This is a genomic window from Amycolatopsis sp. NPDC051371 (assembly GCF_040682155.1).
In the GTDB taxonomy this organism is placed as follows: Bacteria; Actinomycetota; Actinomycetes; order Mycobacteriales; family Pseudonocardiaceae; genus Amycolatopsis.
The window spans coordinates 1-53,849 of sequence record NZ_JBFBAG010000029.1; the positions used below are offsets into that span (position 1 = coordinate 1).

Annotated in this window: 66 protein-coding genes, 2 tRNA genes and 2 pseudogenes (1 of these 70 running past the window's edge); 41 read left to right on the plus strand and 29 right to left on the minus strand. The window is 69.2% G+C overall.

The features are described from left to right. Positions 1-669 precede the first annotated feature (669 nt). Complete coding sequence (locus AB0M59_RS30980) at positions 670-903, plus strand: hypothetical protein (RefSeq protein WP_364622109.1); 234 nt, start codon at positions 670-672, stop codon at positions 901-903. A 508-nt stretch (positions 904-1,411) separates the two neighbouring features. Then, on the plus strand, positions 1,412-1,774 hold the full coding sequence (locus tag AB0M59_RS30985) for a hypothetical protein (RefSeq protein ID WP_364622111.1): 363 nt from the start codon (positions 1,412-1,414) through the stop codon (positions 1,772-1,774). A 60-nt stretch (positions 1,775-1,834) separates the two neighbouring features. On the opposite strand, the gene AB0M59_RS30990 is transcribed toward AB0M59_RS30985, so the two are convergent. Both AB0M59_RS30990 and AB0M59_RS30995 read right to left on the minus strand, forming a co-directional pair. Continuing rightward, on the minus strand, positions 1,835-2,332 hold the full coding sequence (locus AB0M59_RS30990; protein ID WP_364622114.1) for a HEPN domain-containing protein: 498 nt from the start codon (positions 2,330-2,332) through the stop codon (positions 1,835-1,837). Beyond that, positions 2,333-3,436, minus strand: a complete 1,104-nt coding sequence (locus AB0M59_RS30995; protein WP_364622117.1) for a DUF262 domain-containing protein — start codon at positions 3,434-3,436, stop codon at positions 2,333-2,335. Between the two features lie 257 nt (positions 3,437-3,693). Between AB0M59_RS30995 and AB0M59_RS31000 the strand changes: the two genes are divergently transcribed. Then, positions 3,694-4,248, plus strand: coding sequence for an HDIG domain-containing metalloprotein (locus AB0M59_RS31000; RefSeq protein ID WP_364622120.1), 555 nt, complete (start codon positions 3,694-3,696; stop codon positions 4,246-4,248). On the opposite strand, the gene AB0M59_RS31005 is transcribed toward AB0M59_RS31000, so the two are convergent. The 3 genes from AB0M59_RS31005 to AB0M59_RS31015 all read right to left on the minus strand — a co-directional run bounded on the left by AB0M59_RS31005 (position 4,236) and on the right by AB0M59_RS31015 (position 5,934). Then, positions 4,236-4,712: an NUDIX domain-containing protein gene (locus AB0M59_RS31005; RefSeq protein ID WP_364622123.1), complete on the minus strand. Its 477-nt coding sequence runs from the start codon at positions 4,710-4,712 to the stop codon at positions 4,236-4,238. The genes AB0M59_RS31000 and AB0M59_RS31005 overlap by 13 nt on opposite strands. Continuing rightward, entirely contained in the window at positions 4,709-5,458 is a 750-nt protein-coding gene (locus tag AB0M59_RS31010; protein WP_364622126.1) for an XRE family transcriptional regulator, read from the minus strand. The genes AB0M59_RS31005 and AB0M59_RS31010 overlap by 4 nt, the downstream gene beginning before the upstream one ends. 149 nt (positions 5,459-5,607) lie before the next feature. Next, positions 5,608-5,934: a winged helix-turn-helix domain-containing protein gene (locus tag AB0M59_RS31015; RefSeq protein WP_364622129.1), complete on the minus strand. Its 327-nt coding sequence runs from the start codon at positions 5,932-5,934 to the stop codon at positions 5,608-5,610. A 125-nt stretch (positions 5,935-6,059) separates the two neighbouring features. On the opposite strand from AB0M59_RS31015, the gene AB0M59_RS31020 reads away from it, so the two are divergent. From AB0M59_RS31020 to AB0M59_RS31110, 19 genes are all read left to right on the plus strand, one after another. Further along, the gene (locus tag AB0M59_RS31020; RefSeq protein ID WP_364622132.1) at positions 6,060-6,371 is read left to right on the plus strand and encodes a hypothetical protein; all 312 of its coding nucleotides are present in this window, start codon (positions 6,060-6,062) and stop codon (positions 6,369-6,371) included. Then, the gene (locus AB0M59_RS31025) at positions 6,371-6,592 is read left to right on the plus strand and encodes a hypothetical protein (RefSeq protein WP_364622134.1); all 222 of its coding nucleotides are present in this window, start codon (positions 6,371-6,373) and stop codon (positions 6,590-6,592) included. Before AB0M59_RS31020 ends, AB0M59_RS31025 begins: the two co-directional genes overlap by 1 nt. 122 nt (positions 6,593-6,714) lie before the next feature. After that, the gene (locus tag AB0M59_RS31030; RefSeq protein ID WP_364622137.1) at positions 6,715-7,413 is read left to right on the plus strand and encodes a hypothetical protein; all 699 of its coding nucleotides are present in this window, start codon (positions 6,715-6,717) and stop codon (positions 7,411-7,413) included. A gap of 42 nt (positions 7,414-7,455) precedes the next feature. Further along, positions 7,456-7,953: a Pycsar system effector family protein gene (locus tag AB0M59_RS31035; RefSeq protein WP_364622140.1), complete on the plus strand. Its 498-nt coding sequence runs from the start codon at positions 7,456-7,458 to the stop codon at positions 7,951-7,953. A 33-nt stretch (positions 7,954-7,986) separates the two neighbouring features. Next, the gene (locus AB0M59_RS31040; RefSeq protein WP_364622143.1) at positions 7,987-8,397 is read left to right on the plus strand and encodes a hypothetical protein; all 411 of its coding nucleotides are present in this window, start codon (positions 7,987-7,989) and stop codon (positions 8,395-8,397) included. Positions 8,398-8,400: 3 nt separating this feature from the next. Further along, entirely contained in the window at positions 8,401-8,919 is a 519-nt protein-coding gene (locus AB0M59_RS31045) for an NUDIX domain-containing protein (RefSeq protein WP_364622145.1), read from the plus strand. Then, entirely contained in the window at positions 8,916-9,302 is a 387-nt protein-coding gene (locus AB0M59_RS31050; protein ID WP_364622148.1) for an SsgA family sporulation/cell division regulator, read from the plus strand. The genes AB0M59_RS31045 and AB0M59_RS31050 overlap by 4 nt, the downstream gene beginning before the upstream one ends. A gap of 46 nt (positions 9,303-9,348) precedes the next feature. Then, on the plus strand, positions 9,349-9,744 hold the full coding sequence (locus AB0M59_RS31055) for a hypothetical protein (RefSeq protein ID WP_364622151.1): 396 nt from the start codon (positions 9,349-9,351) through the stop codon (positions 9,742-9,744). A 14-nt stretch (positions 9,745-9,758) separates the two neighbouring features. Next, on the plus strand, positions 9,759-9,965 hold the full coding sequence (locus AB0M59_RS31060) for a hypothetical protein (protein WP_364622154.1): 207 nt from the start codon (positions 9,759-9,761) through the stop codon (positions 9,963-9,965). 13 nt (positions 9,966-9,978) lie between these two features. Further along, a complete protein-coding gene (locus AB0M59_RS31065; protein WP_364622156.1) occupies positions 9,979-10,338 on the plus strand; it encodes a hypothetical protein in 360 nt (119 codons plus the stop codon). Between the two features lie 55 nt (positions 10,339-10,393). Further along, positions 10,394-10,918 (plus strand): transglycosylase SLT domain-containing protein, encoded by a 525-nt coding sequence (locus tag AB0M59_RS31070; RefSeq protein WP_364622159.1) that lies wholly within the window; start codon positions 10,394-10,396, stop codon positions 10,916-10,918. A 155-nt stretch (positions 10,919-11,073) separates the two neighbouring features. Further along, positions 11,074-11,259, plus strand: coding sequence for a hypothetical protein (locus AB0M59_RS31075; protein ID WP_364622161.1), 186 nt, complete (start codon positions 11,074-11,076; stop codon positions 11,257-11,259). Positions 11,260-11,304: 45 nt separating this feature from the next. Then, positions 11,305-11,490: a hypothetical protein gene (locus AB0M59_RS31080; RefSeq protein WP_364622164.1), complete on the plus strand. Its 186-nt coding sequence runs from the start codon at positions 11,305-11,307 to the stop codon at positions 11,488-11,490. 103 nt (positions 11,491-11,593) lie between these two features. Continuing rightward, a complete protein-coding gene (locus AB0M59_RS31085; RefSeq protein WP_364622167.1) occupies positions 11,594-11,782 on the plus strand; it encodes a hypothetical protein in 189 nt (62 codons plus the stop codon). Positions 11,783-11,806: 24 nt separating this feature from the next. Continuing rightward, positions 11,807-12,070 carry a hypothetical protein gene (locus AB0M59_RS31090; protein WP_364622169.1) on the plus strand — a complete coding sequence of 88 codons (264 nt, stop codon included), beginning with the start codon at positions 11,807-11,809 and terminating at the stop codon, positions 12,068-12,070. Positions 12,071-12,220: 150 nt separating this feature from the next. After that, a complete protein-coding gene (locus AB0M59_RS31095; protein WP_364622172.1) occupies positions 12,221-13,441 on the plus strand; it encodes a hypothetical protein in 1,221 nt (406 codons plus the stop codon). 138 nt (positions 13,442-13,579) lie between these two features. Further along, positions 13,580-15,970 (plus strand): FtsK/SpoIIIE domain-containing protein, encoded by a 2,391-nt coding sequence (locus AB0M59_RS31100; RefSeq protein WP_364622175.1) that lies wholly within the window; start codon positions 13,580-13,582, stop codon positions 15,968-15,970. A gap of 501 nt (positions 15,971-16,471) precedes the next feature. Next, positions 16,472-16,774, plus strand: a complete 303-nt coding sequence (locus tag AB0M59_RS31105) for a hypothetical protein (protein WP_364622178.1) — start codon at positions 16,472-16,474, stop codon at positions 16,772-16,774. Beyond that, the gene (locus AB0M59_RS31110; RefSeq protein ID WP_364622181.1) at positions 16,768-17,715 is read left to right on the plus strand and encodes a bifunctional DNA primase/polymerase; all 948 of its coding nucleotides are present in this window, start codon (positions 16,768-16,770) and stop codon (positions 17,713-17,715) included. The genes AB0M59_RS31105 and AB0M59_RS31110 overlap by 7 nt, the downstream gene beginning before the upstream one ends. A gap of 772 nt (positions 17,716-18,487) precedes the next feature. Here AB0M59_RS31110 and AB0M59_RS31115 read toward each other — a convergent pair. After that, positions 18,488-18,724 (minus strand): annotated as a pseudogene (locus AB0M59_RS31115) (TetR family transcriptional regulator); the annotation flags it as partial. Positions 18,725-18,997: 273 nt separating this feature from the next. After that, positions 18,998-19,222: pseudogene (locus AB0M59_RS31120) on the minus strand (TetR family transcriptional regulator); the annotation flags it as partial. Between the two features lie 210 nt (positions 19,223-19,432). On the opposite strand from AB0M59_RS31120, the gene AB0M59_RS31125 reads away from it, so the two are divergent. The 8 genes from AB0M59_RS31125 (at position 19,433) to AB0M59_RS31160 (ending at position 25,991) form a co-directional block, all read left to right on the plus strand. Continuing rightward, positions 19,433-20,140, plus strand: a complete 708-nt coding sequence (locus tag AB0M59_RS31125; protein ID WP_364622184.1) for a DUF4417 domain-containing protein — start codon at positions 19,433-19,435, stop codon at positions 20,138-20,140. Then, on the plus strand, positions 20,140-20,922 hold the full coding sequence (locus AB0M59_RS31130; RefSeq protein ID WP_364622187.1) for a hypothetical protein: 783 nt from the start codon (positions 20,140-20,142) through the stop codon (positions 20,920-20,922). The genes AB0M59_RS31125 and AB0M59_RS31130 overlap by 1 nt, the downstream gene beginning before the upstream one ends. 71 nt (positions 20,923-20,993) lie before the next feature. Continuing rightward, positions 20,994-21,167 carry a hypothetical protein gene (locus tag AB0M59_RS31135; protein WP_364622190.1) on the plus strand — a complete coding sequence of 58 codons (174 nt, stop codon included), beginning with the start codon at positions 20,994-20,996 and terminating at the stop codon, positions 21,165-21,167. Between the two features lie 95 nt (positions 21,168-21,262). Then, on the plus strand, positions 21,263-21,634 hold the full coding sequence (locus tag AB0M59_RS31140; RefSeq protein ID WP_364622196.1) for a hypothetical protein: 372 nt from the start codon (positions 21,263-21,265) through the stop codon (positions 21,632-21,634). Between the two features lie 4 nt (positions 21,635-21,638). After that, positions 21,639-22,529 (plus strand): hypothetical protein, encoded by an 891-nt coding sequence (locus AB0M59_RS31145; RefSeq protein ID WP_364622199.1) that lies wholly within the window; start codon positions 21,639-21,641, stop codon positions 22,527-22,529. 37 nt (positions 22,530-22,566) lie between these two features. Continuing rightward, the gene (locus AB0M59_RS31150; protein WP_364622201.1) at positions 22,567-24,156 is read left to right on the plus strand and encodes a hypothetical protein; all 1,590 of its coding nucleotides are present in this window, start codon (positions 22,567-22,569) and stop codon (positions 24,154-24,156) included. Between the two features lie 448 nt (positions 24,157-24,604). Then, entirely contained in the window at positions 24,605-24,763 is a 159-nt protein-coding gene (locus AB0M59_RS31155) for an excisionase family DNA-binding protein (protein WP_364622204.1), read from the plus strand. A 1-nt stretch (position 24,764) separates the two neighbouring features. After that, on the plus strand, positions 24,765-25,991 hold the full coding sequence (locus AB0M59_RS31160) for a site-specific integrase (protein WP_364622207.1): 1,227 nt from the start codon (positions 24,765-24,767) through the stop codon (positions 25,989-25,991). Positions 25,992-26,069: 78 nt separating this feature from the next. Here the strand turns inward: AB0M59_RS31160 and AB0M59_RS31165 are convergent. From AB0M59_RS31165 to AB0M59_RS31185, 5 genes are all read right to left on the minus strand, one after another. Continuing rightward, a tRNA-Ala gene (locus AB0M59_RS31165) sits at positions 26,070-26,142 on the minus strand. A 54-nt stretch (positions 26,143-26,196) separates the two neighbouring features. Then, the gene (glpR, locus tag AB0M59_RS31170) at positions 26,197-27,030 is read right to left on the minus strand and encodes a gephyrin-like molybdotransferase receptor GlpR (RefSeq protein ID WP_364622209.1); all 834 of its coding nucleotides are present in this window, start codon (positions 27,028-27,030) and stop codon (positions 26,197-26,199) included. A 162-nt stretch (positions 27,031-27,192) separates the two neighbouring features. Next, positions 27,193-27,861, minus strand: coding sequence for a GNAT family protein (locus tag AB0M59_RS31175; RefSeq protein ID WP_364622212.1), 669 nt, complete (start codon positions 27,859-27,861; stop codon positions 27,193-27,195). Next, on the minus strand, positions 27,861-29,138 hold the full coding sequence (glp, locus tag AB0M59_RS31180; RefSeq protein ID WP_364622214.1) for a gephyrin-like molybdotransferase Glp: 1,278 nt from the start codon (positions 29,136-29,138) through the stop codon (positions 27,861-27,863). The genes AB0M59_RS31175 and glp overlap by 1 nt, the downstream gene beginning before the upstream one ends. Then, positions 29,135-30,040: a UTP--glucose-1-phosphate uridylyltransferase gene (locus AB0M59_RS31185; RefSeq protein ID WP_364622217.1), complete on the minus strand. Its 906-nt coding sequence runs from the start codon at positions 30,038-30,040 to the stop codon at positions 29,135-29,137. Before AB0M59_RS31185 ends, glp begins: the two co-directional genes overlap by 4 nt. 24 nt (positions 30,041-30,064) lie before the next feature. On the opposite strand from AB0M59_RS31185, the gene AB0M59_RS31190 reads away from it, so the two are divergent. The 4 genes from AB0M59_RS31190 (at position 30,065) to mscL (ending at position 32,257) form a co-directional block, all read left to right on the plus strand. Beyond that, positions 30,065-30,655 (plus strand): 5-formyltetrahydrofolate cyclo-ligase, encoded by a 591-nt coding sequence (locus AB0M59_RS31190; protein ID WP_364622220.1) that lies wholly within the window; start codon positions 30,065-30,067, stop codon positions 30,653-30,655. A gap of 86 nt (positions 30,656-30,741) precedes the next feature. Beyond that, complete coding sequence (locus tag AB0M59_RS31195) at positions 30,742-31,047, plus strand: FmdB family zinc ribbon protein (RefSeq protein WP_364622223.1); 306 nt, start codon at positions 30,742-30,744, stop codon at positions 31,045-31,047. A 131-nt stretch (positions 31,048-31,178) separates the two neighbouring features. Beyond that, positions 31,179-31,808: an SAF domain-containing protein gene (locus AB0M59_RS31200; RefSeq protein ID WP_364622226.1), complete on the plus strand. Its 630-nt coding sequence runs from the start codon at positions 31,179-31,181 to the stop codon at positions 31,806-31,808. 35 nt (positions 31,809-31,843) lie between these two features. Next, a complete protein-coding gene (gene mscL / locus AB0M59_RS31205; protein ID WP_364622228.1) occupies positions 31,844-32,257 on the plus strand; it encodes a large-conductance mechanosensitive channel protein MscL in 414 nt (137 codons plus the stop codon). A gap of 5 nt (positions 32,258-32,262) precedes the next feature. Here mscL and AB0M59_RS31210 read toward each other — a convergent pair whose 3' ends face one another. The 3 genes from AB0M59_RS31210 to AB0M59_RS31220 form a co-directional block, all read right to left on the minus strand. Beyond that, complete coding sequence (locus AB0M59_RS31210; RefSeq protein ID WP_364622231.1) at positions 32,263-32,436, minus strand: hypothetical protein; 174 nt, start codon at positions 32,434-32,436, stop codon at positions 32,263-32,265. Between the two features lie 83 nt (positions 32,437-32,519). Further along, positions 32,520-32,777 (minus strand): aldo/keto reductase, encoded by a 258-nt coding sequence (locus AB0M59_RS31215; RefSeq protein ID WP_364622234.1) that lies wholly within the window; start codon positions 32,775-32,777, stop codon positions 32,520-32,522. Positions 32,778-32,822: 45 nt separating this feature from the next. After that, a complete protein-coding gene (locus AB0M59_RS31220) occupies positions 32,823-33,323 on the minus strand; it encodes a molybdenum cofactor biosynthesis protein B (RefSeq protein ID WP_013230045.1) in 501 nt (166 codons plus the stop codon). A 123-nt stretch (positions 33,324-33,446) separates the two neighbouring features. Here AB0M59_RS31220 and AB0M59_RS31225 point away from each other — a divergent pair, with 123 nt between their 5' ends. Further along, positions 33,447-34,502: an NAD-dependent epimerase/dehydratase family protein gene (locus tag AB0M59_RS31225; RefSeq protein WP_364622237.1), complete on the plus strand. Its 1,056-nt coding sequence runs from the start codon at positions 33,447-33,449 to the stop codon at positions 34,500-34,502. Between the two features lie 237 nt (positions 34,503-34,739). On the opposite strand, the gene AB0M59_RS31230 is transcribed toward AB0M59_RS31225, so the two are convergent. The 3 genes from AB0M59_RS31230 to AB0M59_RS31240 are packed head-to-tail and all read right to left on the minus strand — an operon-like array spanning position 34,740 to position 37,910. After that, positions 34,740-35,789 (minus strand): HAMP domain-containing sensor histidine kinase, encoded by a 1,050-nt coding sequence (locus AB0M59_RS31230; RefSeq protein WP_364622240.1) that lies wholly within the window; start codon positions 35,787-35,789, stop codon positions 34,740-34,742. Further along, a complete protein-coding gene (locus tag AB0M59_RS31235) occupies positions 35,786-36,487 on the minus strand; it encodes a response regulator transcription factor (RefSeq protein WP_364622243.1) in 702 nt (233 codons plus the stop codon). Before AB0M59_RS31235 ends, AB0M59_RS31230 begins: the two co-directional genes overlap by 4 nt. Before the next feature lie 10 nt (positions 36,488-36,497). Continuing rightward, the gene (locus AB0M59_RS31240) at positions 36,498-37,910 is read right to left on the minus strand and encodes a hypothetical protein (RefSeq protein ID WP_364622246.1); all 1,413 of its coding nucleotides are present in this window, start codon (positions 37,908-37,910) and stop codon (positions 36,498-36,500) included. A gap of 160 nt (positions 37,911-38,070) precedes the next feature. Between AB0M59_RS31240 and AB0M59_RS31245 the strand changes: the two genes are divergently transcribed. Genes AB0M59_RS31245 through AB0M59_RS31265 form a run of 5 tightly spaced genes read left to right on the plus strand, consistent with a single transcriptional unit; the run spans position 38,071 to position 41,699 of the window. Further along, positions 38,071-38,715: a glycosyltransferase family 2 protein gene (locus AB0M59_RS31245; protein WP_364622535.1), complete on the plus strand. Its 645-nt coding sequence runs from the start codon at positions 38,071-38,073 to the stop codon at positions 38,713-38,715. Continuing rightward, the gene (locus AB0M59_RS31250; protein WP_364622248.1) at positions 38,712-39,395 is read left to right on the plus strand and encodes a DUF2064 domain-containing protein; all 684 of its coding nucleotides are present in this window, start codon (positions 38,712-38,714) and stop codon (positions 39,393-39,395) included. The genes AB0M59_RS31245 and AB0M59_RS31250 overlap by 4 nt, the downstream gene beginning before the upstream one ends. Then, positions 39,392-40,021 (plus strand): class I SAM-dependent methyltransferase, encoded by a 630-nt coding sequence (locus AB0M59_RS31255; RefSeq protein WP_364622251.1) that lies wholly within the window; start codon positions 39,392-39,394, stop codon positions 40,019-40,021. Before AB0M59_RS31250 ends, AB0M59_RS31255 begins: the two co-directional genes overlap by 4 nt. Continuing rightward, on the plus strand, positions 40,018-41,136 hold the full coding sequence (locus tag AB0M59_RS31260; RefSeq protein WP_364622254.1) for a molybdopterin-dependent oxidoreductase: 1,119 nt from the start codon (positions 40,018-40,020) through the stop codon (positions 41,134-41,136). Before AB0M59_RS31255 ends, AB0M59_RS31260 begins: the two co-directional genes overlap by 4 nt. Next, positions 41,133-41,699 (plus strand): hypothetical protein, encoded by a 567-nt coding sequence (locus AB0M59_RS31265; protein WP_364622257.1) that lies wholly within the window; start codon positions 41,133-41,135, stop codon positions 41,697-41,699. Before AB0M59_RS31260 ends, AB0M59_RS31265 begins: the two co-directional genes overlap by 4 nt. Before the next feature lie 139 nt (positions 41,700-41,838). On the opposite strand, the gene AB0M59_RS31270 is transcribed toward AB0M59_RS31265, so the two are convergent. The 8 genes from AB0M59_RS31270 to AB0M59_RS31305 all read right to left on the minus strand — a co-directional run bounded on the left by AB0M59_RS31270 (position 41,839) and on the right by AB0M59_RS31305 (position 51,151). Next, entirely contained in the window at positions 41,839-43,272 is a 1,434-nt protein-coding gene (locus AB0M59_RS31270; protein WP_364622259.1) for a trypsin-like peptidase domain-containing protein, read from the minus strand. 72 nt (positions 43,273-43,344) lie between these two features. Further along, positions 43,345-44,427, minus strand: a complete 1,083-nt coding sequence (gene galT / locus AB0M59_RS31275; RefSeq protein ID WP_364622261.1) for a galactose-1-phosphate uridylyltransferase — start codon at positions 44,425-44,427, stop codon at positions 43,345-43,347. Next, on the minus strand, positions 44,424-45,224 hold the full coding sequence (locus AB0M59_RS31280; protein WP_364622263.1) for a DeoR/GlpR family DNA-binding transcription regulator: 801 nt from the start codon (positions 45,222-45,224) through the stop codon (positions 44,424-44,426). The genes galT and AB0M59_RS31280 overlap by 4 nt, the downstream gene beginning before the upstream one ends. A 246-nt stretch (positions 45,225-45,470) precedes the next feature. Further along, positions 45,471-46,880 carry a HAMP domain-containing sensor histidine kinase gene (locus tag AB0M59_RS31285; RefSeq protein ID WP_364622266.1) on the minus strand — a complete coding sequence of 470 codons (1,410 nt, stop codon included), beginning with the start codon at positions 46,878-46,880 and terminating at the stop codon, positions 45,471-45,473. Continuing rightward, complete coding sequence (locus AB0M59_RS31290) at positions 46,877-47,569, minus strand: response regulator transcription factor (RefSeq protein ID WP_364622269.1); 693 nt, start codon at positions 47,567-47,569, stop codon at positions 46,877-46,879. The genes AB0M59_RS31285 and AB0M59_RS31290 overlap by 4 nt, the downstream gene beginning before the upstream one ends. Positions 47,570-47,636: 67 nt before the next feature. Continuing rightward, complete coding sequence (locus tag AB0M59_RS31295; protein WP_364622272.1) at positions 47,637-48,245, minus strand: TRIC cation channel family protein; 609 nt, start codon at positions 48,243-48,245, stop codon at positions 47,637-47,639. A 9-nt stretch (positions 48,246-48,254) separates the two neighbouring features. Beyond that, positions 48,255-48,908: a response regulator transcription factor gene (locus AB0M59_RS31300; RefSeq protein WP_013230063.1), complete on the minus strand. Its 654-nt coding sequence runs from the start codon at positions 48,906-48,908 to the stop codon at positions 48,255-48,257. A gap of 224 nt (positions 48,909-49,132) precedes the next feature. Then, positions 49,133-51,151, minus strand: coding sequence for a hypothetical protein (locus AB0M59_RS31305; protein ID WP_364622275.1), 2,019 nt, complete (start codon positions 51,149-51,151; stop codon positions 49,133-49,135). 123 nt (positions 51,152-51,274) lie between these two features. Here AB0M59_RS31305 and AB0M59_RS31310 point away from each other — a divergent pair. Next, positions 51,275-51,347 (plus strand) — tRNA-Arg (locus AB0M59_RS31310). A 441-nt stretch (positions 51,348-51,788) separates the two neighbouring features. Here the strand turns inward: AB0M59_RS31310 and AB0M59_RS31315 are convergent. The 3 genes from AB0M59_RS31315 to dpdA all read right to left on the minus strand — a co-directional run. Continuing rightward, entirely contained in the window at positions 51,789-52,199 is a 411-nt protein-coding gene (locus AB0M59_RS31315; protein ID WP_364622278.1) for a DEAD/DEAH box helicase, read from the minus strand. 288 nt (positions 52,200-52,487) lie between these two features. Beyond that, a complete protein-coding gene (gene dbpB, locus AB0M59_RS31320) occupies positions 52,488-53,600 on the minus strand; it encodes a DGQHR domain-containing protein DpdB (RefSeq protein ID WP_364622281.1) in 1,113 nt (370 codons plus the stop codon). After that, a protein-coding gene (gene dpdA / locus AB0M59_RS31325; RefSeq protein ID WP_364622284.1) for a tRNA-guanine transglycosylase DpdA crosses the window boundary here: on the minus strand, positions 53,593-53,849 show its final stretch. 1,018 nt of this gene lie beyond the right edge of the window; only the last 257 of its 1,275 coding nucleotides appear in the window; the start codon falls outside the window, past its right edge; the stop codon is at positions 53,593-53,595. Before dpdA ends, dbpB begins: the two co-directional genes overlap by 8 nt.

The following is a 53,849-nucleotide window of genomic DNA, read 5'->3' on the forward strand; positions in this document are numbered from 1 at the left end:
GCCATGACTCACCTCCACCGGCCAGCCTCGCGATCACCGGCCCGAATGTCCACGCGACACGGTTACCACGTCAACGTTCCTTGACGAGGCACTAGATCGCCCAGACATCGGCAGCACTATGCGGAGCTGAAAATGGGCGGATCTTGAACGGATCTTGAACCCGTGCCCTTTGACTTGTGTAACGGGCCCGCTTGCCCAGTTTTTTTGGGGGCGTATTGGGGACAACTAGGCTCGCGTCCACGGCGCAGGGGGCGCCGTTCTCGGCGAACGGCCGACCTCCAACGGCGAACGACCCGCATTGGACGCACTGGCCGCGTTTCGCATCGAGCTTTAGGCGTGGGCGAAACTGGGTTTCGGCTAGCTCGATCACCCATCCCGAAGAGAGTGTCATTGTTTGATTAGATGATCGCCCTACCGTTAGGGTCCCGTCGAGGCTCCAGAATCCGGACCTTTTTCCTCTTGTGCCCGACCCGGACCTCTATTCGACCCCAGCTATCGCCGAGAGCTACCAGTTCACTCATAATCAGCGAACCATTGGCAATAAGTGTTCCATGAGAGTAACCTTCGAGACGTAGAGGAAAACTTACGCTATCCTGAAATTCTAGCTCGTGATGCATTATTGTCGGCGAACTTTCTTTGTAGAAACCCGCCACTGCCACCCTGCCTATCGTGATGGACGTATCACCCTTTCGGCGATTGGCTAACTCGATTGCCAAGATCCAGCTGTCACCGGATTTGCGCATGTACGCCTTTATTGATACCCCCGGCCCTGTTGCACGCAAGGCAACCATTGAAACAACCAGAGCACATAACGATACGACAGGGCTGGCGTACGGCAATACGGATGATGCGAACCCGGAGGCGAGGTTCATAGTGACCGCCGATCATGAAGGTGTGAGCTGATAATTTCGCCCGTGTCAACACAGTCGCTTCTAGGTGCTACTGCGCTACGACTTGTCACCCCCATTCTTCACCGCACGTCGCCACGAGGCAGTACGCAGCCCTCTGACCAGTAACAATGCCGATGACTAGCCATGTTCGGCCAGCAGGGAAGTAGATGACAAGAGCCGACTCCTGCCTCCGGAGGGTTAAGAGCGCTCCATAGCGTGGATGTGCCCTGACCTGCGCAAACACATGGCTTGCGTCGCGCTGATCCCGGCCTTTGGGCACGCATCGGGCGAAGCGTGCACACAGTGACCCTCTAAGTCGCCCTCGGTCGCTGGCGTTCCGCGGGCGAACAACCCTCGATCCGGCTCCTCGTCTTCCCATGTGGGGACAGGTCTGGCGGCAGCGACCAGCGGCGGCCGTGATGCGCGCCAACTTGCGACAGTCGAACATGTGTTCTAGGTTCGACTGAGCGTTGGGCAGGCAGGGGAAGTGCCTGCCCAACGCCCTGTACAAGGAGCACGCCATGGTCACGAAGTACGAGCGCCAGTTGGAACGCGCTGAAGAAGCCAAACGGATGAGGAAGCACGCCGACGAGGTCCATGCCGTCGGCTCCAGGGTGCCGTTCTGGCGCCTCGACGACACCGGCGACGAGATCATGATCCGCGACCTCGACGGCTCTCTGCTGGTCACCTTCCACGGAATGTACGCGCCGGGGATGGCCCGCTGGTTCGAGCTGATCGGCCACCGCATGGCCGGTATGGCGCTCGCCGAACTCATCCGTGCCTCCACCGGCAGCGCCGAGCACGTCCCCTGCCGCGATGCGGCGCGAAAGCTCCTGCAGGAGATGAAGCTCGAGCCCAAGTCGGCCCGCTACCGTCGCCGCTAAGGACCGCATGGACGCCCCGGCCCTCGCAAACTTGCCATCGAGCCGTAGGCAGATGAAGGGCTACCGGGGATCGAACCGTGTCACGAACCACTGGGCCACTTCGACGGCGACCTTCGTCAGCGTTAGTGCCTTGGTGGCCGTTACACCTTCCCCTGCTCCATGGGCGATTCGATTCCGTTTATCAACCATTGAGGATAATTCACGCTTTCGGTAATCATCGTCTTCTGCGAGGAAGCCGGAGAGTTCGCTAGCCCAGTCCTGATCAAATCGTTGAACTAGTTCGATTAATGCACTCGGCCAAGGGTTTCGACCTTTGCCTAGCCAGCTGCGTGCATACAGTGCCACTTTTGGCGAGGACTTGCTTTCCGTATAGGCGCCACAGCACTCCTCGGTTACAGCTTCGAGGTATCCGCAAGCGCGGACGACCAAGAATCGAGACAGGGCGTTGCCTACTTCATCGGCCTGGTCCGACGCAGGCTTCTGAACGAGAACCTCGACAGCGCTTAGAGTCTTACGATGGTTGACGATCACTAGGCTGGGCCATGCCGTGCTCCACATTCAATCCACCCGGAATAGGGAAGCGGCGATGGCCAGGCGACTCCTTACGCTTTCCTCGCTCGCTGTTGATGTACTTGTTGCGCTGACCATTTGCCTGGATTTGTTGACCTTTTGCATTGCTTCTGTGACTTCTTCGGAGGTCAAAGAAAAGCCATGCCTCAGTCGTTTGATCATCGCAACGAGTACGGCCTCGGTCAACGCCGCGTTGATCTGGCTACTCCGGGGGCGAACGGCATTGCGTCCCGGTCCCTCATTTAACAAGTTGCACGCTTCCTCGAAGTGATCCTTGAATCGTGCATATTCGGACGAACTCTTGTGCCTGTTGGCAGCGGTGAACGCGTTAAGAAACGACTTTAGTGGGCGGTAGTATTGGTTGCCATCGTAGTACATTGCCATGATTCGAAGGATTAGTTCTTGGTCGCGAATCCTGGGGGATGGGCGACCATACAGGGCTCGCCAGCCGGGCAGGCCATTAAGTTCCTCTAGGAAGTCAACAAACGGACCAGCGTAGAGGGCTACTCGGATCTCGTGAGGTGTGAGCTTGGTGCCACCTGAATTGAGGCGTTCAAAGATCTGGTAGACCGAGTCGAGCGACTGATAAGAGTTGTCGATCGTAACGATTGTGGCCTGAATGAACGCATTGTCCAAGGTTCGACGTTGCTCACCATGTAGTGCACGGTATGTCAAGCCTCGAAATCGATCTCCCACATTGTTTAATGCAAACTCGCGCCCGTCGTAAACGCCTTCGTAAAAATATGCAAGAGTTCGGAGGCGTTGCTGACCGTCGAGAACTAAGTAGCGCTTATCGGGTTGCCGAACGAGGAAGATGCCAGGGATTGGATAGCCTAGCAATAGTGACTCGATAAAACGGTCCATTTGAGGGCGAGTCCATACGAAGGCGCGCTGGAAGCCTGCCACTGCAATTCGTTCATCATGATGACCAAATGTGGGAACGAGCATGTCTTCGTTATTGATTCGTCGAACGAGCCCGACTATGTCAAAATCCTGTCCAGAATAGACGACTGGCGGTGGGTCATCTTCCGCAAGGAGAAGATCCTCCTCTTCGTCGTCGGTCAACCACACTGGCTCTTGCTCGTCGGTCATGCCGAAATCCTACTTCGCCAGTCGTCGGCCAGCGATCGTAGATCGCTGGCCTCGCTCTCGACCGCAGCGTTGCCCCCTGAACCTGTCTGACCAGCGGGAACATGACAGGGCTCATGCCGATCCACGGATGAGCTATGGGACCGGTACGGACTCTGGCGACTGGAGGCACGTCCGGCTACCCGTGGGGCCCCGCTCATGGGGTGCCGACCATGTGACGCGAGCGCCGTGCCGCACGATGGAGGATAGAGTCGACAACCATGGCCGCACTCATTGAGGACGCCGCACGCCTAGCGGAGCAGTTCGTTAGCCCGCTCGGGCGTCGCTGGTTGCATGTGCAAGCCGTGGCAGCACGTGCGGAGGAACTGGCTGGCGCTGTGCGTCCGGCTCAAGTGGAGCACCTGATAGCGGCGGCATGGCTCCATGACATCGGCTACGCCGCCGAGATCGGCCTGACAAAGTTCCATCCCCTCGACGGCGCGCGGCACCTCCGGGATCTCGGCTGGCCGGCGGACGTTGTCAACCTTGTTGCTCACCACTCCGGCGCCCGCTTCGAGGCGGCAGAGCGTGGCATGAGCGAACAGCTAGACGAATTTCCCTTCGCCGACAATCCAGTCCTGGACGCTTTGGTTACGGCAGACCTTACAACGGGACCTGGCGGGGAGCGCTTCACCTACGACGAGCGAATTGCTGAAATCTTGAAGCGGTATCCAGTCGCCGATCCCGTTCATCGCACATGGGTCAAGGCTGCTCCTGTCCTCAAAGAGGCAGTGCGTCGAACAATGGAGCGACTGGCTGAGAGTCAGCCGAGGTAAGGTGAGGTTCGCGACGGGTCCAGTGCGTGATCAATACGCAACTTCATTGACGGGTGAATGTTGAGTGCTTCCAGTTCGTCTGCGGCGACCCATCGCACAGCCTTTGTTTCCGTGCCATCCTCCTGAGGATTACCGTCAATCCAGCGCCCCTCAAAGCACAAAGAGAACTGTTGTCGTACTTCGCCATCGTCGTACGCTATGACGTGGTTCGGGTCGGTGTAGGTGCCGATCAGGCGCACCACCTCGATGTCCAGGCCGGTCTCCTCCCGGACCTCTCGGACGGCGGTGTCCGTAATCCGCTCTCCAGCGTCGTGACCACCGCCTGGCAACGCCCACAGATCGTTATCGATCTTGTGAATGAGGAGAAGCCGTCCCGCGTCGTCTCGGATCGCCACGGTCACCGACGGAACCACGCTGTTCGCAGCTGGCGCGTTCGGGTCGTTGAGGTAGTCAACTCGACTCACGGCCACTCCAGCGGCTTCTCGGGGACTCCGGCGGACCACGTCCGCTCGAACGAACGCATGTAGTGCTGCCACATCTGGCCGTTGGGCTGGCGACGCAGGTGCATCACCGGGCTCTGACCAGCGAGGGCGCCAAGCACATGCCCATTGACCAGCAGGTCATCGTCGAAACGATAAAGCGAGTTGTACAAAATCTCGCCGTGCGTCCGGACTTCGACGCCGGCGAGGTCGGCCACGTCCGCGAGGTAACGCCGCATGAGCTGAATGCGCCCTTCCAGGCCACCAGGTGTGCCCTCCTCGATCGCACGCTGTTTGACGGCCTCCGACTCCTCATCGCCGACGAGAAGCCTGAACTGGACGCCCTCCGCAGCCTTCTCGCGGATCAGCGGCACCAAGTCGTACTGCTCGACCAGGAACGCGCCGGAAAAGACCAGCACGTCCATACGCTCCTGCACTCCGGCCAGCAACGCTTCCCAGCCGCGGCCCGTGATCGCCGACCTGGACGGGTACAGATGCACCAGCTCTGACTCGGTCGGCGTGGGCCGGGCGACAGTGGCGAGCGAGGGCCAAAGGTCCTGCTCACGCCCGCCAAGCACGCCTACGATCTTGTGCCGAGTCTTACGGTGTGGCACGACCTCGTTCCTGATCCAGCGATCCACCGTCTTGGGGTCCGCGTCGACCCGCGCGGCGAGATCATCAACCGTCAGATTGGCAGCCAAGATCGCGGTGCGCAGGCGGTCGTTAGCCACTCAGCTCGCCTCCTGCCGGGACGTTTTCGGACGTTTCACAGGACGTTTCGCGACGTCGGGACGTCCCCAAAGATCTTCGGAAACGCGGTGCAGCCGTCCTCTGACCTGCGGTTTTCTTATGGCATGACAACGCATCGGAACCCCGGACCTCAACGCTCCCCCATCAACTTCTCCAAGGCGTCGACCCGCTTGCGTAGCTCCGCCAGCTCGCCGGCCATCGCACTCAAGGGATCGACTACCTTCCCCGGGATCTCGTTGACGAAGACACCAACGGACGGCGTCGCCGTAAGCCACTTCTCGTCCTGTAGCAGCCGTAGCGCTTTCTGTGCCGTGCCCAGCGCAACGTCGTACTTGTCTGCCAGGACCCGGTTGCCGGGAAGCTTCTCTCCTGGCTTGAGGGCACCCCGCCGGATGTCCGCCCGAATCTGTTCGGCCACTCGCTCGTAGGTAGCCATTGCTGCCGCGCTGCCGTCCATAGGGCAAGTCTAGCCAGACCGACTCAATCTGACCTACATCACCCGAAAGACGTAGTGCCAACTGACGCATACCGATCTAGATTGATATATGTCAGAAGGGCAATCGCAAGGAAGGGTCCAACCTGATGAGGTATGCACAGCCCAGCCGCCGCCAGGTGGAGATGTCCGCCGAAGAACTGGACTTCGACGTGTTCGCCGACACCGGCAGCCTGGCTGCTGACGTCTCCCACTTCGTCTCGGTGGATGAACTGGCCGACTGCCGCGATCTGCTGGCGCGGTTCGACGCTGAGCTGAACGCGCAGCCGGGCACCGCCTGGACCGCGGACGGCGAGCTGGTGCCGCTGCGGTTCGTGTCGGTGGACCTGCTCGCCGGCGCTGACCGCCGGAGCCGGGCGGAGCAGGCTCGAGCCGCTGCGTGGCTGGATGAGGTGGCCTGATGGTTGACCGTCTGTTCGTTCCGGCCGTGTTCGCGGGTGTGCTGGCCACGATGCCGCCGGTGACGGCCATGCCGGAAGACCGGGCGCACTGGCTGGACACCGCCTACCGCACGATGCGCGCGGAGTTCTCCGGCCCTCATGGCCTGGAAGCGATGCGCCTGGCCCGGGTGTTCCGGGCCGCCCTCGCTGACGTCACCGCCGAACTCAACCCGGCCGCCTGACCACCGCCGTTCCTCTTTCTTCGCAGTTTCCGCGCCTGATCCACAAATCTTCGGCATTCGTCCCGGGGCAGAGCTATGCCCGCTCCCGGTCGCGGATCGCCTGGTCGAAAGGGATTCCGCTCATGTCTTGCACACTGACTCAGGTGATCGCGGCCCGGCTGTCGGGCCTGGCCGACACGCTGACCCGCAACGCCGCGGTGCTGACCGGGGCGGGGCTGCCGGAGGTCGTGACGGGTGTGCGGGCCACGGTGTACGGCGACGTGGCTGCTCAGTTGCGGCTGTGGATCGAGTCGGACCAGCAGACGGCGGGAAACCCGCTGGTCGTGGCGCCGACGGCCGACGAGGCGGCCGGGGTGGCGGCGGGTGTGGCGCGGGAGTTCGAGGCGCTGGCCGGGCTGCTGGTGGCCAACGCCCGGCTGCTGGTCCGCCGCACTCGTGACCTGGTGATGCACCGCCGCGCCGGGGTCTACCGCGACGTGGCCGCCCAGCTGCAGCTCTTGGCCGCCGATGAGCGCCAGGCCGCGGTGGCGATCGCGCCGCGGACCAGCCGGCCGCCGCTGTCGAACACCGCGCCGCTGAGCCCCGTGGTAGTGAAGGCCGCCACCCGGACCCCGCGTGTGCGGCCGGAATTCCTGGACGCCGTGGTGGCCGCGATCGCTGCTCGCCGCCGTGCGGGCTGGTCGGTGGCAAGGCTGACGCGGTGGCTGCGCAACAGCCTGCGGGACCCGCAGACCGACCTGGTGCACCCGTGCGCCCAGCGCTCGTTCGTCTCCTACGTCACCAGCCTGCTGACCGGCCCCGGCGCCCTGCGCGCCGCCTGATCCCGCCTGCTCGGCTCATCCACTGTGGAACTGGAGACCAGCATGTCCACCAACGACCACCTTGCTTCGACGTCGCCTGCCACCGGCACGATTCCGCAGCACCTCAAGGACGCTCACGAGCAGGCCCGTGACGAGATCCGCCGGGCCGACACCAAAGCCCAGATCCTGCTCTCGCTGGTCGGTGCCGCCCTGGCCGGGGTGATCGCGCTGAGCCCCCGCGCGGCGTCGGCACCCGCGGCGGTGGCGCTGTGGCTGGCGGCTGCACCGATCTTCGCGGCAGTGCTGGTGCTGCTGTCGGCCCTGCGGGCCCGGGTGAACAACGTCCCGGTCCCGGGAACCTGGCTCGACGCCGCCCGCAACGGCCCCGCCGCGCTGCTGCACGCCGACGTCACCGCGTCGGTCGGCCGGGTCGCCGACGACGTCGCGGTGCTGGGCCGGATCGCGGTGGGCAAGTACGACCGGACCAACACCGCGATCCGGTTGCTGACCACCGGCCTGTGCCTGGCCCCGGTCGCGCTGCTGCTCGCCGCGACCACCTGACCTGGACCCCTTGCCTGTAAAGGAATTGTGCTCATGAGCGCTGCACTCGACACGCTGACCGGGCTGGACAAGCTCGCCGACGTCGCCCGCCAGGTCGTCCGCGACACCCCCGCGCCCGAACCGAGCGTCATCACGATCTACCCCAGTCGGAACGAGGTGAACATCCAGCCGCCGCACACCAGCGACCCGGTTGCGGCGCTGGGGATGTTGCTGGTGTGGACCCACCGGCTGACCGGCATCACCGGCACCTGGACCCACACCGACGACAAGCACTTGCACGTCAGCTTCTCCGGCCGCGGGCCGGCCGGCGTCGGCATCCGGGTCTACGGCTCGATCCCGTTCGACTTCGCCCGCGGCTACATGACCCTCCCGGCCGGTGAGCGGGAGTCGGTCACCCCGGACGAGCTGTACCGGCTCGCCCTCGCCATCCGGAAAGGACAGTGACCCGTGAGCCTGCTCGGTTCGTTCGCGGCCAAGATCGCCGCGAAGCTGGATGACCGTCACCCGGTGTTCTACGCCGCCGACGTCGTGCTGTTCGCTCCGGCCGACGGGGTGTGGCACGTGCTGCTTATTGAACGCGGCTGGCCCCCGCACCGCGGCCGGCTCGCCTTCCCCGGCGGCCACGTCGACCCGCACGAGACATCGGCGGAGGCAGCGCGGCGGGAAGCGGCGGAGGAAACCGGCCTGGACCTGACCGACGTCGCGCTGGACCGCATCGGCATCTACGACGCCCCGGGCCGCGACGCCCGCGGCCGGTACGTGTCGGTCGCCTACGGCGCCGTACTCGAGAACATGCCCACGGTGGTCGCGGGGGACGACGCGCGACTGGCGGCCTGGCTGCCGCTGCGGGTGGCGGCCCGGATCGCCGCCGGGGCCGGGTTCGCCTTCGACCACGCGGTGATGTTGCACGACGCGGCGGCCCGCTTCGGCCTGAACCCGGGGCCCGGCGTGGGCGGTGGGCGATGACCACGGCGACCCACCCGGCCACCGGCGTACTGCTGGGACCGAACGCGAAACTCGCGCTGGAGCTGGTCTACGACACCACCGACCCGTGGGCCGTGACGCTCACGGCCGCCGGCCGGGAATGGCTGTTCGCTCGGGACCTGCTCGCTTCCGGCTGCAACGAGCCGACCGGGGACGGCGACGTCCAGGTCCGCCCGGACACCGGCGGTGACCTCAGCCGCGTGGTGATCGCGTTGTCCTCGCCGACCGGGGAGGCGGAGGTGGCGGTGCCCCGCGGTGACGTCGAAAGCTTCCTGGACACCGCCGAAGCGCTGGTGCCCGCCGGTCGCGAGTACATCGACTGGGCGATCGAGTGGGCCCGCCTCGCCGGGCCCACCGCCGCCTGACCCCTTTTCCTCACTGCTTCATCCACTGTCCGGAAAGGACTTTGTCGTGTCGTACATCAAGCTGGAAGCCCACTACACCATCCACATCAGCGGGGGCGTGCACATCGGCGCGGTGAACCTGACCACCGTGCTGGCGGGCGACCTGACCGTGGACATGCCGATCCCGTTCCTGGCGCTGACCGACACCCTGGCGGTGTTCCCGTCCATCGAAGCCGACGGGGACACCGCGATGCGGATCGACTTCACCCACTGGTCCCCGTTGCGCTACGGCGCCGCCGGGGCTGCTCGGTTCCCGTTCGCGCTGACCTCGCAGGAACTGGCGGTGCGGGTGGCCCGCGCATTCGACGCTGACCCGGCTGTCGACTGGAGCGACACGCGGGAGCGGATCGAGGCGTGGCTGAACGCGTGGCTGGCGGCCAACACCGCCCGCGTGAGCAGCTGAGCGGGGGCGAGGTCGTGAGCGTGTTCGAGATCGCGAGGGAGCACGGATCGTGGCGACTGGCCGGGTTCGCGCTGGCGGTGCTGCTGTTCCTCGCCGTCGGGCTGCTGCGCTGGCCGCTGCTGCTGGCCGCGCGGGTGTTGCTGGTCGTGCAGTCCGGGTTGGACGCCCGGATCACCGCAAGTTTCGCCGGAGCGGTCCCGGCGCCACCGGAGACCGGGTGAAGGGAGAAACACGATGGCAGGCAAGACGTTGCGTCGCCGCGACCGCGGCGAGGTGACCGAGACCGGCGGCGGGCCGATCGTCGACCGGGCGATCGCCCGGGTCGGGTGGTGGCTGCCGGAAACGGTGGTCGCCGCTGCCCTGGCCGGGCTGGTCCTGTGGGCCGGGATCGGCTGGCTGGTCTGGCCGATCGCGGCCGGACTGCTCGTACGGATCGGGTGGGAGTGGCCGGCCACCCGCCGCTCGGCTCGGGTGATCGCCGCCCTGGCCGCGGGAATCACCCGCTGGTGGCGCCGCCGCCAGCACCGCCGCGAGGACAAGGGTTCCGCCGACGTGGTGCGGGCCGGGCGAGAGCGGGACGAGGTCGCCTCGTGACCACCCGCACCGGCACCCAGGTTCACCGGAGACACAGGGGAGGAGGTGAATACCCATGACGCTGTTGGGCAAGGTCGGCGGCGCGGCTGCTCTGTTCGTGCTCGCCGCGGTCGCCGTCGGCTACACCCACGACGGCGGCCTGGACTTCGGAGACGGGGTCGGCCTGGCCGCCGACGCCGGGCCCGGCGTGGCCGACATCCCCGGGGCCTACCTGAGCCAGTACCGCGCGGCGGCCGGCACCTGCCCGGCCCTGGACTGGCCGTTGCTGGCCGGGATCGGGAAGGTCGAAACCGACCACGGCCGCCTCAAGTCACCCGGAGTCCGCTCCGGGGCGAACTTCGCCGGGGCGGCGGGGCCGATGCAGTTCCTGCCCGCCACCTTCGCGGGCGTCCGCAAACGCCACCCGGGGATCGGGTCGGACATCTACGACCCGGCCGACGCGATCCCCGCGGCGGCGCACTACCTGTGCGACTCCGGCCTGTCGGCGGGGGACACCCGGCGGGCGATCTTCGCCTACAACCACGCCGGCTGGTACGTCGACAAGGTCCAGGCCCAGGCCGCCGCCTACCGCCGCGCCTGACCCGCACCACCCTCGCGGCCGGGCTCTCCGGCCGCACCCTCCGCACCACCGCTTCACCCGCACCACCCGGGTGTGGGTCGCCTCGTGCTGCCCACATCCCGGGGTTCCACCGGCTCCGCCTTCCTGTTGTGCACCAACCACCCTTGGAGAAAACCATGAAGACCATCGCGTTCATCGTCGCCTGCATCTCCGCGTGGCTCACCTTCGGCGCGGTCAGCCTGCACCAGAAGGACCCCGTCCACCACAACCTCACCCTCGCCCTCGTGCTGGGGGCGGTCACGGTGCTCTCGCTGCTGTTCGTCTTCAGCGGCAGCAAGGCCAAGGCCAAGTCCAGCCGCTGACCGCACCGCCTCGCCGCGCTCGACAACCCCTGAGGAGAAGTGACCATGCGGATCACCGCGTTCACCGTGTTCGCCGTCTCGGCTTGGCTGACCTACGGCGCCAACAGCCTGCACTACAAGGACCCGGCCCACTACGGCATGGGCCTGGTGTGGGTCCTGTTAACCATCGCCGCCGTGTCCGGCGTCTTCGCCGTGCTCGCCACCGGCAAGGACAAGGCCACCACCCGCTGACCCGGCACCACCGCACCCAAGCCCCGGGTTCCGGGCGGCGCACCCGATGCCCGCCCGGAACCCGGCACCACCCATCCACTCACGACAACTTGGAGGGCTGCCCGTGGACCGCCCGCCCCGCACCTACCCGCTCCCGCAACTGGACGACGACTCGCGGTTCACGTTCGGCCTGGTGCTCGACGTCGCTGACGTCCTGGCCGCGCACGGCTACCCGCCACTGTCCGGCGGCGGAGACGACCACGTCCAGCTGCAACAGGCCCGGTTCCGGTTCCTCTACGCCCCATCCACCTGACTCTCCTGAATGGACTGATGCCGCTTGCGGATCATCATCGGCCTGATCGTGTTCATCGCCTTATGGGTGCTGTTCGCGATGGGCGGCTACCGCGACATCCCATCGTTGGACCACCCCGCCCCCGCCACGAGCACGTGCCCGCCACCGCCGGACACCCCCGGCACGGCCACCACCGCCGCCCCGGCGCCGGCCGGTGGCGGCGCCGGGCTGGTGGGCCGCCCGGGGCGTGGCTGGCCGTGCCCGGCGGTGATCTCGACGATGACGATCACCGCGGTCCCCCCGGACTGACTCCCGGCCCCAACCTGCTCGGTTGGTGGCAGCCCGATCGAACGCCGCGGCCCCTTATCGCGGCACCCCCGTTGTGACTGACCACTGTGGACACCCCCGTGCTCGTGCCAGTGCCCGGGGGTGTCTCTTTCCGACCGGAAGAGGTTGACGATGAGCTGGCAGGACGAACGCCGCGCGAACCTCGCGGCCAAGGCAGAACAGGCACGGCTGGAGCGGCAAGCCCAGACCGGCAACGACATTGCGCTGATGAAGGCGGCGGGCGACGAAGCCCGCGCCGACCGTGAGCAGGCCGCCGAACTCGCGCGGACGACCAAGGAAGCTGCTGCCGCCAAGCGCGAGCGGCGCCGCGCCGACCGCAAGCAGCGCTGGGACAAGGTGACCGGGTTCGCCCGGGGCCACGTCGTGGACGGGCTGATCTACAGCATCGCGGTGGTGTCGTTCGTGATGGCCGCCTCCGCGATGGCCGGCTACGGCGCGGACGTCTACGCCTCCGGCGTGGGCCGGCTGCTGCCGCTGATCACCGAGCTGGGCATGTGGGCCTTCGCCGTCGCGGTCCAGATCGTCCGCAAGAAGGACCGGACGCGGTCGGTGTGGGGCCTCAAGGTCGGGGTGTGGGTGTTCGGGACGCTCGCGTTCGTCACCAACGCCGTGCACGGCCTGGCCCGCGGCTGGGACGCGATGCTGATCATGGGTGTGGTGTCGGTGGCCGGCGTCATCGCGCACCAGCTGGCGATCGCGGACCCGCCGCGCTCCCGTGCGCAGCGGGCGGCGGACAAGCTCGCCGCCGCCCAGGCCGCCAAGACGAACGCGGCGGCGCGGGCGGCGCTGAAGATGGCCACTGCGCAGATCGACGCGGACGGCAACGCCCGCCTCACCTTCGCCCCCGGCACCTACCAGGTGAGCAGGGGGCGGCTCACGCCGGTGACGCCGGACCCGGACGTTCCCGGGCTCCCGGACGCCCTGGACGCGGAGATCGCCGCCCTACTCGACCCGAACGGCCCGGCGACCCGCCCGGACCGTCACAGCGACGCTCAGACCGATTCCGGAACCTGCTCGGGTGGTGGGGTCGCCACCGCGGACAAGCCCGCCGGCGACGGCGAGGACACCACCGCGGCCGGGCCGGCGAGCGCGGACCGGACCGCGCGCCTCGGTAACCGGGGCGAGAAGTCCCGCCCGGCCGGTCGTCCGGCGGGACGGGCGACCGGCGACGCGCACCTGGCGGTCCTGCGGACCCGGCTGGCCGAAGCGGTCGCCGCGGGCGACCTGGACCCGGCGACCGCCTCGATCTACGCGATCGCGAAGACGCTGCGCTGCGGCAAGCCCGCCGCCAAGCGGCTGCGGGCCGAACTCGACAACCCCACCCAGGACTGACCGCCGACCCCGGCACAACCCGGTCTGGTCCGGCCCGGCCCGCACGCCTCATTCCGGGGTGGTCGGGCCGGGTCCGGTCCGCGCCGGAACCCGCCCCGCGGGCACGGAACGGAACCCGGAGAAAGGACCACGACAACCATGACGCAGGACAACACCACACCCCCCGGGACCGGGGACAACACCACCAACGGTCCGGACCACACCGGCCCGGACCACGCCACCAGCACCGGCCCGGAGACCGGGTTCGGCGGCGGTCCCGACGGGTCCGGACCGGAGGGTGGGACGGTGGTCCCGTTCCGCCGTCCCGACCCCGGAACCGACCGGCAGACGATCGAGGGAGAGGTGATCGAACCCGGCACGGACGTGACCGTCGGGGCGGTCCGCCAGACCTGGGGGACCCGGGTCGTGCGCGGCACCGGCCGGGTGCTGGCCGGGCCGTCGGACGCGACCCGCGCCCGGCTGGCGGAGGCCACCGTGGAGTTCTCCCACACCGCCGGGCACCGGATCGGGACCGGGACGCGGACCGGCGCCCGGCTGGCCGGGCGCGGGTGGCGGTTCACCCGCCGCCACGCCTCGATCATCGGCAAGGGCATGGAGGCCGCCCGGCAGCGCAAGCGCGCGGACCGGGAGTACACCGACCTCAAGGCCGCCCGCGCGGAGGCCCGCGCGAGCGGTGACCACTCCGCGGTGGAAGCCCTGACGCGCCAGTACAACGAGGGCCGGCACGTCACCGTCGACACGATGCGCAAGTGGGCCGAACTGGTCTGGGGCGTCGCCTGGCGCACCGGCGCCGCACTCGGGGTGCTGTTCGTCGTCTCGGTGGTGGTCGGCCTGGTCAACGGGCTGGGCCGCTGGCTGGGCGAGTTCAACGCCACCGACGTGCTCGCCGTCTGGCGCGGCGGACTGGCGTTCGTGTGGGCCGCCGGCGTGTTCGTGGTGACCTGGTGGTGGAGCATCCCCACCGCCGCGGCGCTGGTCAAGCTGTCGCGCTGGTGGCGCGACGGCAACCGGCTCGGCGAGCAGGTTTTGCCCGTCCACCTGCGGAAAGAGGCCACCCGCAACCTGCGAGTGGAGCTCTCGGAGTCCGCGGTGGTCGCTGCGCTGGCCAACATCAACAACGGCAAGCTGAATGCGTCCATTAAGGACGGATGGCCCAACCGCGACACCGACAACGCGTGGGTGCAGCCGCCGATGATCGACGGAAAGGGCTGGTCAACGAAGATCCGGCTGCCCCAGGGCGCGCCGGTGAAGGCGATCGACAAGGCCAAGGAAATGCTGTCCCACAACCTCGGGTGCCGGCCGATGGAGCTGTTCATCCGCGCCGACGAAGACGACCCGACGGTCCTGGACCTGTTCCGGCTCAACCCTGGCGCGCTCCGCGACCCGGTCGACCCGTATCCGCTGCTCAGCGAGGGTGCCACCGACTACTGGAGCGGGTTCCCGGTCGGGGTGAACCTGCGCGGCGAACCCATCGTCGCGGACATGCCCGAACGCAACTTCGTCATGGCCGGGGCGCCCGGCTCGGGTAAGTCCACCCTGATGATCACCCTCGCGACCGGGGCGATCCTGGATCCGCTGGTGGACGTGGACGTGTTCGTCTTCGCCGAGAACAACGACTACGAAGCCCTCAGGCCCTGCTTGAAGACCTACTCCCCGGGCGCGGGGGAGGACAACGTCAACGCCGCCCTGGACCACCTGCAAGCCCTCTACGACGACCTCACCGAACGGGGCCGGCTGCTGCAGAAACACAACGTCAGCAGCGTGCTGGAGGCCGGGCGGGAGATCGTCGCGAAGGAGCCGGGGTTGCGGCCGCGGATCGTGGTGCTGGAGGAGTGCCAGCGGCTGTTCCGCCAGGACAAGGCGGAAGAGCGCAAGCGGATCGTGAACCTGGTGATCAACCTGTTCATGGCCAGCCGCAAATACGCCGTCCACCTGGCGTTTCTCACCCCCAGCCCGTCGGACCAGAGCCTGCCGCGGGACCTGGTGGCGATGTCGACCAACCGCGCCTGCGGGGCGGTCAACGGCAACAAGGCCCGCAACAACGCCGTGCTGGGCGAGAAGGCCCACGAGGAAGGGATTTCCGCGCTGGACCTGCGACCCAAGACGAAATCCGCACTGAACGACTGCGGGACGCTGGTCACCGTCGGGTTCATGGACGAACCCGGCGCACTGCGCAGCTACTTCCTGTCCGAGCCCCAGAAGGCCGCCATCGTCGCTCGGGCGCTGGAGGCCCGCGGCGGTGCCGCCGGCACGGCGGAGATCGTGGTGGCCCGCGACCCGCTGGCCGACATCCTGGCCGTGCTCACCGAGATGACCCCGCGCGAGGGCGACGCCCACCCGCGCGCGACGGCGGTCGCCGCCGCCCTGGGAGCTCGGTGGAATCACTACAGTAAGTGGTCAAGCAAGCAGGTGACCGACCTGCTCGCGGAGCACGGCTACAAGGTACCGACTACCGATCGTAAGTTCCCGGTCGACCCGGCCCGCGTGGCCGACGTCCTCTCGGCCCGGGACTCCGTCGGGATCGAATGATGCCCACCGGTCCCGCCCGCACACCCCGAAACCGGGGGTCCGGGCAGGGCCCGGCGAGGCCCCTTCATCCCCTTCATTCCGCTCATTCGAGTTCATTTCCGCTGATCAAGTCGCTGACCAGTCGCTTCATTCGCCAAATGAAGATCTTCATTCGCTTCTGCAAAACTCATTCGCGGGTTCATTCCCCGACTCATTCGTCACCCGGGTCCTGACGCTCGGCCCGACTCACCTCATTGCCACTGAGAGTAGTTGCGGTGCCGGGTCAGCCGCACTTGCGGCCCGATGTCTCGCCCGGGCTCCTGTCAGTCACTCACCGTGAAAAGGATGGTCCCGATCATGACGACTTTGCACGCTCTGCGCCTGCCGGCGCCCGGCCACCACGCGCCGCTGTCGCCGCGGACACGGTGGGGCTGTCGCTCCTGCGGGGCCCGCAACCGGCTGCGCCAGCGCGTCTGCCACCGCTGCTGCCAGACCAGGCCGCGCCACTGACCCGCCGCCGCGATGGGCAAGAGCGAGACCCGCTACAAGCCCGGCGAGATCACCGCCTGGCTGACCGACACCGCCGGGTTCGACCCCGACCCCGCGCGCCAGGCCGGGCGGGTGATCGCCGCTGCCTGGAACGACTGGGAGTTCTACGCATCGGCCACCTGCCCCGCGCTGATCACGTGCCTGCGCGCCTGCGGGCGGCCGGTGACCGAGGTCGACCGGCTCGCCGACGGACTGGCGCGGGCGTTCGGGGTGCACCTGCACGACGTCGCGGCCTGGGACCCCCGGCCCGACTGGCGAAAGGAATCTGCATGGTGAGCACCGATTCGGCCGCGCTGGCCGGTCTCCGCGCGGCGGCGCTGGACATCGCTGGCAGGGGGTGGAAGGTCTTCCCCTGCCGCCCGGGCACCAAGGCCGCGTATTGGCACAGCCTGCCCGATTGCGCGGGCGCCGGAGTCTGCACGGGCGGGCACGTCACCCCGGAGCAGCTGGCCACCGCCGACCCGGGCCGGGTTGCGGCCAAGTGGTCGGAAGGTCCGTTGTGGAACATCGCGGTGTTCCCCGGCCCGTCGGGGCTGTTCCTGCTCGACTGCGACCAGCCCAAGCCCGGCCACAAGGGCGAGCACGACCCCGACGGCTGGACCCAACTGCGGGCGCTGGCCGCGGAGCGGGGTGGGCCGCTGCCGGACACGTGGACGGTGGAGACCCCGACCGGTGGCCGGCACCTGCTCTACACCGCCCCGCCCGGGTGCCGGTTGCGCTCCACGGTGAAGCACATCGGCTCGAACATCGACACCCGCGGCTGGGGTGGCTACGCCCTCGCCCCGGGCAGCCTGCTCCCGGAAGGCGGTTACGGGCTGTTGGACGATTCCGACCCTGCTGTGTTGCCGGGGTGGTTGGTCCAGGTCGCTGTCGAACGCGCCCCCACGGCCGTTTCCGGGCGAAACGAGAAGCCCGTGGCGGCCCCGGACGCCTACACCGCCGCCGCGGTGCGGGGCGAGATCGACCGCGTGTGTGCGGCGCAACCAGGCACCCGCAACAAGGTCCTGTCCACCGCGGCCTACGCACTCGGTCAGTTGGTCGGCGCGCGGCTGCTGGAGGAGGCCTACGCGCGGGCCGAACTGCGGGGGGCGGTCGCCGCGTGGAACACTCCCGACTCCGCCGCGAAGGACGACGGCGTCATCGACACCGCGCTGCGGGCCGGGGCCGCCAACCCCCGCCGAGTCACCCCGCGATCCAGCCCTTCCCGCGCAGCCTGAAAATTGAAACCCGTCGTGGCCACCGTCGTTCGCCGCTGCGGCATTCACCGACTTAGATCACTTTTCGTGTACACGATCAAGAACGACGCCCGGCTGTTCCCTGCATCCCCGCCTTGACCTGCGGCGAGACTTGCTCAGAGTCGCTGCGTGATGAGTACGACCCGCTACTGATTGTTAGACACACCCGGCAAGATCACCGAAAGTGAGCAGGATGTAGTGTGTCTGCGACGCAGAAACAGGGAAGTCCTGAACCTCGAACAAGGTCCAGGACTCCCCTGGGTTGCGGAGTTAGCGGCTCAGGTACCAGGTCAGGACCAGCAAAGCCAGAACCAGGACCAGAGCCAGGGCGGGCCCAGTAACCCTGATGGTTACTGGGCCACTCAACCTCACAATGAACATGAAGCGTGAGTGTTCCCGCGGTTCCTCCGAGCGTTGTAGCTCGTCATCCACAGCCGTCACCCTCTCCTTCCCCACCGGCGACCTTGCTCGGCGGTGGCGGTAACGCACGAAACCGTACCCCTTAAGACGACTACTCTATTTGGGTGACCCCAGTTAATCGTTTCCGCTGGCAACAAGCGTTCGGCGTTGAAAATTTCATCGAACCTTTATTCGATTCGAGTGTCGGTGCGGCCGAATTAAACACGCTGTGTCAGGAAGAGGATGCGCTCGGGTACAGCCGGGGAAGTCGCAATTCCGGCTAATTGTGCCTTTGCCGCGACAATGATCTCTGCTGCCGTGGCTAGTGAGGCCTGCCCATACTCGGCGGGCGCGGGGCCAGGTCGTTCGCGATGGTCAGGGCCGCATCGACCGTGATCTTCGCTTCCAGTGTCGGCAGCTCCTTCCTCACCGCCGACAGCAGCCTCACTCACTGGGCCACATAGTCTCGCTGAATCCGCAGCAGGTCCGCTTTGACGCGGTCGGGCATCGTGGCGCGGTCCGCGGAGAACGACACCAGCAGTTCCGGTGTGTGCAGAATCGTGTGCACTTACGACGCCGCCAAGCGGCGGAGGGGACGGCCGCGGCTGCTGCTCGTGTCGGCGGAGCCGCGGGGGAACGTGACAGGCGCGCCGGACGCCGAAAACGCGTAGATCCCGTGTACCAGGCCGCCGAGCGGGCGTAGATCTTCCCCGCCACGGCGCATAGGGCTGCTCGGTGCGGCCCGTCGTCGAGCAGATGGGGCGAGCTGGAGCAGAACTCCCCCGCCAAATGTGGTCGAATTCGTGCATCAGGGCCGCGGCTAGCGGTAAGGCCGGGGTGGGGGCCGCCGGAGCCGGGGATGCAGCGACGACGAGCAGCGCCGCGGGGCGGAACGCTGGTCGGACGTCTGCAACGCCCTCTCGGCCGCTAGTGCAAGCCTGTCCGCCACTCGGTGGCCGATCGCCACCATCAGGGCCACTCTGCTCGGAAAGTGGCGGTAGATGCTCGGGCCCGCTATGCCGGCCGCCGCCGCGCCGATGTCCTCCATGCTCACGTCGTGGAACCCGCGCTGGGCGAACAGGCCCGTCGCGGGCGATGGCCGCCCGTCGTCCCTGCCGCGAGTGCGGTGAAACCCGGGTGGGCGGAACTGCCCAAGACACACCACACCTGCGACGGCTGCCTCCTACCGCGCTGACCTCTTCCCGGACTCCTACCTGCACGACTACCTGATCGGTGAATCCGCCCTCGACGCAGCCGACCACGCCGCGCTGCCCACGCCCTGAACTCACGGAGGTAACCGATGTCCCTGACCACCACCGACACGCCCGCCAGACCCGCGCCGGAACTGGGGCTGGGCGGGACCCGCAGCAGTCACCGTTGGGCGAGCGTGCCCGGCAACTTCGACAAGCTCAACTGCCGGGCTCTGTGGCCCGCCGACAACGAGTGGGGCATACCGCTGCTGCCGCGGGCCGTGTTCGAGCCTGCTCGGTTGGTGGCCTACACCGACCGGCACGCCACGGCCACCGCCGGGCCCGGCACCGCGGTGCACTTCTTCCTCGACGACTACCGGTTCGAGGTCGTGTGGTCCAAACCGGAGCGTGGCCTGTCCCGCTGCCAGTCGGTCGGCGCGGCGCTGACGCCGGATTTCAGCCTGTACCGGGACATGCCGTTGGTGATGCAGCTGTGGCAGGTCTACCGCTCCCGCTGGTGCGGCGCGTGGCTGGGCCACCACGGCGTCACCGTCGTGCCCACGATCAGCTGGTCCACGCGCGACTCCTACCCCTTCGCCTTCGCCGGGGTCCCGGGCGGGTCGGTGGTGGCGGTGTCCACGGTCGGGGTGTGGCGCGACCCGGTCGCTCGCGCGCTGTTCGCCGATGGCTACGCCGAAATGCTCCGCCGGCTCGACCCCGCGCTGGTGCTGGTGCACGGCAAGCCACCAACCGAGCAGGTTCGGGCCGGGACGCCGGTGCGGTGCTTCCCGTCGCGCTGGGACGGCGGTGAGCTGTAATGGGCGGACGTGGTTCCTCGCTGGGTAAGGGCGGCGGCAAGGGCGGCGCGAGCAGTCCCGCGGCGGGCGGCGCAGGCGGCCCGGCACAGGTGGAGCCGGCTGTACCCGAAACCGAGCAGGTTCGACCCGAGCCGGAGACGCCCGACGTCCCGGAGAAGCCGGCCCCGCCCGGGCCGGTGTCCGGGGAGATGTCGGAGGCGCCGCTGCTGCCCAACGGGTGGGGCGACCCGACGAAGACCGACGTCAACTTCCACGACGACGGCCAGATCGGGTCGGCGATCAAGGCCATGAGTGCCGACGCCCGGATGGACGTCGACGGCGAACCGGTCGCCAACGTCCTCGGGCGCGTGGCCACCGACGTCGTGACCGGGCGCCGCACCGCCGCGGAGGGCGTGGAGGCGTACAAGGAGATCCGCGACCGACTACCCGAGGGCAGTGAGGCGCGCCAGACCCTCGATTTCGCGATCTCGCGCATCGACGCCCCGGCCAGCCCACCGCCGGATGTCCCGGCCGGCGCCCCGGAGCCGCTTAAGGCGCTGATGAACGAATTGCACTCGATCCCGTTGCTGCGACGCGACCCTCAGGAAACCGCGAAACTGCAAGAGATCTTGCGCGAGAACTTCGATGACGACGTCGACGACGGGCCGATCCACATCCGCAGCTTCGCCAGGGAGTTGCGGGAGCTCAACGAGCTACGACACGAAAGCGACGGCGACGCGGGCAAGTTCGACGTCAACCGCGCCATCGAACGGGCCATCAACGCACTCACCGACCGCGAGTGACGGCCGTACCCAGACCTGCTCGGTTCGCGTCCCATCTCGCTCGACCCCTCGAACGACTGGAGGCAATCCCCGTGAAGATCCGCATCATGGGCACCCGCTCCGAAACCGACGACGCCGTCAAGGTCCTGCGACTGGCCTTTGACGTGCTGGAGGTGTCGGACTTCCGGCCCAACCGCGGTGACTCGCGGCTGGGCAGGGTGTACGTCGAAGCCAACCCGCCGGCCGACCCGCTGCCCGGCAGCTGAGCCCAACCGCACCGACCACACCGGACACCGACAGGGCCGGGCACCGCGCGTGCCCGGCCCTTCTCGCGCCCACCACCCGCAAAGGAGCTATCCCAATGACCACCAGCCACCCCGCCGCCACCTACCAGACCGTGCCGGTGCTGGCCGAAGTGCTCGCCGAACGCGCCCGCCACGACTCCCGCTTCGGCCGCCAGGACCACCCCGACGGCACCGGGCCCGAGCGCGACAACCCCGTCCGGCTCGCCTACACCATCGGCGAGGCCACCGACGTCGCCCGCCAGGTCACCGACCGCGCACTCTCGCGCGGCACGGTGACCTTCGCCCAGATCCTGACCGAAGAGGCCTTCGAAGCCCTCGCCGAAACCGACCCTGCTCGGTTGCGGGCGGAGCTGGTTCAAGTGGCCGCCTCGGCGGTGTGCTGGATCGAAGCCATCGACCGTCGCACCACGTCGGCGGCGCGGGGGTAGGGCGGTGGAGGGCCAGTCTGGCGAAGAGTTCGGCGGGCTGGACTTCCTCACCGGCACGCACGAACCGATCCACCTGGAACAGGCCGGGGTCCCGCTGTTCGTCTCCGACACTCGGCTACGGCACCGCAAGACGCTGCCGCGGGCGATCGCCCCAGTTGCCTACGACTCCGGCGGGTTCTCCCAACTGCAGAAGCACGGCAGCTGGGACAACGTCCCGCCGCGCGAGTACGTCGCACGCGTGCGCCGCTACCGCGACGAGATCGGGCACATGCTGTGGGTGTCCCCGCAGGACTGGATGTGCGAGCAGGCGATCATCCAAGGCGGCTGGTGGGGCGGCAAGTGGTTCCACGGCACCAAGCTGTCCGTGCCGCGTCACCAGTACCTGACCGTCATCAACGCGATCGAGCTACGCAGCCTCGCACCGGAGCTGCCGTGGCGGTACGTGCTGCAAGGCCAGACACCCGACGACTACTGCCGCCACGCCGACCTCTACGGCCGCTTCGGCATCGACGTCACCGCCGAACAGGTGGTGTGCGTCGGCAGCGTCTGCCGACTGCAAAGCACCGAGCTGGCCGGGCAGATTCTGCGGGCCGTCCGCCGCTACGGCGTGCCCCGCATCCACGGGTTCGGGTTCAAAACCCTCGGGTTGATCAAGCATCGCGCCTACATCGACTCCGCGGACTCCCTCGCCTGGTCTGACGACGCGCGCCGGCTGAAGCGTCCGACTCGCGACTGTCCCCGCCCGCACGTCAAGAACTGCGCCAACCACCTGCACTACCTGCTCTCCTGGCGCGCCGCGCTGGCGGAGAAGCTACGCCACCGCGCACCCGAGCAAGGCGCGCTGTGGGACGAAGACGGCGCCCCCACCACTGCCCGACCGACTGCCGCCGCGTGACGCGGCGGTGCACCACCTGCACGAGGAGGACACGCCCATGGCCACGACTCCGGAAAGCACACCGAACCGAGCACGTCCCCTGTGGCCCATCGGCGACGGCGGCCGCCCGCTGCTGCGCATCGGCGAGGACCCCGAAGCGATCCGGATCCTGACCGCCGCGCTCAACGACCGCATCGTGCCCGACACCTACGTCAGCGACGGCGCCCCCGTCGTGGTGGAGGAGATCTCCGGCGCGGCCGGCCCGGCCACCGGCGACGACGACGTGGCACTGCCGATCACCGCGTCGGTGCTCAAACCACCGCTGCTGGCCGGGCTGCTGGCCGAACACACCCAGATCATCCAGTCCAAGAACAAGGGAGGCGACGAAGAGGTGACACCCGGACGAGACGTGCTCGGTGCGGTGCTGGCCCGACAGCACTGGCCCGGGCTGCCGGTGTTGCGGCGGATCATCTCGACCCCGGTGATCCGCCCGGACGGCACCCTGTTGCAGACCCCGGGCTACGACCCGGCGACCGGGTTCTACTTGGCTCGCAACGACGACTTGGCGCCGATCCCGGACCACCCCAGCCCGGAGGAAGTCACCGCGGCGCGAGAGTTTGTGCTGGACCGGTTCCTGCGGGACTTCCCGTGGCGTAGCGACGCTGACCGGGCGAACTACCTGGCCCTGTTGGTGACGCCGCTGATCCGCCCCTACACCCGCGCGTTGTCGCCGTTCGGGATGATCGAAGCGTCCATGCCCGGCTCCGGCAAGACGATCCTGACCGGGTGCGTGGGGTTGCTGGTCGGGCAGAAAGTGCTGACCTGGAACGACTCGGAAGACGAGTTGCGCAAGCTGATCACCACCGTGCTCGCCGAAGCCGCCGGGGTGGTGGTGTTCGACAACCTGACCGAGGGATCGGTGGTCAAGTCGGCAACGCTGGCGCGGCTGATGACCGAGCGGACGTGGTCGGATCGCCGGCTAGGCACCAACGCCGCGGCCAGCTTCCCGAACGACCGGCTGTGGCTGGCTACCGGCAACAACCTGCACACTGGCGCGGACATGGCCTCGCGCACGGTGTGGGTGCGGCTGGACCCGAACTGCCCCCGCCCGGAAGCCCGGACCGGGTTCACGATCCCGAACCTGGACTCCTGGATCCTCGACCCGGTCAACCGGGCGACGGTGTTGCGGCACGTGCTGATCCTGATTCTCGACTGGACCACGCACGGGGCACCGACGGCCACCGCGGTCCCGCAGATGCGGCAGTTCACCGCGTGGGCTCGCCAGCTGGGTGGGTTCCTCGAGCACCACGGCATCGGCGGGTTCCTTGCCAACGCCGCCGCCAGCCGGGCCCTGGACGACGACAACGCCGAATGGCGCTCGTTCCTGCTCACCTGGTGCGACATCTACGGCGACCGGACGCTGACGGCCAAGGAGCTGACCGTCAGCGGGCAGGACAGCATGGTCGGCACCGACGTCTGGGACGGGACGTTCCCGACCAACGGGGCCGGCCGTCCGCTCACCACCAAGTCGCTCGGGCGATTGCTGGCAGGGCATGTGGACCGCTGGCACGGCGACGTCGTGTTACGCAGCGTGCTCGAAAGCCACAAGAACGTCCTGACCTACTGGGTCGAGAAGGAAAGTTCCTAGTCACAGCAGGCGAGAAGAAACCCGCAAACCCGCAAACCCGCAAAAGATCTTGTTGTAGCTCTCTGACCAGGAAAAACAAGGTCATGATCGTTTGCGGGTTTGTCGCGGGCGCCGGACCCGCAAACCCGCAAACCCGCCGATCTCCGGGTTCAAACCCGCAAACCCGCACACAAACCCGCCAGCAGAACCGCAGGTCGGAGGCCACTTTGCGGGTTTGCGGGTTTGCGGGTTTCTCTCCGCCCCGCCGCACAGCACGGACACACCCACGGCCAACCCTGCCAGCAATCACGGCAACCACCTACACGCCGTCACCAGACCGGGCCCACGCAACCACGTCGCGGGCCCGGTCTCTTGTGCCCGCTCGCCCGGGCGTTCGGAGGCAAGTCATGACACAACAGCGCACCGGAGGTGCCATTTGAGTCAGTCGATTCAGCCCAAGTGGCACACAGTGTCCGAAGTAGCCCAGATGCTCGGCTACGGACTGTCGAAGACCAAGCAGCTCGTTGCCACCGGTCAGATCAGGTCCATTAAGGACGGCGGAAACCGTCGGGTATTGCCCGCCTGGGTTGACGACTACATCGCTCGGCTCGTGGAAGAGGCGGCCTGACATGGCAAGCAAGGGACGCGCCAACGGCGAGGGATCGATTTACCCGTTCCGCAACGGATTCGCCGCGTACGTGTGGGTCACCACTCCGACCGGCGACAAGAAGCGCAAGTACGTTTACGGGCCGACGCGCGAAGTGGTCCACGGAAAGTGGCTCAAGCTTCACCAGGCGGCCAAGAACGGCCCGGTGGCGACGTCGGTGCCGCGCTTGCGCGAGTACCTGAGCTACTGGCTGACGGAGGTGATCAAGCCAAACCGCGCGCCCTTGACGTACGTCAACTACGAGCTGTTCACCCGGCTCTACGTCAACCCGACGTTGGGCGGCCAACGGCTGGACAAGCTCGGGGTGCGTGATGTTCAGAAGTGGATCAACGCCATTCCGGGGATTTGTCAGTGCTGCACTCAGGGGAAGGACGCCCGCCGGGACGAGAAGCGCCGTCGGTGCTGCGCGCTGACTACTCGCCAGTGCTGCAAGGACGCGCCATCCGCTCGGACCGTCTCCGACATCCGCGCGTGCCTGCGTGCGGCGCTGAACCACGCGATTCGGGAGGAGTTGATTGGGCGGAACGTCGCGGAGCTAGTGGCGCTCCCAACGGTTCGCAAGCGCAAGCGAACCGCCTGGACGAGCGAGGAGGCCCGAAGGTTCCTGGAGTCGGCCCGGGACGCCCGGGACGCGATGTACGCGGGGTACGTACTCGCCGTCGTCCTGGGCCTGCGCAAGGGCGAGATCCTGGGGCTCACGTGGGACGCGCTCGACTTCGCCAACGGCGAGCTGGCGGTCAACCACCAGCTCCAGCGGGCCGGTGGCGAGCTGCTGCACCGCGAGACGAAGACGGCCGCGTCGGACGACACCATGCCGCTGCCGTCGATCGTCGTCACAGCCCTGGAGAAGCGCCGGCGGGACCAGCTCGCCGACCGGAAGGAGGCTGACCTCGCCTGGCACCCGACCGACCTGGTGTTCACCACGAAGTACGGGCTCCCGATCGACCCCCGGAACTTCAACCGGTCCTGGGACAACCGCATTGCGCGCTCCGGCGTCCGGAAGATCACCGTGCACGACGGGCGCCGGTCCTGCGGGACGCTGCTGGTCGACCTGGACGTGCACCCCCGGGTGATCATGCGGATCCTGAGGCACGCGCAGTTCTCGATGACGATGGAGATCTACTCGCAGGCGTCCTCCAAGAAGACGCGGGACGCGCTCAAGCGCCTTGGCGAGAGCCTGGACGAGTAGCGCCACTGCTGTACTTTGCTGCTATCAGGGCAACGAAAAGGGCCGTCCACTCTACTGTGGACGGCCCTTGACCTGCGGTGGAGCTGAGGGGAATCGAACCCCTGACCTTCTCGATGCGAACGAGACGCGCTACCAACTGCGCTACAGCCCCTTGGTTGTGCTCGTAGAGCTTAGCAGTGCCCTACGAGCACTTCGGCGGAGGGGGTCACTCCCCGACCGCCCGCCGATAAGGCCCGGTCCCCGGCTCGTCGAGCTCCTCGAACGCCGGGTCCTCGTCGTCCAGATCGACGACCACGGCGCTGCGACGGACCCGCGAAGTCGGCGACGGACGGCGCTCGACCACCTCGCGGCGGACCGGCTCGACGACGTCCACGTCCTCGGCGTCTTCGATCGGCTCCTCGTCCTCCACGGCGTCCGAAACCGCCGGACGCGGCGCCGAGCGGCGAGGCGCACGGGTGCTGTTGAAGCGGGCGAGCCGGCGCTGCCGGATCTCCTCCTCGATCCGCACCTGGCGGCGCAGGTACACGAGGTAGCCGACGAGCGCGACGTCGATCGCCGCGTGGCCCCACCAGACCAGCGGCATGACGAAGCCGGCGACGGCGGCCGTGATCACCGCGATCGCGAGCAGGATGACGACGATGCGCTGCCGAAAGCTGTACTTCGCGCGTGCGGCGATCTCCGCCGCTTCGGGGTCGAAGCCGCCGCGACCAGGGCGGTAACCGGCGCGCTCGGCCCGTTCCACCCGCTCGGCGCGGGACGGCTGCGGGAGCGGCTCGGGCTCCGGCTCCTCGTAGTCGTCTTCGAGCTCGAGGTCGGCCTCCAGCTCCGCGAGGTCGTCCTCGACCGATGGCCGGGACTTCACGGTCTCCTCGGACATGGCGAATTCCTCCCGGTCTTCGTTGCGTCCACTGCGTACGACCCTGGCCGCCAGCGCGGAGTCGGCCGTATGGGCCACCTGCTGCCGCCGACGCGCGACCATGGGCACGAGAACGACGAGCCATGCCGCGGCGAGCGCGACGATGATCACGGAGCTGGGCATCTCCCGTCACCTCCCCCGATCCTTCACCTGAAATCACGCTAGTCACAGGAGTAACAGATCGGACGGAGGCTCGCCGGGTTGGATCACGGAAATGCCTCACCGGATTAGGTGAATCTCACAGCATGTGGTAACGCGCTCACTGACCCGGGTGGGTAATGACCGTCAGGCGTAACCGGCGCGGCCCGACGCGACCAGCCGCGACACGAGCCCGGCCCCGGTCTCCTCGCGCGTGACGGCGAAGCAGTAGTGGTCCCGCCAGCCGCCCGCGACGTCGAGGTAGCGCTCGAACAGCCCCTCTTGCCGGTAGCCAGCCTTGGCGAGAACCCGCAGGCTGGCGCTGTTTTCCGGGCGCACGGTGGCCTCCAGCCGGTGCAGCCCGGCCGGGCCGAAGGCGTGGTCGGTGACCAGGGCGACGGCGGCCGTCGCGACCCCGCCGCGGACCACGTCGGACGACACCCAGTAGCCGATCCAGGCGGACCGCAGCGACGCCCGGATGACGTTACCCACAGTGATCTGCCCCGCCAGCCGACCGTCCAGGGTGATGGTGAACGGCAGGCACTGACCACGCCGTGCGAGCGAACGCAATGCCGCCCATTGGGAGGGCCATGACCAGAAGGCGTTGCGTTCGGGCCAGGGGCCGACGCCGGTCGGCTCCCACATCTCGAGGTGCGCCCGGTCCCGGAGCCGGATCCGGCTCCACTCGCCGGCGTCGCGCAGCCGCACCGGCCGGATCGCGACCTCCCCGGCGGGCACCCGCAGCGGGCCGAGCCGGGCCGGCCAGCCCGGGTGCCGGCTTTCGACCGGGTAGGACACGCCCGACACGGCGTTCATCAGGCCCGTTGCGCCAGGAAGGTGACCTGGACCTGCTCGCCCGCCGGGACGTCGGTCAGCTCCTCCGGCACGTTGATCAGGCAGTTCGCCTCGGCCAGCGACGCGAGCAGGTGCGCCCCCGACTGGCCGAGCGGCTGGACCAGGTACTCGCCGTTGGACTCGTCGCGCAGGAGCTGGCCGCGCAGGTAGCCGCGCCGCCCCTCGGTCGACGTGATCGGCGACAGCAGCCGCGCCCCGACGATCCGCCGGTGCGGGTTGCGTGTCCCGCGCGCCGCCCGGATCAGCGGCCGGACCAGCACCTCGAACACGACCAGCGCGCTCATCGGGTTGCCGGGGATGAGGAACGTCGGCACCGAGTCCGGGCCGAGCCGGCCGAACCCCTGCACGGAACCCGGGTGCATCGCGACCCGCGTCATGTCGATCCGGCCCAGGTCCGAGAGCGCCGCGTGGACCTCGTCGCCGGTGGCGCCCCCGGCGCCGCCCGCGACCACGACGATCTCCGACATCAGCAGCCGGCCCTCGACGATCTCCCGCAGCCGTTTCGGCTCGCTCGGCACGATGCCGACCCGGCTGACCTCGGCGCCCGCGTCCCGGGCGGCCGCGGCGAGCGCGTAGGAGTTGACGTCGTAGACCTGCCCGACCGACGGCGTCCGGTCGATGTCGACCAGCTCGTCGCCGACCGACACGATCGACACCCGCGGCCGCGGGTAGACGAGGACCTTCGCCCGGCCGACCGCGGCCAGCAGGCCCACCTGAGCCGAGCCGATCGTGTCGCCGCGGCGCACCGCGACGTCACCGATCTGGACGTCCTCGCCGGCCCGGCGCACGTACCCCGCCGACGGCACCGAGCGGTGCACGGTGACCTTCGCCTGGTGCCCGTCGGTGTAGGCGAGCGGCACGACGGCGTCGGCCAGCGTCGGCAGCGGCGCGCCGGTGTCGACGCGCACGGCCTGGCCGGGCTGCAGGCGCCGCGGCTGGCGCGATCCCGCCGCGATCTCCCCGACGACCGGCAGCTGCACCGGCTCCTGCCCGGCGGTGCGCACGTCGACGCTGCGCACGGCGTAACCGTCGATCGCGGCCTGGTCGAACCCGGGCAGCGCGTGCTCGGCGACCACCTCCTCGGCGCAGAGCAGCCCCTGGGCCTCGGAGATCGCCACGCGTACCGGCTGAGGCCGGACGGCGGCGTCCAAGGTCATCGAGATCTGCGCGTCGACCGAGCGCAGCTCGGTCTCGTCCCCGGCCACTTCGGGCGGTGCCGCGTCGAGGGATTCCGTCATGGGCGTTCTGTCCCGATCCGTTCCGTCAGCCACGCCCGTAAAGATGGACCGTACTCGGGCGTTTCAAGCGCGAAATCGACCGCGGCGCGCAGGAAACCACCCGGATTCCCCAGGTCGTGGCGTCCGCCGCGGTGCACTACGACGTGGACCGGGTGTCCCTCGGAGATCAGCAGCGCGACCGCGTCGGTCAGCTGCAGCTCGCCGCCGCTGCCCGGCGTGATCCGCTTCAGCGCGTCGAAGATCGCCCGATCGAGCAGGTAGCGCCCGGCCGCGGCGTACGTCGACGGTGCGTCCTCCGGCTTCGGCTTCTCGACCATCCCGTGCACGCGCTTGACGTCTTCGTCGTCGGTGTCGGAGACGTCGAAGACGCCGTACGGCGAGATCTCGGCCTTCGGGATGTCGAACGCGCAGAGCACGCTGCCGCCGTACTGCGCCCGCACCGCGCTCATCCGCTCGAGCACGCCGGTGGGGAGCACGAGGTCGTCCGGCAGGAGCACGGCGACGGCCTCGTCGTCCGGGTTCAGGTTCGGCTCGGCCTGCGCGACGGCGTGACCGAGACCGAGCGCCTGTTCCTGGATCGCGGTCTCGACGGCCAGCAGCTCCGACCCGCGGCGCACCTTGGCGAGCAGCTCGGTCTTGCCCTTGGCCTCGAGGTTCTTCTCCAGCTCGGGCTGCTCTTCGAAGTAGCGGACGACGGCGTCCTTGCCCGGTGAGGTCACGATGACCAGGCGTTCCGCCCCCGCGGCGGCGGCTTCGACCGCGACCAGCTCGATCCCCGGTGTGTCGACCACCGGCAGCAGCTCCTTGGGCACGGCCTTCGTCGCCGGCAGGAAGCGCGTCCCGAGGCCGGCGGCCGGCACGATGGCGGTTCTGAACGTCTTGGTGGTTGCGGCGCCCGTCATGGGCGCAGAGCCTAACGTGAGGTCATGCACGCGCTGGGCAATGAGCACTTGAGCAAGGCGGAGTGGCGTGACCGGCTGACGCGCGCGCGGGCGGACCAGACCACCGAATCGCACGCCCGGGAAGCCTCGGCGCTGGTCAGCGCGGTGTCGAAGGTCACATCCGGCACGGTGTGCGCGTACCTGCCCTTCGGCACCGAGCCGGGTACGACGGCGCTCGTCGACGCGCTCGCGGCCGGCGGCGCGCGGGTGTTGCTGCCGGTCATCGTCTCGCGGGCGGATCCACTCGACTGGGCCGAGTACACGGGCGAGGCCGATCTCGTGCCCAGCCGGTTCCGCGGGATCCGCGAGCCGGGCGGAAAACGCCTGGGTATCGACGCCGTGGCGGCGGCCGAGCTGGTCCTCGTGCCCGCGCTGGCCGTGGACCACCGGGGCGTCCGGCTCGGCCGGGGCGCCGGTCACTACGACCGCTCGCTGGTGTTCGCTGCGGCCGGCGTGGTGCTGCTGGCCGTCGTCCGGGACGAAGAGCTGGTCGAACGGCTGCCCGGCGAACCCCACGACGTGCGCATGAGCGGGGCCTTGACGCCGGGTCGAGGCGTGCTCGAGCTGCCGATGTGAGCAACGAGGAATTGCGTTCGGGGAATGCTTTCAAGCACAATTGGGTTGGCACTCTGGTCGGATGAGTGCCAGCAAAGGAGCCCTCAGTGCCTACGTACCAGTACGCCTGCAAAGAATGCGACCACCGGTTCGAAGCCGTGCAGTCGTTCTCGGACCCCAGCCTGACCGTGTGCCCGCAGTGCTCCGGCACGCTGCGCAAGGTCTTCAGCTCGGTCGGCGTGGTCTTCAAGGGCAGCGGTTTCTACCGCACCGACTCGCGCGACGCCGCCAAGTCGAGCACCACCGCGACCCCGGCGAAGACCGAGACCAAGACGGAGAGCAAGCCGAAGTCGGACACGAGCTCGGCATCCTCCTCCTCGGGTACGACAAAAACCACTGCCGCGGCTTCCTGACCGGCGGAGTTGTCCACAACACCCCGGTTGTCCACAGATGCCGGATCCGGCCCTTCCGGCGGCCGGTCCGGCTTCCCTAACGTCGATCTCGTGCGGCACACCGCCGCACTCGATCCGACCGAGGGGGCACCGTGGACGTGCTGGCGAGGTTCCGCACTCCTGATCTGACCCGGCTGCAGGGCCGGCGGACCCGGCTCATCCGCCGCTGGCTCGCCGCCGGCCTGCTGCTGGCCGGTGCGCTGCTGTTCGCCCACCCCGGTTCCGCGCGGGGCGCGCCGACGACTCCGACCGTCGTCGCGGCGCACGACCTCCCATCCGGCGCGACTCTGCGCGCTCTCGACGTCCGGCTGGCCGATCTCCCCGATTCCGCACGTCCGGCGGGTGTGCTGAGCACCCTGGACGGCGTCGACGGCCACCTGCTGGCGGGCGCCGTCCGTGCCGGCGAACCCCTGACCGACGTCCGGCTGGCGGCGACCTTCCCCGGCTCGGGTGATCCCGGGACGGCGACGGTGCCGGTGCGCCTGGCCGACGCCGGCGTCGCCGAGCTGCTGGAGCCCGGCCGGCACGTCGACGTCGTCGCGGCGCCGGAACCGGGCGTACCCGCGTCCGTGCTGGCCGGCGGGGCGACGGTGGTGGCGGTCGGCCGACGGGAGGCCTCCGCGGCTAAGGGGCCGCTGGTGCTGCTCCGGCTCCCGGACGCGATCGCGACGACGGTGGCGGCGATTTCATTGGAGCGTCCGGTAACGGTTACTCTCCGCTAGCCCACAGCTCCCGTCCCCGTTCGTGAGGAGTGCAAGTGCTCAAAGGTTTCAAAGACTTCCTGATGCGCGGCAACGTCGTCGACCTCGCCGTCGCGGTGGTCATCGGCGCGGCGTTCACGTCGATCGTCACGGCGTTCACCAACGGCCTGATCAAGCCGCTGATCAACGCGATCGGCGGCACGGACGCCGCACAGGGTCTCGGCTTCAAGATCTTCACCGGCAACCCGTCGACGTTCCTGGACTTCGGCGGCGTGATCAACGCGGCGATCAACTTCGCGCTGGTCGCGGCAGTGGTCTACTTCGTGATCGTGCTGCCGGTGAAGCACCTGCAGGAACGGCGCAAGCGCGGCCAGGAACCGGGCCCGTCCGAGCCGACCGACGTCGAGCTGCTCATCGAGATCCGCGACCTGCTGCGCGCCCAGTCCCAGCGCGACAACGGCCACGACTGAGCGGGTCAGCGATCGTGGTGCGGCGGCCGGTTCTCCCGGTACCAGTCGTCCGGGAGCCCGGTGCGCCGGTCGGGATCGCGCTCGTCGGAGGTCGTCTCGGGCAGGACGTCCCCGAAGATCTCATCGACCCGCCGCCGCTGCTCGCTGCTGGTCTTGGGGTCGCGCTGCTGACCGGACATGCCCCCAGTCTCCCACGACGCGTTCTTTGACAACTCCAGAGCGAATTTCACGACGCTCTTCTCTCGCCGACTGCGTCGAGGCGCTACTCACCGCCGGGCCCGGTGCGAGCGACACCCACCTTGGTGGTGATCACCAGCCCGGCCGGATACGGGTACGGCGCTGAAGCGAGCAGCTCCTCGTTGGCTCCGCCGCCGTAGAGGTGAGCGGTGTCGATCAGCGTGACACCCAGCTCGACGGCCCGCCGGACGACTGCGATCGCGGGGCCGGGTTCGGTCGGCAGGTGCATCGCCCCGAAGCCGAGCCGACGCACCTCGAGCTGCCCACCGATGCGGAAGTCCATGATCGGGGCGACGGTATCGGCGGCGCCCCGATCAAGCGAGGGAAATCAGACCTCTTCGAGGCCCGAAAGCTCGTCGATCACGTGCGGCACGAGCGAGGTCAGCGTCGCCATCCCGTCGCGCACCGCGGACCGCGACCCGGCGAGGTTGACCACCAGCGTGCTTCCCGACACCCCGGCGAGCCCCCGCGAGATCCCCGCGTCCACGGCCCCGGCCGCCAGCCCGGACGCCCGGATCGCCTCGCTGATGCCCGGGATCGGCCGGTCGAGCACACCGGCGGTGGCGTCCGGCGTGCGGTCACGCGGCAGCACGCCGGTGCCGCCGACCGTGATCACCAGGTCGGCGCCGCCGATCACGGCGGTGTTGAGCGCGTTGCGGATCCCCGCGGTCTCGGCCTCGACGACCACGACACCGTCGACGATGAAACCCGCTTCTTCGAGCAGCTCGGTCACCAGCGGGCCAGTGGTGTCTTCGTGCTCGCCGTGCGCCACGCGATCGTCCACGATGACCACGAGAGCCCGGCCCAGCCGTTGTGCACTCCGTTCCATGCCGCCCACCGTAGTCGGTTTCGACCTCCGGCCGCCGGGAGGTGCCGGGTGAGTTCTGACGATTCCGTGACGTGCCCGCGCGCGGCTGGGCACGTCGGTCCGCGGCCCCCTAGCGTGGCCGGGGTGCGCGTACTGGTCACCGGCGGAGCCGGGTTCATCGGGTCTCACATCGCCGATCTGCTCGCGGACGGGGGTGACGAGGTCGTCGTGCTCGACAACCTTCTCCCCACGGCCCACGGCTCCCGCGTCCCGCCCGCGTACACCGGCAGGCACCGGTTCCTGCGCGGCGACGTCACCGACGCCGAGATCGTCGCCGAGCTGCTGGACGGCGTCGACGCGGTCTGCCACCAGGCGGCAGTGGTCGGGCACGGCATCGACCCGTCGGACGCGCCGTCGTACGCCCTGCACAACGACTACGGCACGGCTGTCCTGCTCGCCGGGATGCACGCGGCCGGGGTGCGGAAGCTGGTCCTGGCGTCGTCGATGGTCGTCTACGGCGAAGGCCGGTACGCGTGCGCGGACCACGGCGTCGTCCCGCCGTCGCCGCGCCGCGCGTCCGATGTGGACGCCGGCCGGTTCGAGCCGCGCTGCGCGGCCTGCGGCACCGACCTGAGCTGGCGGCTGGTGCCCGAGGACGCGCCGCTGAACCCCCGCAGCACGTACGCGGCGACGAAGCTGGCGCAGGAACACCTGGCCGGCGCGTGGGCGCGCCAGACGGGCGGCAGCGTGTGGGCGATGCGCTACCACAACGTCTACGGCCCGCGGATGCCGCAGAACACCCCGTACGCCGGGGTGGCGTCGCTGTTCCGCTCGGCGCTGGTGCGCGGCGAGGCCCCGCTGGTGCTGGAAGACGGCCGCCAGCAGCGCGACTTCGTGCACGTCCACGACGTCGCCAGGGCGAACGTCCTGGCCCTTCGGACAGCCGGCCCGGAGGGCGACATCACGCCGCTCAACGTCTGTTCCGGCACCCCGCACACAGTGGGCGAACTGGCGGAGGAGCTGGCCCGCGCCTGCGCCGGCCCGAAGCCGAAGGTGGCCGGCGGCGCCCGCCCGGCCGACGTCCGCCACGTGGTCGCCGACCCGGCCCGCGCCCGCGAACTGCTGGGCTTCACAGTAGAGGTCGGCTTCGAAAAGGGAATCACCGAGTTCGCGACGGCGGAACTGCGTGACCCGGTCTGAACCCGGCTCGAGCGGCTCGACGGTGAGGCTGTCTTCCAAAAACGGCTAGTTGTCGCGCGCGGCAAGTTCGTTGACGTTCGGGCCGCTGGAGTGAGGGCGCTCGCCGAGCCCGGCCCGGCTCGGTAGCCCAGACCAAAGGTCTTGAATGAGTCATTCAGGACCTCCGAAGACCTGAATGGCTCATTCAAGACGTTCGCACTCGCCGCCGAGCCGTCAACGAACCTCGTACGCGCGACACTAGGACATCGCCAGCGGCAGCCGGACCTCGAACCGGCACCCGGGACCGTGGTTGTGGACGCCGATCTTCCCGCGATGAGCCTCGACGAGCCCCTTGGTGATCGCCAGCCCGAGCCCACCCCCGCTGGTCGTCCCCCCGCGCTCGGGCGTGCGGGCCTGCGTCCCGCGGAAGGCGACGTCGAAGACCCGGCTGATCTCGTCGTCGGGGATGCCGCCGCAGGTGTCGTCGACGGCGAGGAGGGCCTCGTCGCCGTCGACGCCGATCTGGACCGCGACCGTCCCGTCGGGCGGGGTGTGCCGGATCGCGTTGGACACCAGGTTCCGCACGATCCGCGCCAGTTCCGGGTCGCTCCCGGTCACCACCGGCCAGGTCGACGCGTTGGCGAGCACCCGCACGCGCTTGCGTTCGGCGACCGGCGACTGGGCGGCAACGGCGTCGCTGACGACGTCCCGCAGCGGCACCGCGGACATCGTGAGCTCGAGGGCACCGGCGGTGATGCGCGAGAGCTCGAACAGGTCGCCGACCATCGCGGACAGCCGGGTGGTCTCGCCGCTGATCCGCTGGGCGTAGTCGGCGACCTCGTCGCGTTCGGACACCACTCCGTCGGCCAGCGCCTCGGCCATCGCCTGGATGCCGGCCAGGGGGCTGCGCAGGTCGTGGCTGATCCACGCGACCAGTTCGCGCCGCGACGCCTCGGCCGCGCGCTCGCGGTTGCGCGCCTCCCGCTCCCACACACTGCGGCGCGCGATGGCGCGGCCGAGGATGATCGCCGCCGGCACCGTGACGACGGCGACGAGCAGGCAGACCAGCAGCATCGTGGTCAGCGCCGGGGTGAACATGAACCCGCTGACGCCCAGGACGCCGACCAGGGTGGAGAGCACCGGGATCAGCACCAGCACCGTGAGCGTGGTGGCCAGCGAGCCGCGGCGCAGGAAGTAGAGCACGACCCCGCCGAGCGCGGCGATCGGCAAGGAGAAGAGCAACGCCAACGGCAGGATGTGCCAGAGGTGCGTCAGCGTCTCGGCGAGGGATTCACCCGGTTCGATCACGGTTGCTCCCGGTCGTAGCGGTAGCCGACGCCCCACACCGTCGCCACCCGGGTCGGCTTGGCCGGGTCGCGTTCGATCTTCTCCCGCAACCGTCGCACGTGGACGGTCACGGTGGACTGGTCGCCGAAGTCCCAGCCCCACACCTTCTCGAGCAGGTCCGCGCGCGAGTAGGCGACGCCGGGGTGGGCGAGGAAGAACGCGAGCAGGTCGAACTCCCGCGAGGTCAGCGGCAGTTCGCGGCCGGCGAGCGTCGCGGTGCGCGCGGTCATCTGCAGGCGCAGGTCGCCATCCGCCAGCTCGGGGGCGGCCGGTTGCGGACGCGGCATCCGCGCGCGGCGCAGCACCGAGGCGACGCGGAGGGCGAGTTCCTTGGGGCTGAAGGGTTTCGTCACGTAGTCGTCGGCGCCGAGCTGGAGCCCGGCGATCCGGTTCTCCTCCTCGCCGAGGGCGGTGAGCATGACGATCGGCACCTGGCTGACCTGGCGCAGCCGCTTGCACACCTCGAGCCCGTTGATCCCCGGCATCATGACGTCGAGGACGACCAGGTCAGGCTCGTGAGCGGCGAACTGGGCCAGCCCCTCGGCGCCGTCACCGGCCTGGTCGACGGTGAACCCGGCCACCTCGAGGTAGCGGCGCACGACGTCGCGGACCGTCTCGTCGTCGTCGACCACGAGCACACGCCCGGCCTGATCGTTCATCACGTCTCCCTCACCAGCCGGTCAGCAGCAGGTGGTTGACCGCCAACGCCGTCGCCGCCTGGGCGGCGAGCCACCACCGGCGCCCGGGCCGCGGCAGCAAGGCCGTCATCGGCAGCAACCACACCCCGAACGGTAGCCAGATTCGTTCGGTCTCGGCTTTCGACAGGCCCGAGACGTCGGCGAACACGATGGTGAGCAGGGCGGCGACGCCGAGGAGCAGCACCGGGTCGGTGAGCAGGGCACGCGGCCCTCGGGCGAGTCCGCGCCGGACGGCGGCCACCACCGCGGGTCCCAGGGCGACGACCACCGCCGCCAGATCGGCCCACACCCAGTACGAGTACGGCCGGACGAGCGCGACGCCCTGGTAGTAGCGCTCGACGACCAGGTGGTACCCGTCGAGCCACCAGAAACCCGCCCACGCGAAGACGCCGACGACCGCCAGCGCCGCCACGACAGCGAGGGCGGCCGCTCGCCACTGCCGGCCGAGGACCGCCACGGCCAGCGCGAGCACGCCGAGCAGCACCAGGCCGTACGAAAGGAAGATGCCGAAGCCGAGCAACACGCCGGCCGCCAGCCCGACCGGCACCGCGTACCGGCGGCCGAGCGCGAAACCCTTGGCGGACAACGCGAGCAGCGCCAGCCCGGTGGCGGTCGTCCCGGCGAACAAGCCGTCCGCCGACACGCCGATCCACACCGCGCCGGGCGTCAGGACGGCGAAGGGCAGCACTGTGCGAGCCGCGTCGGCTCGGCCGAGCAGGGCGATCGTGGCGGGCACGGCCAAGGCGACCAAGCTGCCGACGAGCACGACGGCCGTCGCGGCCCACGCGCCGCCGTGCAGGCCGAGCCGGTCCAGCCAGACGAAGACGAGCGTCGCGCCCGGCGGGTGCCCGGACACGTGCGTCGTCCACGACTCCGGCCGGAAGTCGAGGATGCGGGAGGAGAACTCGCGCAGCATCCGCGGGATGTCGGTGATGCCGGGTACCTCGTGGAGGTACTCCTGCGGGATGGTCAGCCGGCCGGCGAACCCGCGGGACCAGCCGTCGACCATGGCCAGTGAGAAGATCCAGGCGAGCGAGGCCAGGTAGCCGGCGACCAGCGCCCGTCGCCACGGCAAGCGGGCGGCCAGCGCGGGGCCGTGGAGCACCACCGCGACGGCGATGAGCACCGCGAACACCGAGCCGGGGCCGACGTGCGGGAGCCAGTCGGCGAACAGCGGCGGCGACGACACGAAGATGACGACGCCGGAATGCGGCCGGTTGTAGTAGACGCCGACCGCGGCGGCCGCGGCCACGAGCACCACGGCCGCCGCGACGGCGAGGAGATCGGCCCGGTGGGCGCGACGCCCGGGTCGATCAGGTGCCGGGAGTTCGGGTTCGCGGGCAGGCGGCTCGGCGAGCCGGGCTGCCGGGTTCGGCTCGCTCATCGCCGTCCACCATAAGTCCATGGGCATGACTCCGCGGGCCGGCGGAGGCAGCCGTAACGAGCCGGTAAGAACCTCGTCACTCGTCATGATTCAGTAAGGAGCACAAGGGTTCTCCACAGTCCATCCCGGACTTACGGTCGGCGCCGTGACTGACTCAGGAGTGGACGTCGTCCTCCCTTGCCTCGATGAAGCGGGCGCCTTGCCCGAAGTGCTGGCCGGGCTGCCACCGGGCTACCGCGCGATCGTGGTCGACAACGGTTCGGCCGACGGCTCGCCCGAAGTGGCGGCCTCGCTCGGCGCGAAGGTCGTCCACGAACCGCGCCGCGGCTACGGCGCGGCCGTGCACACGGGGCTGGAAGCCGCCACCGCGGACATCGTGTGCTTCGCCGACGCTGACGGGTCCTTGGACCTCGGCGATCTGCCGCGGCTGGTGACCGCGGTCGAGAACGGCGCCGACCTGGCCGTCGGACGGCGGGTGCCGACCGGGCCCGGGGTGTGGCCGTGGCACGCGCGAGCCGGCAACGTCGTGCTGGCGCAGCTCCTGCGTGGCCGGGGGCTGCCGGTGCGGGACATCGCACCGCTGCGCGCCGCGGACCGGCGGGCCCTGCTCGGCCTCGGCGTCACGGACCGCGCGTTCGGCTACCCGCTCGAGCTGCTGATCAAGGCTCAGCGCGCCGGGTGGCGGGTGCGCGAGTTCGACGTCCGGTACGGCGAGCGCGCCAAGGGGACGAAGTCGAAGGTGTCCGGCTCGGTGCGGGGCACGCTGCGCGCGGTCCGCGACTTCGGGCGGGTGCTGGCGCGATGACGGCTCGGTTCGTACTGCTGGTCGTGGCCAAGGCGCCGGTGCCGGGGTTCGCCAAGACCCGGCTCTGCCCACCGGCGACGCCTGCCCAAGCCGCGCAGATCGCCGCGGCCGCGTTGCTCGACACGCTCGAGGCCGTGTGCGCGGTGCCCGGCGCCGCACCCGTCGTCGCGATGACCGGTGATCTGGGCGCCGCCGCGCTGGCCACCGAAATCGGGTTGGCGCTGCGCCTCGTCACCATGATCCCGCAGCGGGGCTGGGACTTCGGCGCCCGCCTGGCGAACGCCCACGCGGACGCCGCCGCGGTGCACGCGGGCCTTCCGATCCTGCAGATCGGCATGGACACCCCGCAGGTCACGCCGGAGTCCCTCGCCGCGGCGGCCGCGCCGGTCGTGGACGGCGGGCACGACTCAGTGGTCGGCCCGGCCGAGGACGGCGGCTGGTGGGCGCTGGGCCTCGCCGACCCACGGCACGCGCAGGTCCTCGCCGGTGTCCCGATGTCGCGCGACGACACCGGCGAACGCACGCTGCGCGCGCTCACCGCGTCCGGACTGCACCCGAGGCAGGCCGCTCGACTGTCCGATGTGGACACCATGGCGGACGCTCGCGCCGTGGCGGCGGCGTGCCCGGACGGCCGGTTCGCCCGCGCCGTCGCGGCGGTCCGGGGACGGGCGGTCGCATGAAGACGGCACTCGTCGGCAACGAGTTCGACCGCGGCCTGCTCGGCCACCGGTGCTGGCTCGAACTGGCCGACGGCGAACGGGTCGAGCTGCCGGTCGAGCGGTGGGGCGCGCCGTCCGACGGCGACGAGGTCCTGCTCGACGCCTGCGCCGGCCCGACCCTCGACATCGGCTGCGGCCCGGGCCGGCTCACCGCGGCGCTGGCCGCACGCGGGGTAGTCGCGCTGGGCGTGGACAGCTCACGCACAGCCGTCCGGCTGACACGCCGTCGCGGCGCAAGTGCGTTGCACCGCAACGTCTTCGACCACGTGCCCGGCGAAGGACGGTGGCGGCACACCTTGCTCGCCGACGGCAACATCGGCATCGGCGGCGACCCGGTGGTCCTGCTCCGGCGTGCGGCGCAGCTGATCGCCGCCGACGGCGACGTCCTCGTCGAGTTGGAGCCGCCCGGCCGCGGCCTGCGGCACGAGCGCGTCCGGCTGCGGCCCGGGCACGCCGACAGCGCCTGGTTCACCTGGGCGTGGGTCGGCGTGGACGCGATCGCCGAAGTCGCCATGCGTGCCGGGTTGCGCGTCGGCTGGACCACGCGGCACGGTCACCGCTGGTTCGCGCGGCTGGAGCGGTCATGAAACTGCCGATCCCGAAGGAAGAACACTTCAAGGCAGCGGCGCACGACGAGCGCGTGACGTCGAAGATCGGCCTGGCGCTGGCGGTCACGTTCACGACGTGCTTCGTGACCGGCCTGATCAGCCACCTGATCCAGCACCCGCCTGAGTGGTTCTTCTGGCCCAGCCGCCCGGTCGGGCTCTACCGCGTCACGCAGGGGCTGCACGTGATCTCCGGCGTGGCGTCGATCCCGCTGCTGCTGGCGAAGCTGTGGAGCGTCTACCCGAAGCTGTTCGGCCGGCCGCTCGTCCGCTCGCTGCCGCACGCCCTTGAGCGCCTCTCGATCCTCGTGCTCTCGGGTGCGGCGTTCTTCGAGCTGACGACCGGGCTGCTGAACGTCGCGCAGAACTACCCGTGGGGCTTCTACTTCCCGCAGGTGCACTACGCGGTCGCGTGGCTGGCGATCGGGTCGATCCTGGTGCACGTCGCCGTGAAGCTGCCGGTCATCCGCCGGGCGCTGAGCCGCGGAACGCCCGAAGAGGAGCCGCCGGCCGCCGGACTGTCCCGGCGCGGGTTCCTGCGCACCACCGGGCTCGCGACGGGCGTCGCCGTCGTCGCGACCGCCGGCGCGACGGTCCCGTTCCTGCGCGGGGTTTCCGGCCTCGCGTGGAAGACGAGCAAGGGCACGCAGAACCTCCCGGTGAACCGGACGGCGGCGGCCGCGGGCGTCACGTGGTCGGCGGCCTGGCGGCTGTCGGTGGTGACCCCGCGTGGCACCACGAAGTTCTCGCTCGACGAGCTGCGCGCGCTGCCGCAGACGACGGCCGAGCTGCCGATCGCGTGCGTCGAGGGCTGGAGCCAGTCGGCGACCTGGCGCGGGATTTCGTTGCCCACGTTGCTGAAAGCCGTCGGTGCGTCGCCGGGCACGGCGGTGCGAGTGTCCTCTTCGGAGCGTTCCGGGCTGTACGGCGTCAGCGTCCTGCCCGGGGAGCACACAGCCGACGAGCTGACGCTGCTCGCGCTGGAGCTGAACGGCGAGGTGCTCGACCTCGACCACGGCTTCCCGTGCCGGATCATCGCCCCGAACCGGCCCGGCGTGCTGCAGACGAAGTGGGTCACGAAGCTGGAGGCGTTGTGAAGACCGCCCGCGCTCTGCTCGCCCTGCCGGGCCTCGCGGCCTTGGCCTGGGGTGTGGTGCTGTTCGTCGAGTACGCGTTCCCGCTGCGCCCGGACGTGTTCGGCACGGCCGTCTGGATCGTCGGCGGCCCGCTCCTCAACGACGGCGTCGTCGCCCCGCTGACGGCGGTGCTCGGCATCGTCCTGGCCCGCGTCCTCCCGCGCCCGTGGCGGGTTCCCGTGGTCACCGGCACCGTGATCACCGGAGTCCTGCTGATCCTGGCGTTCCCGCTCCTCTGGCGCCCGTACGGCACCCCGCCGATGCCCGGCCTCCACGACGGCAACCCGGCCCTGGGCCTGGCCCTGACGCTGGCCGCGGTCTGGCTCGTGGCACTCCTGACCCCGCTCGCCCGCCATGTCGTCCCCTCGACCACGCGTGATGCCCCTCCAATCACGCGTGAAGCCCGCCCAATCACGCGAGATGCCCCTCCAATCACGCGAGATGCCCCACCCCGCACACGAACCGACCCTCCAAGCACGCCGGCCAACCCTCCGGATACGCGAACCGACCGTCCCGGCACCTGAACCCGGCCACAAATGCGGCCACGCGCGACCGGCATCGAGTGCCTGGTCGCGCGTGGCCTTGTGGGTCCGGCCCCGAGATGCGGGGGTCGAGCCAGTGCTGGTCTCGGCCGCACCAAGGCGGCCGAGCGTCTCGAAGGGATCAGTTGGCCGGGACGGGCTGTCCGCCGAGCGTCACCTCGACCGTGCGGCCGTCGGAAAGGGTGAACGTCGCCTTCTCGTCCGGTGCGCGGGTGCGGATCGCGGCGACCAGCGTGTCGGACGTGTCGATGTTCCGGTCGTCGATCTTCGTCACGATGTCGCCGGACTTGAGGCCGGCCTTCTCCGCCGGGCTGCCGGCGGTGATGGCACCGAGCTTCGCGCCGCCCTGCGGGGCGTCCGTGACCTGCGCGCCGATGTAGGTCTGCACCGCCTGGCCGGTCTTGATGATCGTGTCCGCGGTGCGGCGGGCCTGGTCGATCGGGATGGCGAAGCCGATGCCGACGTTGCCGCTTTCGGAGCCGCCCTGGCCCTGGCCGCCGGACGCCGACTGCGGGCTGTAGATCGCCGAGTTGATGCCGATGACCTGGCCGGACATGTTCGACAGGGGACCGCCCGAGTTGCCCGGGTTGATCGCCGCGTCGGTCTGGACGGCGTCCATCACCGTCTCCTGGCCGCCCTGGCCGCCGCCCGCGCGCACCGGCCGGTGCAGCGAGCTGACGATGCCCGAGGTGACCGTGCCGGCCAGCTCGAACGGCGAACCGATGGCGACGACCGACTGGCCGACCTTCAGGTCGTCGGACCGGCCGATCTCGACCGGGGTGAGGTTGTTGACGCCGTCGACCTTGACCACCGCGATGTCGGTCGTCGGGTCGCGGCCGATGACCTTGGCGGGGGCCTTCTTGCCGTCCTGGAACACGGCCTGGATCTGCCCGCCGTTCGCGGCGACCTCGACGACGTGGTTGTTGGTCAGGATGTAGCCGTCGGTGCTGATGACGAACCCGGAACCCTCGCCGGCCCCCTGCTGCCCGCTCACCTGCAGCTCGACGACGCTCGGCGACAGCTTCTGCGCGACCGACTCGACCGACCCGGCCGGCGCGTTGCCGGTCTGCTGGGCCGGCTTCGGCGCGTCGAGCGCGTTGCTCGCCGGGCCGTTGGACGTGCCGCCGGTGAGGTACCCGACCGCCCCGCCCGCGATGCCGCCGACGAGCAGCGCCACCAGCGCGACGCCGGCGAGCAGCTTCCCGCCGGACCGCTTCGGCTGCGTGGGCGGAGCCGGCGGCACGCCGTAGGCGGACGTGCCGGGTTGCGAATACGGGTTCGGCGGCGGGTAGACGCTCTGTTGGGTCTGGCCCGACGGGGTCGCCTGCGCGGACCAGGGGTTCGGGTTCGGCGCCCCGTAGGACGGATCGGCCCCGGTCACCGCGTGGTAGGACGGCTCCGGCGCCGAGTACTGCGGCGTGCCGCCGGACTCGGGCGTGGCGGCTGCCTGGTCACCGTACGGGCTCCCCGCCCAACCGCCCTGAGCGGCCTGCTGGCCGGTCTCGGGGTGCCGCGGCGCCGCGGGGTCCTGCGCGCTGGGGTCGTTCTCGGTCATGTCATCACCTTGCGGGACGGTCCTGAGAGGTTCCTGAGCCGAACCTGTGCATCGGAGATGAGTATGGCCGGATCAGCCCGCCGAGCGGAGCCGTTCCGCGATTTGCTCCGGCGTCGCGTCGTTGACCCACACCGCCATGCCCGATTCGGACCCCGCCAGGTACTTCAGCTTGTCCTTGGAGCGCAACACGGAGAACAGTTCCAGGTGGAGCCAGCCGAGCTCGCGGTCGCGGCGCACCGGCGCCTGGTGCCACGCCGCGATGTACGGCAGCGGCCGGTCGTAAAGCGCGTCACACCGGCGCAGGACGTCGAGGTATACGTCGGCGAAGTCGTCGCGCTCGGCGTCGGTCAGGGCGGGAATGTCCGCTACCTGCCGGTGCGGCACCACGTGTACCTCGATCGGCCAGCGTGCCGCCGGCGGCACGTACGCCGTCCAGTGCTCGCCGGACGCCACTACGCGCGCGCCGGACTTGATTTCCGCGGCCAGCACGTCACCGAGCACCGGGCGGCCGTGTTCGGCCTGGTAGGCGCGGGCGACGTCGAGCATCCGCTCGGTCTTCGGCGTGACGAACGGGTAGCCGTAGATCTGCCCGTGCGGATGCGACAGCGTGACGCCGATTTCTTCGCCGCGGTTCTCGAACGGGAAGACCTGTTCCACACCGGGCACCTCGGACAGCGCAGCGGTGCGGTCGGCCCACGCGTCGACGACGGCGCGCACCTGTTTCGGGCTCAGCCGCGAGAAAGCGCCGTCGTGGTCGCTGGTGAAGCAGACGACCTCGCAGCGTCCACGACCGGGGCGCACCTGCACCAGTCCCAGACCATCCACAGTGGACGGTTCGCCGATGACATCTTCGGCGAAAGAGGGAAAGCGGTTCTCGAAGACGACGACGTCGTAGTCGCTTTCGGGGATTTCGCTCGGCTTGCCGGGTTTGCTCGGGCACAGCGGGCAGAGGTTCGCCGGTGGCTTGTAGGTCCGCGTCTGCCGGTGCGCGGCCATCGCGACCCACTCGCCGGTCAGCGGGTCCAGCCGGATCTCGGACGTGGCCGAAACCGGCGGCAGGTCACGGGTGTCCTCGGCGACGCGGTCGGGCGCGCCGGGCTGGTCGAAGTAGATGATCTCCCGGCCGTCGGCCAGGTGTCGTACGGTGCGCTTCACGCTTCTTCGGCCTCGACTGTCTCCGCCGTTTCGGCGATCATGAGTTCCGCTGCCCTTTCGGCAAGGATTTCCTTGGCGTCGTCGGGGATCCCGTCATCGGTGACGACGACGTCGGCCTCGTCCAGGTCGGCGATCGTGGAGATCCCGACGGTGCCCCACTTGGTGTGGTCGGCGAGCACCACGAGCTTGCGCCCAGCCTCGACCAGCGCGCGGTCGGTCTCGCTCTCGGTGAGGTTCGGCGTCGTGAACCCCGGCCCGTCAGCCATCCCGTGCACGCCGAGGAAGACGACGTCGAGGTGCAGCGACCGCAGGCTGTGCACGGCGACCGGCCCGACCAGCGCGTCCGACGGCGTCCGCACCCCGCCGGTGAGCACGACGGTGCGATCCGGCTGCGTCGACCCGCGAAGCACGTCGGCAACCTGGATCGAGTTGGTCACGATGGTGAGTCCCGGGATGGCGTCGAGCGCGCGGGCGAGCGTCCACGTGGTGGTGCCGGCGGAGATGCCGATCGCGGTGCCGGGCCGCACGAGCGTCGCGGCGAGCTCGGCGATGGCTTCCTTCTGCGCACGCTGGCGCACGGATTTGGCCTCGAAGCCGGGTTCGTCGGTGCTCTTGCCGACGATCGAAGTGGCGCCGCCGTAAACCTTTTCGACAAGCCCGCGCCCGGCGAGGACGTCGAGGTCGCGGCGCACCGTCATGTCGGAGACACCCAGCCTGGTCACGAGGTCACTGACCCGGACCGCACCGGTCCGGCGTGCCTCTTCCAGGATCACCGCCTGTCGCTGACGCGCCAGCACCGCTCAACTCCGTCCCCGTCACACCCCAACCACACAAAATCCTACACGATTCAACACGGTATCCGCAGGCTTGTCGTGGGTGAACTTGAAAACACCAAGGTCACAGCACGATCGGCAGAACCACGCCCCAGGCGAACAACACCATCACCGGCGTCACGAGCGCAACCCGCCATGCGCGGGGCAACTCGTCGGCGGCATCCGCCGATCCTGGCCGATGCCGCCCCCGGCGTCCCGAAAACGCCCGGATCAGCCGGGCGCCCCCGGCAGCCGGATCGTCATCAGCGCGCCACCCTCGGGCGCCCGCGCCGCGTACACCGCGCCGCCGTGCCGCTCGGCCGCGTGCTTGACGATCGCCAGGCCGAGACCCGAGCCGGGCAGCGTCCGCGCCTCCGACGAGCGGTAGAAGCGGTCGAACACCTTGGGCAGGTCCTCCTCGGCGATGCCCGGCCCTGCGTCGGCAACCTCGACCACGGCGGTGCCGTCGCCGAGCTGGTACAGCCGCACCCAGACCGTCGCGTCCGGCGGCGAAAACTTCACCGCGTTGTCCAGCAGGTTCAGCACCGCGCGCTCGATCGAGCTGTTGTCGCCGGTGAGCACCCACGGCTGCAGCGAGACGTCGAAGTTGATCTCGCCCGCACGCCGCCGCGCCCGGTCGAGCGCGCGCTCCACGACGTCCAGCAGGTCGACGCGCTCGAAGCGTTCGCGCGGCTCGTCCTGGCGCGCGAGTTCGACGAGGTCGCCGATGAGCTGCGTCAGCTCGTCGAGCTGGCCGCTGATGTCCGCGACGATGTCGACGCGGTCCTCGTCCGGCAGCGGCGGCGCCCCCGGCTTGCTCGCGGCGAGCAGCAGCTCGAGGTTGGTGCGCAGCGACGTCAACGGCGTCCGCAGCTCGTGCCCGGCGTCGGCGACCAGCTGGCGCTGGCGTTCCTGCGAGTCCGCGACCGTGCCGAGCATGGTGTTGAAGCTCGTGGTGAGGCGCGCCAGCTCGTCGTCGCCGCTGACCGGGATCGGCCGCAGGTCGCCGGTCTTGGCGACGCGCTCGGCGGCCGACGTCAGCCGGTCGACCGGGCGCAGGCCGGTGCGCGCCACCGCGGTACCCGCCGCGGCGGCGACGAGGATGCCGGCGCCGCCGATCAGGAACAGCACCAGCGCGAGCTCGTTCAGCGTGCGCTTCGTCGGGCCCATCGACTGGGCCAGCACGATGGCCTCGCCGTGCACGGTCCGCAGCGCGACCACGCGGCTGTCGGTCCGGAAGTCCGTCCGCAGCGACCCGTTCGACTCGCCGTTCGCGACGGCCAGCTCGTCCTGCCCGAACGGCGGCGGAGAGCTCGACAGCGGGTAGGTCATCACGGCGTGCTGAACGTCGGGCGCGGCGGTGAGCTGGCCGATCTGCAGGTCGGCGCTGGCCAGGAAGGCGCCGGGGACCTGCCGCAGCTCGGTCTGAACCTGCGGCGAGTCGGCGGCCGCCTGCGCGCGCGCCATGAGGCCGTCGTCCAGCTGCTGGTAGAGGTTGTTGCTCACGACCATGTACGCGCCGATCGAAACCAGCGCGACGGCGCCGGCGACACAGGCGGCGGCGAGCAGCGTCACCCGGCCGCGCAGCGAGAACCGGCGCGTCCCCCAGCGTGTGCCGCGGGGATCGCCGGGTTCGGTCACGGCGGGGTTTCCCGCAGGACGTACCCCACTCCCCGCACCGTGTGGATCAGCCTCGGCTCCCCCTCGGCCTCCGTCTTGCGGCGCAAGTAGCCGACGTAGACCTCCAGCGCGTTGCCCGACGTCGGGAAGTCGTAACCCCATACTTCCTCCAGTATCCGGCCCCGCGTGAGGACGTGCTTCGGGTAGGAAAGGAACAGCTCCAGCAGTGCGAACTCGGTCCGGGTCAGGCTGATCTCGCGGCTGTTGCGGCGGACCTCGCGCGTGCCCGGGTCGAGCGTCAGGTCCGCGAAGGACAGCATCTCCGAGGCCTGGCCGTTCGGGCCTTCGGGGACGGCGCGGCGCAGCAGCGCTCGCAGCCGGGCGAGCAGCTCCTCCAGCGCGAACGGCTTCGGCAGGTAGTCGTCGGCGCCGGCGTCCAGCCCGGACACCCGGTCGGAGACGGTGTCGCGCGCGGTGAGCACGAGGATCGGCAGGTCGTCGCCGGTGCTGCGCAGGCGGCGGGCCACCTCGAGACCGTCGAGCCGCGGCATCATGACGTCGAGGACCATCGCGTCCGGACGGTCGGCGATGATCGCTTCCAGGGCTTGCGCACCGTCGCTGGCCAGCTGGACCTGGTAGCCGTTGAACTCCAGGGACCGCCGGAGCGACTCACGGACGGCGCGGTCGTCGTCCACCACAAGGATGCGCATGGCTGTAGTTTTACGCAGCGTGCTGAGACTCGCCTAAGAACACACACAGAACTAACAAAGAGAATCCTCACTCCGGCGGGCGCGCGACCGGAGCGTTCCAGTGCCGCCAGAGCGCGATCATCCGGATCGCGACGACGACGGCGGCCGCGGCGACGGTCACCGGCCCTTCCGGCAGTCGCACGGTGTGACCGACCACGACGAGCACCGAGCCGCCCAGCGCAGCCACGGCGTAAATCTCTTTCCGCAGGACGAGAGGGATTTCCCGGAGCAGGAGATCCCGTACGGCACCGCCGCCGATCCCGGTCGTCATGCCGATCAGGCACGCGGCGTAAACGGTCGCGCCGGCGTTCAGCGCGATGGTCGTCCCGGCGGTGGCGAAGACGCCGAGCCCGAGCGCGTCGGCGAGCAGCACGCCCCGCCGCAGCCGCGCGACCTGCGGGTGGAAGGCGAAGACGACCAGGGCGGTCACCGCGCAGACGGCGAGGTAGGGCCAGTTCCGCAGCGTCGTGGGCGGGTGGATGCCGAGCAGGACGTCCCGGATGACGCCGCCCCCGAGCGCGGTGGTGAGCCCGACGACGACCACGCCGAAGACGTCGAGCCGAGCCCGCACGGCGGCGAGCGCCCCGGACGCCGCGAAGGCGACGAGCCCGAGGAACTCCAGCGCCGTGAGCAGCATCTACTGGTTCTATTGGTCGAGCAGCCCACCGCGGTAGGCCAGCAGAGCGGCCTGCACGCGGTTCGCCGCCCCGATCTTGGAGAGCACGGCGGAGACGTACCCCTTGACGGTGGCTTCGGACAGGTGCAGGCGCCCACCGATCTCGGCGTTGCTCAATCCCTGACCGATGAGCGCGACGACCTCACGTTCGCGTTCGGACAGTGAAGCGAGCAGCTTCCGAGCGGGCTGAGCAGCGCGTTGTTCGTCCCGGTGGGACTGAACCATCCGCGCGGCGACGCCCGGATCGAGGACGGCACCGCCCCGGCTCAGGTCCCTGACCGCCCTCAGCAGCGCAGCCGGGTCGATGTCCTTGAGCAGGAAGCCGTTGGCGCCGAGCCGCAGCGCGAGGCTGACGTACTCGTCGATGTCGAAGGTGGTCAGCATGGCCACGGTGGGCGGATCCGGGAGGGCGAGGATGGCCCGCAGCGCCCGGATGCCGTCGTCGGGCGCCCGCATCTTGATGTCGAGCAGGGCGACGTCGGGGTGATATCGCCGGGCAACTTCCACTGCGGATCTGCCGTCGGAGGCCTCGCCCACGATCTCGATGTCCTGAGCCCCGGACATCATCGCGCGCAACCCCGAGCGCACCAGTTCCTCGTCGTCGGCGAACATGAGCTTGATCAACGAAGCCCTCCGCAACAGCCAGTAGGAGGCGGCTCCCCGCGTCCCGTTAACGAAGGTTACCTACTGTTGTTCAGCAGTTCGAAACCAGACACGACCAGGTGACCGGCTGGTCCGTCCAGGTCAGGTGCGGTGGGCCGTCCGGCAGGGTGTACCCCGCCTGCCGGGCGCGGATAAGAACCACTCACCTGGGTGACGACGTAGGTCGTGCCGCTCAGCGAACGGGCTCAGCGACGACGTTTCTTGCCTTTCCCTTTGGCACGCGAAGTTCGGGCCAGACCACCCAGAGGGTGGGCGGTGCGGACCGCCCGAACCTGCTCGAACACCTCGGCCAGCTCAGCGAGACCGACCTGGTCGGGATGGCCTGAAGCGAGGATCGCCTTGGCCAGGTGCCCGCGTTCGTTGCCGGGCACCTCTGCCAGCGTCGCGGACGTCGCGTCCGGGCCGGCCGTCTCCAGCAGGACGAGGAACTGCTCGGTCACCCCGAGCAGGCTTTCGCGTTCATCGACGCTCTCGAGGGCCAATTCGCCCCGGTCCACCATCAGCCGCGTCGCGATGGGCCCCAAGGCCGGATCGGTGCGCAGGTCGTGGAGCACCATGTCGCCGTCAGGGAGAGAGCCGATGAGGATCTCGAGCATGACGGACGCCCGCGTGCGGAACGGGCACTCGCGGATGGCGTCCAGCAGCAGGGGCAGCCCCGCCTCCCGGCCACCGTGCGCGGCCAGCCAGCCGGCGATCTCCGCCGTGGCCGCCTCTTCGTCGAAGTGCTCCACGACCACACCCAGCATGGCGGCGGGAGCGGCGGCGGCCAGCTCACCGACCAGGGGCGCGAACCGGCCCTCCTTCAGCAGCCGTGCCCGGACCGCCCGGGTGGCCAGCGGGGTGAAGGCGACCAGATCGAGCTCTGGCGCGTCGAGTGCGGCCCTCAGCCGGTCCTGCACGTCCGACGGGAGCTCGGAGTTCTCCGGCACCAGATCCATGCTGTACATCGGATCGGGCGGCCCCACGGTCAGCTCGACCGCGCCGAATTCGGCCAGCTGGGTGAGCAGCCGGCGGAACGCGCGCGCGAACCCGTCGCGCCAGACCGCCTCGAACGACGGTTCGAGATCCAAGTAGGTCGCTTCGGTGCAGGCCAGCCAGACACTTTCGGCGAGCCGGACCACGGGTATCGGCTCCGGCATGCCGTAGATCGTGTTGAACACGTCCGGCAGGACGATGTCGAGGTTCTCGTCGAGCAACAAGGCGTAGCCGGGCGCCCAGCCGCTGTCCTTGACCAGCAGGCCCGGTTCGGGGAGCGCGTCGAACGCCGCCGTCCATAAGGCGAGGGCGTTCTTCACCAGCGGCGCCGCCTTCGCCACCCGCACCAGCTTGCCCTTGACCACCCGCACGATCCGGGCGCGCTTGGCGAGATTGAACAGCATGGCGAGGCCCGGCAGATCGGCGCTGCTGCGAACGCTCTGGACTTCACCGCCGAGGTCCCGTTCGAAGTCGTCGCCGGTGTCCAGCAGCGACACCAGCTCGCGAGCGTCGGCGAGCCTGAGGGCGCCGGTACCGGTCAGCGTCCGGCCGTCACCCACCCATTCGACGAGTTTCCGCAGCTTGACCACGAGCAAGGAGCGCTCGGCCTCGGCCGCGAGCTCCGAGTCCGGCGGCAGCGAGACGGGCAACTGCGGAAGTGCACGTTCGGGCTGCTCGAGGTACTGCCGGGCCACGAGTTCGTCGAGGAGTTCGGCGTCGTAGCTGTGGCGGCCCTCGCGCACCTCGGAGAAGAAGGCGTTGACCGCATCCAGGTCCGAACGATCGACCCCGTTCCGGGCCGCCTTCATCACCCAGTACTTGCCCACGCCGAAATTGCGTTCGTCGGCCATCGCGGCCGGGAATTCGGCCACCGCCTTCGCGACGGCGCCCTCAAGGTCCGCCAGTGGCTCGCCCATGGGGTCGGCCAGCCCGGTCTCGTGCAGGTACCGGAGGAGCATCCGCAAGGTTTCGGGCACGAGAACGGCCTCATCGGCGGTGGCCGACAGCGTGCGCGGGACGTACGACAGCAGGAAGTCCCGGACCAGCGCGGCCGTCCAGTACGCGAGCCGCCCGTCGACGGACGTGTGCCGGAACTGGAGCGCCGAGACGACGGCGTGCGGGTCGATCTCCCAGCCCCGGGCGGCGGCCCAGCCGGCGAAGCGCCGGACCAAAAGGTCCTGCCCGGCTTCGTAGCCTTCGTGGTCGTCCTCGTCGTAGTAGGTACGCACTCCGGCTCCCGTCATGTCGGCTGCCGAAGACGGTAGCGACGAGCCTCGGCTCGTCCGCGCCTGGGGCAGCACGTACCCAGCCGCCGCTCAGGCCACCTGTCGGGTAGCCTGTCGGGGTACGAAGCCCTCGTAGCTCAGGGGATAGAGCACCGCTCTCCTAAAGCGGGTGTCGCAGGTTCGAATCCTGCCGGGGGCACTTCAAGAGCGAGACCACGGTTACTTCCTGCCCCTTCTTCCAACCCAGGGACAAGTTTGCCACTTCTCGGGCAGCATCGACGATCTGTCCCCCGCTAGCGTGACTATGCAGGCCGCCGTATCAGTGTCGCGGTTGTAGTGGATCTCCGCCGAGGTGTCCCGATAGAACACCTACACGATCACCGACAAGATCATGGATGGCATGGTCGAATGGCCGAACCGACTCTCAACGTCGCTTAAGCTCCATCGATTGTTGCGCGGCTCGCCCAAGGGATGCGAGCGCCTCGTTACGCGCCTAATAAGATGCCGAACTCTGCGCAGAAGCGGCGCGTCGAGCTAATTCGGAAGGGCCCGAGGCTGGTGCGGCGACAGCCCGACGGGTCGACCAACTGTCGATCGCTGTGGTTCCTCAAGGATCCGACGCACTCCGACCTCGCGCAGATCAACTGCTCGCGGACGGGTTTGGCGTCGAAATCCAATCCGCGCAAGCGGAGTTCGTCACCGCATACGAGGCACCACAGCAACGGGCACAAATAGTCACGCCCCGTCCTGGTCCAACTGTTGCGCACGTGCTGGGCATCAGACGGCATTGACCGAACCGGGCGGCCAGGCTGATCGCCGGAGTCCTCAGGCCGGTGCGGGACATCCGGTCGAGGTACTCCAGCAGCGCCGGCAACTGATCCTTCAGCAACTCATTGCGGGGGTAGAGGGCCAGCGCGAACGTCCTGTGGCCTGCTGCGCGGCCGTTGAGTCCGGCCGACAGTGGCAGGTAAAAGGCGAGCGTCTTACCGCTACCCGCACCGGCCGAGATTATGACACTGGCCGCGCGGGCACTCCCGCGGGCGGCCAGCAACGCTTCGGTACCGGCCGCTGAAACCCGGACACGTCACTGGGGACGATAGCCATTGCGGCCTTTGTACCCGGCGGGCGCCCAGTCGATCCCGCACGTCTTCGAGAACGACTTCAGCCGAGATGTTCCACGCCGGTCTGCGCAACGAACGGCGAGAAACCATGATCGAGGATGAGTAGCTTGCCGTCGCTCACCCGGCCCGTCGCAGTACGACTGGCGCAAGATTGCCGGCCAGCACCGATACTCGCGTCCCCAATGGGCCGTCCGCATTCTCTATAGCGGAGGTAAGAGTCAGCGCTTGCGTTTGCGCAGCAATTTCAACAGGTGAGAGGTGAGTTGCCGGACATCGTTCGGCGTATTCTGCAGATTGTTCCAGCGTCGTTCACCATCGCTGAACTCCCAAGTGCCGGACGTCCACGCCACGTGGGGACGCAGGCTCTCAAGAGTTCTCCGGAGCTCAACGGTTTTGACGCCCTCGGCCGGCACGTCTTCCGTCAACGTGTCCATGACAAAGCCGAGCGCCTGGATGCCGACGCCGTGGGTAAGGCGTGAACTGCGCGGAGGCTTGCTCCACTCCTCGGGGAAGACCTCGCGCACGACCGACCAAAAGCCGATCAGGTGGGTGAGCATCCGATCCACATCACCAGTGCCGTCGACGGGGTTGCGGTACTGGTAGAGCGCTCCTTCGAAGAGGCTGTGCTCGACCATCTTAAGGACGCTGTTGTCCTTGATGTAGCCGTCAGGAGCGGTCGGTGACGCAATGATGCGGAAAAACGGACTTTCGCGCTTGCCGTTCAAGCGCGTCATCAACTGCGCAGGCAGGCGACGGCGCACGTACGCGTCAGGCAAGTGACCGGTGGTGTCGGGGAGCAACTCGTGGATGAGGCCCTTAGGCAACGCCCTCGTGGAGTTGACCAGGATGAATTGTGAACGCTGCTCCTCTTCAGAGTCGGTGATGAAGCCGACGACTGCGACAGGGAACTCAGCGACATCGGCGTCACGAATTGCTGCGCTGCGCTGCTGACCGTCGACCAACCAGGCCGGTTTCTCCGCCTCGGACAGGCTCTCGTCCACCGGGATCACGAGCTCTCCCGCCACCGAGTAGTCAACCGTGTCAGAGGGGATCATCAAGGATGGGGTGAACTGCACGCGCTCGTCGAAGGCAACGACGATCGCATTGGGCAGCATCGCTCCGCCCGACTCGAGGTACTTGCGGATACCGCGGATGTGGCTGAGTACTTCCGGACGCTGGTAGCCCTGCAACTGCTCACTATCATCACGGCGGATGCGCGACACCGCTGCGAAGCTGTGCAACTTCTTGCCGTCGACGGCGAAGCAGTAAATCCGTCGCCGCCCCTGCCGGACCTCGAGGGCCGGGAGTCGCAGGGTGTACCTGTCAGCCACTTTCTCTCCTAGTTGAGGGGACGATCTCACCGCGTACCGGTCGCGGGGCGACCTTGCGCATCTTGGCTTCCAGGACGGCCAGGTTGTGGAACCCACGCCGCTTGTTCCGCTCCGTGCCTCGAAAAATCGCTATCTCGACGCCGTGCTTCTTGCACAACGCACAGGGGCAGGACTCCCAGGGGCGCGCCTCCAGCGTTCTGCGATACTGGACCAGGTAACTCTTCTTCTTCGCCTGGTTATCCCCCAGCA

What these genes read in the sequence shown, in the direction of transcription:
- AB0M59_RS30985 (WP_364622111.1), top strand. Translation starts at nt 1,412, where the DNA reads ATGGTCACGAAGTACGAGCGCCAGTTGGAACGCGCTGAAGAAGCCAAA.
- AB0M59_RS30990 (WP_364622114.1), bottom strand. Translation starts at nt 2,332, where the DNA reads ATGTGGAGCACGGCATGGCCCAGCCTAGTGATCGTCAACCATCGTAAG.
- AB0M59_RS30995 (WP_364622117.1), bottom strand. Translation starts at nt 3,436, where the DNA reads ATGACCGACGAGCAAGAGCCAGTGTGGTTGACCGACGACGAAGAGGAG.
- AB0M59_RS31000 (WP_364622120.1), top strand. Translation starts at nt 3,694, where the DNA reads ATGGCCGCACTCATTGAGGACGCCGCACGCCTAGCGGAGCAGTTCGTT.
- AB0M59_RS31015 (WP_364622129.1), bottom strand. Translation starts at nt 5,934, where the DNA reads ATGGACGGCAGCGCGGCAGCAATGGCTACCTACGAGCGAGTGGCCGAA.
- AB0M59_RS31020 (WP_364622132.1), top strand. Translation starts at nt 6,060, where the DNA reads ATGAGGTATGCACAGCCCAGCCGCCGCCAGGTGGAGATGTCCGCCGAA.
- AB0M59_RS31025 (WP_364622134.1), top strand. Translation starts at nt 6,371, where the DNA reads ATGGTTGACCGTCTGTTCGTTCCGGCCGTGTTCGCGGGTGTGCTGGCC.
- AB0M59_RS31030 (WP_364622137.1), top strand. Translation starts at nt 6,715, where the DNA reads ATGTCTTGCACACTGACTCAGGTGATCGCGGCCCGGCTGTCGGGCCTG.
- AB0M59_RS31035 (WP_364622140.1), top strand. Translation starts at nt 7,456, where the DNA reads ATGTCCACCAACGACCACCTTGCTTCGACGTCGCCTGCCACCGGCACG.
- AB0M59_RS31040 (WP_364622143.1), top strand. Translation starts at nt 7,987, where the DNA reads ATGAGCGCTGCACTCGACACGCTGACCGGGCTGGACAAGCTCGCCGAC.
- AB0M59_RS31050 (WP_364622148.1), top strand. Translation starts at nt 8,916, where the DNA reads ATGACCACGGCGACCCACCCGGCCACCGGCGTACTGCTGGGACCGAAC.
- AB0M59_RS31065 (WP_364622156.1), top strand. Translation starts at nt 9,979, where the DNA reads ATGGCAGGCAAGACGTTGCGTCGCCGCGACCGCGGCGAGGTGACCGAG.
- AB0M59_RS31070 (WP_364622159.1), top strand. Translation starts at nt 10,394, where the DNA reads ATGACGCTGTTGGGCAAGGTCGGCGGCGCGGCTGCTCTGTTCGTGCTC.
- AB0M59_RS31075 (WP_364622161.1), top strand. Translation starts at nt 11,074, where the DNA reads ATGAAGACCATCGCGTTCATCGTCGCCTGCATCTCCGCGTGGCTCACC.
- AB0M59_RS31080 (WP_364622164.1), top strand. Translation starts at nt 11,305, where the DNA reads ATGCGGATCACCGCGTTCACCGTGTTCGCCGTCTCGGCTTGGCTGACC.
- AB0M59_RS31095 (WP_364622172.1), top strand. Translation starts at nt 12,221, where the DNA reads ATGAGCTGGCAGGACGAACGCCGCGCGAACCTCGCGGCCAAGGCAGAA.
- AB0M59_RS31100 (WP_364622175.1), top strand. Translation starts at nt 13,580, where the DNA reads ATGACGCAGGACAACACCACACCCCCCGGGACCGGGGACAACACCACC.
- AB0M59_RS31105 (WP_364622178.1), top strand. Translation starts at nt 16,472, where the DNA reads ATGGGCAAGAGCGAGACCCGCTACAAGCCCGGCGAGATCACCGCCTGG.
- AB0M59_RS31110 (WP_364622181.1), top strand. Translation starts at nt 16,768, where the DNA reads ATGGTGAGCACCGATTCGGCCGCGCTGGCCGGTCTCCGCGCGGCGGCG.
- AB0M59_RS31125 (WP_364622184.1), top strand. Translation starts at nt 19,433, where the DNA reads ATGTCCCTGACCACCACCGACACGCCCGCCAGACCCGCGCCGGAACTG.
- AB0M59_RS31130 (WP_364622187.1), top strand. Translation starts at nt 20,140, where the DNA reads ATGGGCGGACGTGGTTCCTCGCTGGGTAAGGGCGGCGGCAAGGGCGGC.
- AB0M59_RS31140 (WP_364622196.1), top strand. Translation starts at nt 21,263, where the DNA reads ATGACCACCAGCCACCCCGCCGCCACCTACCAGACCGTGCCGGTGCTG.
- AB0M59_RS31150 (WP_364622201.1), top strand. Translation starts at nt 22,567, where the DNA reads ATGGCCACGACTCCGGAAAGCACACCGAACCGAGCACGTCCCCTGTGG.
- AB0M59_RS31160 (WP_364622207.1), top strand. Translation starts at nt 24,765, where the DNA reads ATGGCAAGCAAGGGACGCGCCAACGGCGAGGGATCGATTTACCCGTTC.
- glpR (WP_364622209.1), bottom strand. Translation starts at nt 27,030, where the DNA reads ATGCCCAGCTCCGTGATCATCGTCGCGCTCGCCGCGGCATGGCTCGTC.
- AB0M59_RS31175 (WP_364622212.1), bottom strand. Translation starts at nt 27,861, where the DNA reads ATGAACGCCGTGTCGGGCGTGTCCTACCCGGTCGAAAGCCGGCACCCG.
- glp (WP_364622214.1), bottom strand. Translation starts at nt 29,138, where the DNA reads ATGACGGAATCCCTCGACGCGGCACCGCCCGAAGTGGCCGGGGACGAG.
- AB0M59_RS31185 (WP_364622217.1), bottom strand. Translation starts at nt 30,040, where the DNA reads ATGACGGGCGCCGCAACCACCAAGACGTTCAGAACCGCCATCGTGCCG.
- AB0M59_RS31190 (WP_364622220.1), top strand. Translation starts at nt 30,065, where the DNA reads ATGCACGCGCTGGGCAATGAGCACTTGAGCAAGGCGGAGTGGCGTGAC.
- AB0M59_RS31210 (WP_364622231.1), bottom strand. Translation starts at nt 32,436, where the DNA reads ATGTCCGGTCAGCAGCGCGACCCCAAGACCAGCAGCGAGCAGCGGCGG.
- AB0M59_RS31215 (WP_364622234.1), bottom strand. Translation starts at nt 32,777, where the DNA reads ATGGACTTCCGCATCGGTGGGCAGCTCGAGGTGCGTCGGCTCGGCTTC.
- AB0M59_RS31220 (WP_013230045.1), bottom strand. Translation starts at nt 33,323, where the DNA reads ATGGAACGGAGTGCACAACGGCTGGGCCGGGCTCTCGTGGTCATCGTG.
- AB0M59_RS31235 (WP_364622243.1), bottom strand. Translation starts at nt 36,487, where the DNA reads ATGAACGATCAGGCCGGGCGTGTGCTCGTGGTCGACGACGACGAGACG.
- AB0M59_RS31240 (WP_364622246.1), bottom strand. Translation starts at nt 37,910, where the DNA reads ATGAGCGAGCCGAACCCGGCAGCCCGGCTCGCCGAGCCGCCTGCCCGC.
- AB0M59_RS31250 (WP_364622248.1), top strand. Translation starts at nt 38,712, where the DNA reads ATGACGGCTCGGTTCGTACTGCTGGTCGTGGCCAAGGCGCCGGTGCCG.
- AB0M59_RS31255 (WP_364622251.1), top strand. Translation starts at nt 39,392, where the DNA reads ATGAAGACGGCACTCGTCGGCAACGAGTTCGACCGCGGCCTGCTCGGC.
- AB0M59_RS31260 (WP_364622254.1), top strand. Translation starts at nt 40,018, where the DNA reads ATGAAACTGCCGATCCCGAAGGAAGAACACTTCAAGGCAGCGGCGCAC.
- AB0M59_RS31270 (WP_364622259.1), bottom strand. Translation starts at nt 43,272, where the DNA reads ATGACCGAGAACGACCCCAGCGCGCAGGACCCCGCGGCGCCGCGGCAC.
- AB0M59_RS31290 (WP_364622269.1), bottom strand. Translation starts at nt 47,569, where the DNA reads ATGCGCATCCTTGTGGTGGACGACGACCGCGCCGTCCGTGAGTCGCTC.
- AB0M59_RS31295 (WP_364622272.1), bottom strand. Translation starts at nt 48,245, where the DNA reads ATGCTGCTCACGGCGCTGGAGTTCCTCGGGCTCGTCGCCTTCGCGGCG.